31 protein-coding genes (1 of these 31 running past the window's edge) are annotated in these 48,016 nt (G+C 75.0%); 17 read left to right on the top strand and 14 right to left on the bottom strand.

The genetic code is table 11. From position 1 onward, the window contains the following. Both ACWDRR_RS25245 and ACWDRR_RS25250 read left to right on the top strand, forming a co-directional pair. On the top strand, positions 1-274 hold the 3' portion of the coding sequence (locus ACWDRR_RS25245; protein ID WP_449774480.1) for an anthrone oxygenase family protein. 401 nt of this gene lie to the left of the window's left edge; 274 of the gene's 675 nt are visible here — the last part of the coding sequence; its start codon lies beyond the left edge, outside the window; its stop codon occupies positions 272-274. A gap of 181 nt (positions 275-455) precedes the next feature. Beyond that, positions 456-812: a hypothetical protein gene (locus ACWDRR_RS25250; RefSeq protein ID WP_449774481.1), complete on the top strand. Its 357-nt coding sequence runs from the start codon at positions 456-458 to the stop codon at positions 810-812. Between the two features lie 90 nt (positions 813-902). Here ACWDRR_RS25250 and ACWDRR_RS25255 read toward each other — a convergent pair whose 3' ends face one another. After that, a complete protein-coding gene (locus ACWDRR_RS25255) occupies positions 903-1,403 on the bottom strand; it encodes an anthrone oxygenase family protein (RefSeq protein WP_449774482.1) in 501 nt (166 codons plus the stop codon). Positions 1,404-1,527: 124 nt separating this feature from the next. On the opposite strand from ACWDRR_RS25255, the gene ACWDRR_RS25260 reads away from it, so the two are divergent. Continuing rightward, complete coding sequence (locus ACWDRR_RS25260) at positions 1,528-2,541, top strand: AraC family transcriptional regulator (RefSeq protein ID WP_449774483.1); 1,014 nt, start codon at positions 1,528-1,530, stop codon at positions 2,539-2,541. A 341-nt stretch (positions 2,542-2,882) separates the two neighbouring features. Here ACWDRR_RS25260 and ACWDRR_RS25265 read toward each other — a convergent pair whose 3' ends face one another. The 3 genes from ACWDRR_RS25265 to ACWDRR_RS25275 all read right to left on the bottom strand — a co-directional run bounded on the left by ACWDRR_RS25265 (position 2,883) and on the right by ACWDRR_RS25275 (position 7,935). Then, positions 2,883-4,400 (bottom strand): FAD-binding protein, encoded by a 1,518-nt coding sequence (locus tag ACWDRR_RS25265; RefSeq protein ID WP_449774484.1) that lies wholly within the window; start codon positions 4,398-4,400, stop codon positions 2,883-2,885. 279 nt (positions 4,401-4,679) lie between these two features. Continuing rightward, positions 4,680-6,101 (bottom strand): MFS transporter, encoded by a 1,422-nt coding sequence (locus ACWDRR_RS25270; RefSeq protein WP_449774485.1) that lies wholly within the window; start codon positions 6,099-6,101, stop codon positions 4,680-4,682. After that, positions 6,094-7,935, bottom strand: coding sequence for a glycoside hydrolase family 15 protein (locus ACWDRR_RS25275; protein WP_449774486.1), 1,842 nt, complete (start codon positions 7,933-7,935; stop codon positions 6,094-6,096). The genes ACWDRR_RS25270 and ACWDRR_RS25275 overlap by 8 nt, the downstream gene beginning before the upstream one ends. A gap of 408 nt (positions 7,936-8,343) precedes the next feature. Between ACWDRR_RS25275 and ACWDRR_RS25280 the strand changes: the two genes are divergently transcribed. Then, positions 8,344-10,443, top strand: a complete 2,100-nt coding sequence (locus ACWDRR_RS25280; protein WP_449774487.1) for a SpoIIE family protein phosphatase — start codon at positions 8,344-8,346, stop codon at positions 10,441-10,443. 68 nt (positions 10,444-10,511) lie between these two features. Here ACWDRR_RS25280 and ACWDRR_RS25285 read toward each other — a convergent pair whose 3' ends face one another. Further along, positions 10,512-10,823 carry a cupin domain-containing protein gene (locus ACWDRR_RS25285; RefSeq protein ID WP_449774488.1) on the bottom strand — a complete coding sequence of 104 codons (312 nt, stop codon included), beginning with the start codon at positions 10,821-10,823 and terminating at the stop codon, positions 10,512-10,514. Between the two features lie 148 nt (positions 10,824-10,971). Between ACWDRR_RS25285 and ACWDRR_RS25290 the strand changes: the two genes are divergently transcribed. Next, on the top strand, positions 10,972-11,271 hold the full coding sequence (locus ACWDRR_RS25290) for a YciI family protein (RefSeq protein ID WP_449774489.1): 300 nt from the start codon (positions 10,972-10,974) through the stop codon (positions 11,269-11,271). 157 nt (positions 11,272-11,428) lie between these two features. Here the strand turns inward: ACWDRR_RS25290 and ACWDRR_RS25295 are convergent, their stop codons facing one another. From ACWDRR_RS25295 to ACWDRR_RS25305, 3 genes are all read right to left on the bottom strand, one after another. Continuing rightward, positions 11,429-12,901, bottom strand: coding sequence for a condensation domain-containing protein (locus tag ACWDRR_RS25295; RefSeq protein ID WP_449774490.1), 1,473 nt, complete (start codon positions 12,899-12,901; stop codon positions 11,429-11,431). Continuing rightward, entirely contained in the window at positions 12,898-26,160 is a 13,263-nt protein-coding gene (locus tag ACWDRR_RS25300) for a MupA/Atu3671 family FMN-dependent luciferase-like monooxygenase (RefSeq protein WP_449774491.1), read from the bottom strand. The genes ACWDRR_RS25295 and ACWDRR_RS25300 overlap by 4 nt, the downstream gene beginning before the upstream one ends. 196 nt (positions 26,161-26,356) lie before the next feature. Then, complete coding sequence (locus tag ACWDRR_RS25305) at positions 26,357-27,640, bottom strand: MFS transporter (RefSeq protein WP_449774492.1); 1,284 nt, start codon at positions 27,638-27,640, stop codon at positions 26,357-26,359. Positions 27,641-27,965: 325 nt separating this feature from the next. Between ACWDRR_RS25305 and ACWDRR_RS25310 the strand changes: the two genes are divergently transcribed. After that, positions 27,966-29,435, top strand: a complete 1,470-nt coding sequence (locus ACWDRR_RS25310) for a glutamate synthase subunit beta (RefSeq protein WP_449774514.1) — start codon at positions 27,966-27,968, stop codon at positions 29,433-29,435. Positions 29,436-29,506: 71 nt separating this feature from the next. Here the strand turns inward: ACWDRR_RS25310 and ACWDRR_RS25315 are convergent, their stop codons facing one another. Together ACWDRR_RS25315 and ACWDRR_RS25320 are read right to left on the bottom strand one after the other, a co-directional pair. Continuing rightward, entirely contained in the window at positions 29,507-30,514 is a 1,008-nt protein-coding gene (locus tag ACWDRR_RS25315) for an NADP-dependent oxidoreductase (RefSeq protein ID WP_449774493.1), read from the bottom strand. Between the two features lie 120 nt (positions 30,515-30,634). Then, on the bottom strand, positions 30,635-31,846 hold the full coding sequence (locus ACWDRR_RS25320) for an MFS transporter (protein WP_449774494.1): 1,212 nt from the start codon (positions 31,844-31,846) through the stop codon (positions 30,635-30,637). 175 nt (positions 31,847-32,021) lie between these two features. Between ACWDRR_RS25320 and ACWDRR_RS25325 the strand changes: the two genes are divergently transcribed. The 6 genes from ACWDRR_RS25325 to ACWDRR_RS25350 all read left to right on the top strand — a co-directional run bounded on the left by ACWDRR_RS25325 (position 32,022) and on the right by ACWDRR_RS25350 (position 37,498). Then, entirely contained in the window at positions 32,022-32,357 is a 336-nt protein-coding gene (locus ACWDRR_RS25325; protein ID WP_449774495.1) for an ArsR/SmtB family transcription factor, read from the top strand. A gap of 65 nt (positions 32,358-32,422) precedes the next feature. Continuing rightward, positions 32,423-33,673 carry a hypothetical protein gene (locus ACWDRR_RS25330; RefSeq protein ID WP_449774496.1) on the top strand — a complete coding sequence of 417 codons (1,251 nt, stop codon included), beginning with the start codon at positions 32,423-32,425 and terminating at the stop codon, positions 33,671-33,673. Further along, positions 33,657-34,427, top strand: a complete 771-nt coding sequence (locus ACWDRR_RS25335) for an alpha-ketoglutarate-dependent dioxygenase AlkB (RefSeq protein ID WP_449774497.1) — start codon at positions 33,657-33,659, stop codon at positions 34,425-34,427. The genes ACWDRR_RS25330 and ACWDRR_RS25335 overlap by 17 nt, the downstream gene beginning before the upstream one ends. Positions 34,428-34,628: 201 nt before the next feature. Next, entirely contained in the window at positions 34,629-35,942 is a 1,314-nt protein-coding gene (locus tag ACWDRR_RS25340) for a DUF3533 domain-containing protein (RefSeq protein WP_449774498.1), read from the top strand. Between the two features lie 87 nt (positions 35,943-36,029). Then, the gene (locus ACWDRR_RS25345; protein ID WP_449774499.1) at positions 36,030-36,683 is read left to right on the top strand and encodes a TetR family transcriptional regulator; all 654 of its coding nucleotides are present in this window, start codon (positions 36,030-36,032) and stop codon (positions 36,681-36,683) included. 47 nt (positions 36,684-36,730) lie between these two features. Then, the gene (locus ACWDRR_RS25350; protein WP_449774500.1) at positions 36,731-37,498 is read left to right on the top strand and encodes an SDR family NAD(P)-dependent oxidoreductase; all 768 of its coding nucleotides are present in this window, start codon (positions 36,731-36,733) and stop codon (positions 37,496-37,498) included. A gap of 368 nt (positions 37,499-37,866) precedes the next feature. On the opposite strand, the gene ACWDRR_RS25355 is transcribed toward ACWDRR_RS25350, so the two are convergent. Continuing rightward, positions 37,867-38,373, bottom strand: a complete 507-nt coding sequence (locus ACWDRR_RS25355) for a hypothetical protein (RefSeq protein ID WP_449774501.1) — start codon at positions 38,371-38,373, stop codon at positions 37,867-37,869. Between the two features lie 238 nt (positions 38,374-38,611). On the opposite strand from ACWDRR_RS25355, the gene ACWDRR_RS25360 reads away from it, so the two are divergent. Beyond that, a complete protein-coding gene (locus ACWDRR_RS25360; RefSeq protein WP_449774502.1) occupies positions 38,612-39,268 on the top strand; it encodes a GPP34 family phosphoprotein in 657 nt (218 codons plus the stop codon). Between the two features lie 285 nt (positions 39,269-39,553). Continuing rightward, the gene (locus tag ACWDRR_RS25365) at positions 39,554-40,186 is read left to right on the top strand and encodes an FMN-dependent NADH-azoreductase (RefSeq protein ID WP_449774503.1); all 633 of its coding nucleotides are present in this window, start codon (positions 39,554-39,556) and stop codon (positions 40,184-40,186) included. A gap of 143 nt (positions 40,187-40,329) precedes the next feature. Here the strand turns inward: ACWDRR_RS25365 and ACWDRR_RS25370 are convergent, their stop codons facing one another. Together ACWDRR_RS25370 and ACWDRR_RS25375 are read right to left on the bottom strand one after the other, a co-directional pair. Then, positions 40,330-40,998: a hypothetical protein gene (locus ACWDRR_RS25370; RefSeq protein WP_449774504.1), complete on the bottom strand. Its 669-nt coding sequence runs from the start codon at positions 40,996-40,998 to the stop codon at positions 40,330-40,332. Between the two features lie 172 nt (positions 40,999-41,170). Continuing rightward, positions 41,171-42,781, bottom strand: a complete 1,611-nt coding sequence (locus ACWDRR_RS25375) for an FG-GAP-like repeat-containing protein (protein ID WP_449774505.1) — start codon at positions 42,779-42,781, stop codon at positions 41,171-41,173. A gap of 629 nt (positions 42,782-43,410) precedes the next feature. Here ACWDRR_RS25375 and ACWDRR_RS25380 point away from each other — a divergent pair. Beyond that, positions 43,411-44,412 carry a DUF5937 family protein gene (locus ACWDRR_RS25380; RefSeq protein ID WP_449774506.1) on the top strand — a complete coding sequence of 334 codons (1,002 nt, stop codon included), beginning with the start codon at positions 43,411-43,413 and terminating at the stop codon, positions 44,410-44,412. 37 nt (positions 44,413-44,449) lie between these two features. On the opposite strand, the gene ACWDRR_RS25385 is transcribed toward ACWDRR_RS25380, so the two are convergent. Beyond that, positions 44,450-45,085 (bottom strand): DUF1345 domain-containing protein, encoded by a 636-nt coding sequence (locus ACWDRR_RS25385; RefSeq protein ID WP_449774507.1) that lies wholly within the window; start codon positions 45,083-45,085, stop codon positions 44,450-44,452. Positions 45,086-45,265: 180 nt separating this feature from the next. On the opposite strand from ACWDRR_RS25385, the gene ACWDRR_RS25390 reads away from it, so the two are divergent. Continuing rightward, on the top strand, positions 45,266-47,596 hold the full coding sequence (locus tag ACWDRR_RS25390; RefSeq protein WP_449774508.1) for an FdhF/YdeP family oxidoreductase: 2,331 nt from the start codon (positions 45,266-45,268) through the stop codon (positions 47,594-47,596). Positions 47,597-47,713: 117 nt separating this feature from the next. Further along, positions 47,714-47,998: a hypothetical protein gene (locus ACWDRR_RS25395; protein ID WP_449774509.1), complete on the top strand. Its 285-nt coding sequence runs from the start codon at positions 47,714-47,716 to the stop codon at positions 47,996-47,998. Positions 47,999-48,016: the final 18 nt, after the last annotated feature.

The following is a 48,016-nucleotide window of genomic DNA, read 5'->3' on the forward strand; positions in this document are numbered from 1 at the left end:
CTGGGCCGCCGCCGCGACCCTGCTGTACCTCGGTGCGCTGGTCGTCACCGCGGCCGTCAACCTCCCGCTCAACAGCGAACTCGCCCGGGCCGGCGATCCCACGCAGATCCAGGACTTCGCCGCCGTACGGGCCGCTTTCGAGAGCACCTGGACGGCTGGCAACCTGGTGCGCACCCTGCTCTGCACGGCCGGCCTGGCCGCGCTGGTCCGCGCCCTGCTCCTGCACGGCCGCGCCGCATCGCGGACGGTCGCCGCCGGATTCCGGACGTCCTGAACCCTGGCGACGAGGGGCCCGCCGCCCTGCGGCGGGCCCCTTCGGCGTGCGCCCTCTGCGCCCCTCGTGCTGTCGGCCAAGTCCGTTGTGATGCCGGTGACTTGGCCGCTGTCGGCGGTTCTAGAATCATGTCGGAACCGGCAGGAGTCCAGCGAGCACCGGGGAAGAGGCGACAGCCATCGTGAGTCCCGCACTGCGACCGTTCCGTGTCGAGGGGAAGGCCATCCAGCTCGCCAAGTACCTTGCGGAGGAGGAGATCGGCGATCTCGTCGGCTGTTCGTGCATCGGCAACGATGTCACCATCGACCTGTCCGACACCCATTTCCTGATCAGCCTGGTCGATCTGGGCGGCGGGCTGCGGTTGAACTTCCACATGGCCCACGACGGCCCGGCCCGGGCCCGTTCCTGGAGCCGCCGGCTGCCCGCCGAGGCCGGCCCGCGCGACATCGCCCGGCGCATCGCGCTGGACGTCGCCACGCTGGACCGCGAGATCGCCCCGCTGCGCAGGAATCCACCGACGCCCCCGGCCGCACGCTGATCGCGGCCGGGGGCGTCGGTGGATCGCGGGGCGTGGAGCCCTTGCGAGGCGTCGGTGTCAGGGGGCCCGGACCGGTGCCGGGCCCCCGGCTCAGCCGGTCGCGTCGCCGTGCAGCACCAGGGCCCAGCAGAGGCAGCCGAGCGCGGCGGTGCAGAGCAGCGCCCGCGCGACGTTCCAGCGCACCCAGCGTGCCTCGAACCGCCCGCGCACCGCGGCGGGGTCCGGGATCCGCCCGGGCTCCCCGGCGGCGGCCAGGGCGTCGTTCAGCGGGATGTTGATCTTCCGGGTCACCACCAGGGCCGCCGTGTAGCAGACCAGCGCCGCGACCACGGCCGGCAGCACGTGCTGCCCGTCGGACGGCAGGTGCAGTGCCACCGCCACGCCTGTACAGAGCAGCGCCCCGACGAACCCGAACAGGAACCAGCCGTTCAGGATGGCCACGTTGATGCGCTGCATGACGTCGATGAACGTCCGGTCCTCCGTCCCGCGCAGCCCCGGCATCACCGAGCAGGCGTAGGCGTAGAACAGGCCCGCGCTCAGTCCGGTGGTGATCGTGGCGGCCACGAGTGCGATCACGCGTGCCAGTTCCATCGGCTCATCCCTCTTTCCGTCCGGCGGCGTGGCCGCGCGGGTCGGGCACCGCCTGCTCCGTCCCGGTCACGACTCTCTCAAATGACGTGGTGTCAATCCATGTCCACGCGTCTACTCTTGCCCCATGGACACTCTCACGGGGCTGCTGGACGGGCCGAAGGCGCGCGGGGCGTTCCTGCTGCGTTCGGTCCTCAGTCCGCCGTGGTCCCTGCGGATCGAGGACGGTGCCCCGCTGTCGGTGGTCACCCCGGTCCGGGGCGACGCCTGGATCCTGCCCGACGGGGGCGCACCGGTCCGGCTGAGCCCCGGCGACGTCGCCGTCCTGCGCGGCCCGGAGCCCTACACCGTGGCCGACGCCCCCGACACCCCGGTCCAGGTGGTGATCGGCCCGGGCCAGGTCTGCTCGCGCGACGGCGTCGACGTGGCGGCCTCGATGTCCCTGGGCCTGCGCACCTGGGGCGAGGTCCGGCCCGGTGACGAGGACTCCGCCGTGCTGCTCTCGGGCACCTACCAGGCCGAACACGAGATCGGCCGGCGGCTGTTGGCCCATCTGCCCGCACTCCTGGTCCGCCCGGCCGGGCGGGGCGCCGAAGCGACCGAGGACACCCTGGTCCGCCTGCTGACCGCCGAGATGTCCCGGGACGAGCCCGGTCAGGAGCTGGTCCTGGACCGCCTGTTGGACCTGCTGGTCGTCGGGGTGCTGCGCAGCTGGCTGACGGCCCCGGACAGCGGCGCCCCCGCCTGGTACCTGGCCCAGCACGACGGCGTGGTCGGCCCGGCCCTGCGCCTGCTGCACGACGACCCGGCCCGCGCCTGGACGGTGGCCGCGCTGGCCACCGAGGTCGGCGTCTCCCGGGCGGGCCTGGCCCGCCGCTTCACCGCCCTGGTCGGCGAGCCGCCGATGGCGTACCTCGCCACCTGGCGGCTGGCGTTGGCCGCCGATCTGTTCCGGGACCCCGAGTACACCGTCGCCTCGGTGGCCCGCCGGGTCGGCTACAGCAACGCCTTCGCCCTCAGCACCGCCTTCAAGCGGGTTCGCGGGCTGACCCCGCAGGAGCACCGGCGGCGGGCCGGCGCCGCACCGGCCCCCGCCGCCGCTCCGGCACCCGCCGCGACCACGGTGGTGCTGTCCGGCTGACCGGCCGGCCTCGTCCCGGGGGCGAGGCGTACGAGCCCGCCGCGGCGGGAACGCGGCGGGAACGCGGCGCGGCGCCGGCGAGGGACCTGTGCGCCGCTGGGCGGCAGCGACGCCCTGCCGCCCTCCGCGCCGGCCTCCCGGGCTCCCCGGCCCCCCACCGACACCGTCCAACGGATGACCCGCCGCCCCGGCCGCATCACCCCTGATCCGTCCGGCGGGACAGGTGCCGTGCGCTCCGGGCCGACCACACGACGGGCCCGGTCCGCGGGTGGCGAGACCGGCGATGGGACAGGGCCGCCCGGCCCCGCCCGCAGTGGGCGGGGCCGGGCCCGACCGGCCGATCAGGCGTGGATGCCCTGGCCGGGGGTCAGGATGCCGGCCGGGTCGTACCGGTGCTTCGCGGCGGTCGCCGCCTGCCACTGCGCGCCGTAGTGGCGGCGCCAGTCCGCGGGCGTCATGCCGGGGATCGCGCCGATCAGGTAGCGCTTGCCGCCGAGGGCGACGGCGCGCTCGTAGAGGTGCCGGTTGCGGCGGAGCATGGCGGCGGTGTCGGCGCCGGGGGCGGGGAAGGACAGCAGGTCGAAGTGCCAGCCCACCGGCTCGTCCGGCATCACGGCCAGCGGGCGGGTCAGGGTGGTGGTGGTGTAGGGGTAGAGCAGCAGGATCCCGGCGCCGAGGTCCGCGGGGGTGAGCAGCGCGGTGGCCTCACGGACGAAGGTCCGCGCGGTGGAGGCGGGGAGGAAGAGGCTGAGCCAGGGCTTGGGCTGCGTCCAGAGGCCGGTGGCCTTCAGATAGGCGGCGAAGCCGTCGACACGGAAGGCGTAGTCGCGGGCGCTCTGGTCGGTGACGGTGGTCTCGGCGGGTATGCAGCGCAGTCCGCGCAGCAGGGCGGCCCGGTCCGGGGGCGTGGCGCCGTCGTAGTGGGCAACGGTCTCGATCTTGTACCGCCAGGCGCTGCCCTCGGCGTTGCGCACCACCTCGCCGGCCTGGAGGTCGAAGCGGCGCTCGGCCAGGAGCCGTTCCTGGTCGCTGAGGTAGGCGGCGAGGTCGTCGTAGAACAGGGTGAACACCAGGGCGCGCTCGCGGGCCGGCACGAGGCGCAGGGTGGCGCGGACGATGATGCCGGCCTGGCCGCCGCCGGCCAGCACGGCCTCGAACAGCTGGCGGTTGCTGGTGGGCGAGGCGGTGAGGAGCCGGCCGGTGCCGGTGACCACGTCGACCGATTCGACGGTGTCGGCCTGCAGGCCGTGCCGCTGCACTCCCGAGCCGATCCCGCCCACGCTCAGCGTGCCGCCGACGGACAGGTGCAGGTAGTCCGTCAGGCACGGCGGCATCCAGCCCCGGGCGAGCGCGGCGTCGGTCAGCTGCGCCCAGGTGACGCCGGCCTCGACGACGGCCCGGCCGGGGGTGATGGCGATGATGCGGTCCAGACCGCGGGCGTCGACGGCGATGCCGCCGGGTGCGGCGGCCTGCCCGTAGTTGGAGTGCGACTCCAGCTCCGCCGTCTCGCCGCCGCCGCTCTGGCCGTTCACGGCGACCGGGATCCGGTGCCGGTGGGCGAAGCCGACGACCTCGGCCACGTCGCGTACCGAGCCGGGCCGCAGCACGGCCCGTGGCGCGGCGGTCACCAGGTGCCCGAAGTCACCGGCGAACCGGGTGAGCGTGCCGGGGTCGGTGACCAGGGTGCCGTCCAGCCGGGGCAGCGCGGCCACCACGTCCGGCGCGGCCGCGACCCCGCCGGTGGTGGTGGCGCCCGGGTCGGCGGCGACGGCCCAGCTGCGGCCGGCGGTGTTCCACCCGATGACCGTGGCCGCCGTGCCGACGAGCAGACCGCGGCGGGGCAGAGCTGACTTGCTCATTACAGATTTCTCCGATCAATCGTCATATGAGCAGTGTTGTACCGCAGTCAGCACGTACACGCGCAATCCCCCTTGGTCGGAGGCGGCGCGACCGGGGTGCGGGCCGGCGGGAACCGCCGGGCATGAAGGGGCCCGGACGCGCTGCCGGAGGTGGCGGCGGGCCCGGGCCGGCCACGCTCCCTCGGCGATGCCGGTCGGGGAGCGGAGCACTGTGCTCGATGCGATCGTCGGTGCGGGAAGAGGGGCAAGGCGGTTCGGCCGGTTGCCCCGGCCGGTGGGCTAGCCTTCCGCCGCCCGGTCGGACCCGCCCCGCCGACCGGCGGGTGCCGGGGTGCGCGGCAGGAGCGCGGCGGCGGCGAGGCCGATGAGTCCGACGGCCGCCAGGGTGATCATCGCGGCGGCGTAGGCGTGGCTGGTGAGACCGGCGACGAGGATGGTGCCGGCGACCGCCGTGCCGAGGGAGGACCCGAGGTTCGAGACGCTGCGGGACAGGCCCGAGATCTCGCCCTGCTGCTCCTCCGCGAAGCTCGACTGGACGATGTTGACCGAGGGGGTGAGCATCACGCCGAGGCCGAGGCCGATCAGGAGGAGTCCGGGGGCGAAGGCCCAGGGGCTGGGCGAGCCGCCGACCACCAGGACGAGGACGACGATGCCCACGATCGTGCCGGCGAATCCCGCCAGGATGAGGGTGCGCTGCGGGCGCCGCTCGGCAAGGCGTTCGGCGGCGAGCGAGGAGACGAGGATGCCGAGGGTGGCCGCGGTGAAGATCACGCCGGTCTGGATCGCGTCGTAGCCGCGGACGACCTGGAGGTAGGAGGCCACCGTGAAGGACACGCCCATCAGGAGCAGCCACTGGGTGTTCTGGGTGACCAGCCCGAGGTTGGAGGTGCGGCTGCGGAACAGGCTGGTGGACAGGAGCGGCTCCTTGCCCGCCCGCTCCCTGGCGCGGACCCACCGGAAGAAGCCCACCAGGAAGAGCGCGCCGAGGGCGAGCAGGGCGAGCATCAGCCAGCCGTTGTCGTCGGCGGCCAGGATGCCGGTGACGACCAGGACCAGCCCGGCGGCGGACAGGACGGTGCCGACGGTGTCGAACGGGCGGGTCGGGTCGGGCGGAAGGGGGTCGTCGATCCGGCGGATCAGGATGACGATCACGACGATCACCAGGGCCTGGAACACGAACGCGGCCCGCCAGCTGAGCGCCGAGGTGATGAGCCCGCCGATCAGCGGGCCGGCCGCCGCGCCGATGCCTCCGAGCGCCATGATCGTCCCGAACGCGCGGGCGCGCGAGGTCGTCTCCGTGAAGAACAGCGTGGTGAGGATGTAGACGGGCGGGATGAGCAGTGCCGTTCCGACGCCTTCGAGGATCGAGTTGCCCAGGATGAGGACGCCCAGGCCCGGCGCGGCGGCGCTCAGCAGCGCGCCGACGCCGTACACGACGAGGCCGACCAGCAGGCAGCGCTTGCGGCCGTAGCGGTCGGTCAGTTTGCCGCCGGGGATCATCAGGGCGGCCATCACCAGCAGGAAGACGGTGATCGCGACCTGCACGCCCTGCACGGTGGTGTCGAGGTCCTCGCTGATGTCGTTGATCATCACGTTCATGTTCGAGCCGGCGAAGCTGCAGATGAACTGGGCGAGGGCGAGCGGGGCGATGATCCGCCGCGCGGCGGCGGGTGTTCGTGCGGCCGGGGCGGTGTCACTCATCGCTGCCGCCGGGTTCCGCCCGGTCGAGTTCCTCGTCGAGGGCGATCGCCGCGGCGACCAGCGCCAGGTGCGTGAACGCCTGGGGGAAGTTGCCGATCTGCTCCCCGGAGGGGCCGATCTCCTCGGCGAACAGGCCGACGTGGTTGGCGTAGGTCAGCATCTTGTCGAAGGCGTAGCGGGCCTGGTGCAGCCTGCCCGAGCGGGCCAGCGCTTCGACGTACAGGAAGCTGCAGAGGTTGAACGTGCCCTCGGATCCGCGCAGCCCGTCCGGCGAGGCCTCGGGGTTGTACCGGTAGACGAGGCTGTCGCTGACCAGCTCCTGTTCCATGGCGTCCAGCGTGCTGAGCCAGGCCGGGTCGGTGGGCGAGAGGAATCCGACCCGGGGCATGAGCAGCAGGGAGGCGTCCAGGACGTCCGTGGCGTAGTGCTGGACGAAGGCCTGCCGCCGCTCGTTCCAGCCGCGCTCGACGATCTGCCGGAAGACGGCGTCGCGCTCCCGCGTCCAGCGGGCGGTGTCGGCGGGCCGGGAGTAGGCGGTGGCCAGCCTGACGCCCCGGTCGAAGGCGACCCAGGTCATCAGGCGGCTGTAGGTGAACTCCTGCTGCCCGCCGCGGGTCTCCCAGATTCCCTCGTCGGGCCGGTCCCAGTGGTCGGCGAGCCAGTCCAGGACGTCGGCGAACGTCTTCCAGCCGCGGATCCCGCCCATCTCACCGGCTTGCGCCAGGGCGTCCGCGGCCTCGCCGTAGATGTCGAGCTGGATCTGGTCGGCGGCCGCGTTGCCCGCCCGGACCGGGGCCGACCCTTCGTAGCCCTCCAGGTGGTCCAGGACCTCCTCGGTCAGGTGGGGGTCCCCGTCGATGCGGTACATGATCTGCAGCGGCTCGCCGGACGCGGTGCCGCCGGCGTCGAGGCGCGCGCGCAGCCAGCGGCGGAAGGCCGCCGCCTCCGCGGTGAAGCCGAGGTCGGACAGGGCCCTGACGACCAGGGAGGAGTCGCGGATCCAGGTGTAGCGGTAGTCCCAGTTGCGCTCGCCGCCGACCTGCTCGGGCAGCCCCATGGTGGCGGCGGCGATGGGCGCGCCGGTGGGCGCGTAGGTGAGCAGTTTGAGGGTGATGGCCGACCGGTTGACGATGTCGCGCCACCGCCCGCGGTAGGTCGAGGTGCGCAGCCACCGGTGCCAGTACCTCCGGCACGCCTCGACCTCCGCCCGGATGTCCTCGGCGGACACCGGGGTGGGTGCGGCGGCCCCGCTCGCGTCGCTGGTCAGGACCACGGCGGCGGTCTCCCCCGCGGAGAGGGTGCAGCGGGCGGTGAGGTCGTCGTCATCGGGGTGGAGCACGAACGGGCCGGTGACCTGCAGGTGCAGATCGGTGCCGGGCCCCCGGAAGACCGCCGCCGCCTCGCCGGTCCGTTCGAGGTCGTGCGAGGCGCGTCCGTAGTCGAACCGCGGCCGGCAGGTGAGGCGGAAGTCGAGGCTGCCCCGTACCACCCGCACCAGCCTGACCAGGCGGTGCCGCTCCGTCGGGGAACCGGTGACCAGGGGGCTCATGAAGTCGGCGACCTCGCCGACGCCGCCCGGTGCCATGAAGCGGGTGACCAGGACGGCGGTGTCGGCGAGGTAGAGCTGGCGGACCACCGGCTCCCGCCCGCCCGGGAGGTGGGCGGACAGCCGGCAGTATCCACCGCGTTCGCTGTCGAGCAGGGAGGCGAACATGCTGGGGGAGTCGAACCGCGGTGCGCACCACCAGTCGATCGTCCCGTCGGAGGAGACGAGCGCGGCGGTCTGGAGGTCGCCGATGATCCCGTGATCGGCGATCGCCGGGTAGGCACTCATGGAGGACTCCTTCGTTCGATCGACCGGGACCGCCCGCGGCGTCGTGCCGGGGCCGGCCGTGCCGGAAGGCCCGCGTCGGGCCGCTCCCGCACGGCGGACCGACCGGGCCACGGCCCGTGCCGCGCGACGGACGCGGTGCCGGCCGCGTGAAGCCCGTCCTCGGCCGCGGTCGTACGTCTCCCACCACGGTCGCACCGGAGCAGGTCGGACGCGCGGGGGCGTGGCCGCTCCCGGCGGCCGTTCGGCGGACGGCCCCGCCGGACACCTCCCGACCGCGCCGCCGCGACCGGTGCGGCCGCGGTCGCCGCCGGCCGGGCGACTCGCGGAGTCCGGTGCGGGGCGATACACCTTGGAGCGAGGGCCCTCGGCTGTCGGCGAGCCCGGAGCCCACCCCGGGAGGTGACGTCGGTGACGCGAGGCGAGCACGACGGAGGTCCGGCAGCGGCGAACGACGCCGAGCGGGCACTGCTGGACGCCCTGCTCACCCTGTCGCCGGTGGGTCTGCACGTGCTGGACACCGAGCTGCGGGTCGTCCGGATCAACACGGCCACGCCCGCCATGCGGGGCGTCCGCGTGGAGGACCTCCTCGGCCGCCGCTTCACCGAGGTGTACCACCTGGCCGACCCGGTCGAGGCGGAGGCCGTCGCCCGCGGTGTGCTGGAGACCGGCGTCCCCGTCCTGGACCGCATCATCCGGGTCCACCCGCGGCAGGCCCCGGAGGACGAGCACCTCCACTCGATCTCGGCCTTCCGGCTCGCCGACCGCGAGGGCCGGGCCCTCGGACTCGCCATCTCGGTGGTCGACGTCACGGACCGCGAGCGGACCCGCGCCGGCATGGCGCTGCTGGAAGCCGTCCACCGGAGCGTGGGACGGACCCTCGACACCGTGGTGACCTGCCAGGAGCTGGTGGACGTGCTGGTGCCCGGGTTCGCGGACATCGCGGTCGTGGAGGTGGTGGACGCGGTGGTGCGCGGCGAGGACCCGCCGTTCGCCCCGCTCCCCAACGACGTCCCGCTGCGCCGCGTCGCGTTCCGCAGCGGCGCGGACGGGCAGCAGCCGCAGGCGTACCCGGTCGGCGACGTCCGCGCCCTCCCCGCGCCGACCCCGTTCGCCCTGTCCCTGGCGGACCTGGAGCCCCGGAGGGTCACCCTCGGCGGGGACGTGGCCTGGCTGGCGGCCGCCCCGGCGCGCGCCGAGGCGATCCGCACCTCCGGCGCCCACACGCTGATCACCGCGCCACTCGCCCTGCGCGGCACCGTGCTCGGCCTGGTCAGCCTCTACCGCACCGCGCCGACGCCCGCGTTCCGCGAGGACGACCTCGCGGTGGTGCGCCAACTCGCCGACCACGCCGCACTGTGCATCGACAACGCCCACCGCTACACGCGCGAGCACGCCGTCGCGGCGACGCTGGAGCGTCATCTGCTGCCCCGGCGCCTGGTCTCGCACACCGCCCTGGAGACCGCCGTCGCGCCCTTGAGCCCCTCGGGCAGCGGCGGGTGGTACGACACCATCGCGCTGTCCAGTGCCCGTACCGCCCTGGTCGTCGGCGACGTCGCCGGGACGGGCATCAACGCCACCGCCGCCATGGGACAGCTGCGCACGGTCATCCATTCGCTGGCCGCCTTCGACCTCGAACCCGACGAGCTGCTGGCACGCCTGCACGACGCGTCCCGCTTCCTGGCCGCCGAACGGGCCTCGCTCCCCCCGACCGACCCGCTGCACCGCGAGGCGCTGGCGGCGAGCTGCCTGTACGTCGTCCACGACCCGCTGACCCGCCGCTGCACGGCGGCGCGGGCCGGCGCTCTTCCGGGGCCCGTGGTCATCCGTCCCGACGGTGGCGTCGACGTCCCCGACATCCCCGGCGGTCCGCCGCTCGGCGGGGCGGACAGCACTCCGTTCGCCGCCGCGACCTTCGAGCTTCCGGAGGGCAGCGTCCTGTTCCTGGCCGGCGTTCCGGACGCCGCCGAGGATCGGGCCGACCTCCCCGAGGCCCTCCGGGGGGTACGCGCCGGCGCCGACCGGCCGCTGCGGGACCTGTGCGACGACATCCTCTACCGGCTCCGCACGAGCGATCGGGAGCGCGAGACGATCCTGCTCCTCGCCCGCACCCGCGCCTTTCCCGCCGACCGGGTCGCCGTCTGGCCGCTGGAGGCCGCGCCGACGGCCGCCGCCACCGCCCGGCGGCACGTCCGGGCCCGGCTGGAGGCCTGGCGGGTGGACGAGGAGACGGCCTTCAACACCGAGCTCATCGTCAGCGAACTGGTCACCAACGCGGTCCGCTACGGAGAGCCGCCGCTGGAACTGCGGATGATCAACGACCGGATGCTCACCTGCGAGGTCAGCGACAGCAGCCCGGCCGCGCCGCACCTGCGCCATGCCCACACGGTCGACGAGGGCGGGCGCGGGCTGTTCATCGTCTCCCAGCTCGCGCAGCTCTGGGGCACCCGCTTCACGGCCGACGGCAAGACCCTCTGGACCGAGCAGCGGCTCCCGACGCCGCCCGGCTGATTGGACCCCGTCGGGGGCGGCACGAGGTCCGGACGAGACCGGGGTGCGGGCCCGCACCGGCCGCCCGGTCAGGAGGCGTCCTCGTCCACCTCCACGATCACGAGCGTGCCCCGGCTGCCCGCCGCCACGGCGTGCGGGACGCCGGCCGCCACCACGTACAGCTCACCGGGGCCGAGGGGGACGGCGGCGCCCGCGACCAGCAGGTCCATCCGGCCGTCCAGGACGAGCAGCGCCTCGGCGTGCTCGTGCCGCTCCTCCGCGAGCGGCAGTCCGTCCATCCGCAGCACCTTGACGGCGGCGGTGCCCACCCGGCCCAGGACGCGCGAGTGCCAGGCCTGCGGCAGGGCGGCGGCGGTCGCGGGGACGTCGATCCGGTTCATGGCACACCTCTTCCGGCGCGGTCTGCCCGCGCCCGTGGTCAATGGGATGTCCGCACGCTATCGGGGGCGCGGGGCCCGTTGGTCGACCGTTCGGCAAAATCTCCGGGCAGCTGACGGTCCCTCGGGGGCGGGGACTAGCCTGGGACGCATGTTCGTTCTCGAGTTGACCTACACCGCGCCCCTGGACCGTATCGACGCCGTGCTCCCGGAGCACGTGGAGTGGCTGAAGGAGCACTACGAGGCCGGGACCTTCCTCGCCTCGGGCCGCAAGGTCCCCCGCGACGGCGGTGTGATCATCGCCGTGGCCCCGGACCGGGCGGCCGTCGAGGAGATAGCCCGGACCGACCCGTTCAGCCGGGCCGGCCTGGTCGAGTACACCGTCACCGAGTTCCTCGCGACCACCACCGCGCCCGCGCTGGACGCCTACCGCCAGCAGTTGCCCGCCTGATCCCACGACGGCCGCCCGCCCCGGGACCGCGCGGGGCGGGCAGGCGCGTCGCGGGCGGCGTCCTCGTTCGGGTGATGCTCGCGCGGCCCCGGTGACCGCGCCCGGGCGTCACCCCGCCGAGGTCCGGACCCGCACCGGGGCCGGACCTCGGCGGGCGTCACGCCAGGGGCGGCACCTCTTCGGCCAGCCGCCGCACCAGGCGGTCCAGCCAGCCGCGGACGGTGGCCCCGTCGAAGAGGTCGGCGTCGTACTCGGCCAGGCCGGCCAGGCCGCCCCCCTCGGGGGTGAGCATCAGCAGCAGGTCCGACCGGGCGCTGCTGCCGGGGACGTCCTCGACCACGACGTCCAGGCCGGTCAGCTCCAGGACCGGCGCCGGGGTGGTCTGCACGGCGAGCAGCACCTGCGGGAAGGACGGCGGGAGGGCCAGCCCCAGCGCCCGAAGATCCTCCGTGACCAGGCCGAACGGGATGTCCGCCTGGTCGAGCGTGGTCGCCAGGGCCTCGCCCGCCCGGTCGATCAGCGCGGCGAAGCCGCCCGGCGCGCGGCCGGGCAGCCGGACCGGCAGGTTGGTGGTCAGCAGTCCGACCAGCCGCTCGTGCTCCCGGCGCCGCCGGTTGGCGGTCGAGAGCATCACCAAGGTCTCGTCGTCGCCGGTGAGTTCGCCCAGCAGATCGCCCAGGGCGGCCAGCACCACGGCCGCCGGGGTGGTCGAGCGGCGGGCCGCGCACCGGTTCAGCGCCGCGGTGAGCTCGGGCGTCAGCGCGAAGTGCAGCACGCCGCCGTGCCCGGAGCGCCGCTCCGGGCGGGGCCGGTCGGTGGGCAGCGGCACGGTGAGCGGCAGCCCGGTGAGGCGCTCGGCGTAGCGGGCGGTGGCCCGGCGCACCGCCTCGCGGGTCACCACCGTCCGCTCCCAGCAGGCGTGTTCGGTCATCGAGCCGGGCTCGGGCAGGACGGCCAGGTGGTCCCCGTACAGCGCGCCGAGGTCCGCCAGCAGGGTGGCCAGCGACCAGCCGTCCAGCACGATGTGATGGACCGTCAGCAGCAGGACGTGGTGCTCGGGGGCCACCCGCAGCAGCCGGGCCCGCAGCAGGGGCGGTGCGTCGAGGTCGAACGCGGTGGCGGCCTCCGCGCGGGTGGCGGCGGCCACCGCCGCGCCGTCGTCGCCCACCGCGACGACCGGCAGTGGCAGGGCCCCGGGGGCGGGCAGGACCTGCTGGAGCAGGCCGAGGTCGGTCGGCGTGTAGCGGGTGCGCAGGCTGCGGTGGCGGGCCGTCAGCGCGGTCAGGGCCCGTTGCAGGCGGGCGGGGTCGAGCGGACCGCGCAGGGTGATCCGCTGGGTGATGTTCCACAGGCTCGGGTCGGCCACCCGGCCGTGGCTGCGGTGCATCCGGGCCTGCGCGATGCCGGCCGGCGCGGCGGCCTCGGCGGCGCCGTCACCGGTCAGGGTGGCCAGCAGGCGCTGCCGTTCCCCCTTGACCAGGGCGACGAGGTCGGCGTCCATCGCCCCGGGCGGCGCGAGGTACTCGAGCCGGTCGCCCTCGGTGGAGAGCACGACCTCCCGCTCGTCCAGCAGCCGGACGAGCCGCTGCCAGCCGTCGGTCACGGCGGGTCCGGCGGGCGTGGTGGTCACAGCGTCCCCCGCTCGAAGGTCTCGGCCGGCTCGGCGGTGCGGGCGCGGTCGGCCATGCCGCGGATGGTGGGGCGGCGGAAGAAGTCGAGGATGCCGATCTCCAGGCCGGCCTCCTCGCGGACCAGGTTGAGCAGCCGGGTGGCGGCCAGCGAGTGCCCGCCCAGGTCGAAGAAGGAGGTCTCCACGCCCGGCGCGGGGACGTCCAACTCCTTGGCCCAGAGCTGCTGGAGGAGCTGTTCCAGGGCGTCGGCGGGGGCCGTCTCGGCGGCGGCCCCGATCGGTCCGGCCGGCGGCAGCGCGGCGCGGTCCAGCTTGCCGTTGCGGGTCAGCGGTACGTGTTCGACGCGGGCCCAGAGCCGGGGCACCATGTGCTCGGGCAGCCGGTCGGCGAGCTCGTCGCGCAGCTGGGCGAGGCCGGCGTCGGAGGCGGACCCGCCCTCCGTGCTCCCGGCGGTGTCCCCGGCCGGGGCGAGCACGACGTACGCGGCGAGCGCGGTGCCCTGCGGGCCGTGCAGGGCGGCGACGGCGGCGGCCCGCACCCCGGGCAGGGCGCGCAGCACGTTCTCCACCTCGCCGGGTTCGATCCGGTAGCCGCGGATCTTCACCTGCTCGTCGATCCGGCCGAGGAAGTCCAGCGTGCCGTCGGGCCGCAGCCGGCCCAGGTCGCCGGTCCGGTAGCGCAGGCCCTCCGAGGTGGCGACGAAGACGGCGGCGGTCTCCTCGGGGCGGTTCAGGTAGCCGAGGCCGACCGCGTCGCCGAGGATGTGGATCTCGCCCGCCGCGCCGTCCGGCACCGCACGGCCGAGCGGGTCGAGCAGCTGGACGCGGCTGCCCGGCACCGGGCGGCCGATCGGGGCGTGGTCGGGGCCGTCGGCGGACAGTTCGATGCTGGTCATCGCATGGGTCTCGGTGGGCCCGTAGTGGTTGAACAGCCGGCACTGCGGGTTCTCCCGCAGGAACGCGCGCAGCGCCGGGGTGAGCAGCAACTGCTCGCCGCCGGAGACGATCTCGCGCAGGTCGGGCACCGGGGCCTCGGCGAGGGCGCCGAGCAGGCTGGCCAGCGTGGTCTGGGGGAGGTGGATGCGCTCGGTGCGGGTGCGCCGGAGGTACTCGGCCAGCGCGCGGGCGTCGTAGCGGGTCTCCTCGTCGACGAGGACGAGCGTGCCGCCGCCGGCCAGGGCGGTGAGGACCTCCTGGACGGAGACGTCGAACCCGCAGGAGGCGTACTGCAGGGTGCGCAGCGGGCCGTGCTGGTCGGTGTTCCAGTCGACCAGCGACTGCAGGCCGCGGTAGGGCATCAGGACGCCCTTGGGCCGGCCGGTGGTGCCGGAGGTGTAGAGGCAGTACGCGGGCGACTCGGGGTCGGGGTCGACGGCGGCCGGTGCGGGCGGCACCGGGCTGTCGTCGTCGGCCAGGACGACGGGCAGGGCGATGCCGAGGCGGTCGGTGCCGGTGCGGGTGAGCAGGAGCGGCGCGCCGCTGTCGGCGGCGATCAGCCGGCAGCGCTCGGCGCCGTGCACCGGGTCGATCGGCACGTGGACGGCGCCCAGCCGGATCACGGCGAGCAGCGCGGCGACCTGGTCGGTGGAGCGGGGCAGCAGGGTCGCGACGGGGGTGCCGGCGGTGACCCCGGCGGCGGCCAGGCGCGCCGCCAACTGTTCGGTCCGGTCGGTGATCTCGCGGTAGCTGACGGAAACGCCGGCCGGGGTGAGGACGGCGGTGCGGTCGGGGTGTTCGGCGGCCGTGCGGGCCAGCCGCTCGCGCAGCGGTGCGGTGCCGGGCAGGGCGGGGGTGGCCGTCCCGCGGCCACCGGGCAGCAGCGCGGCCACCGGCCGGGCGGGGTCGGCGACGGCGGCGGCGAGCAGCTGCTCGAAGGCGGTCAGCAGGCGCTCGACGGTCTCCCGGTCGAACAGCGCGGTGGCGTACTCGACGTGGCAGCGGATGCCCTCGGGCAGGTTGGTGAGGAAGAGGGTGAGGTCGAAGCCGGCCTTGTCGACGACGTCGTCCAGCGGGCGGGCCTCGACGCCCGGCAGGTCGAGTTCGAACAGTGCGTGGTTCTCGAACTCCACCATCACCTGGAAGAGCGGGTTGCGGCTGGTGTCGCGGGTCGGGTTCAACTCCTGCACCAGCACCTCGAACGGGAGCCGCTGGTGCTCGTAGGCGTCCAGCGCGGTGTTCCGCACCCGGGCGAGCAGCCGCTCGAAGTCCGGCTCCCCGGACAGGTCGAGGCGCAGGGCGAGGGTGTTGACGAAGAACCCGACCAGGTCCTCGGTGCCCTCGTCGCGGTTGGCGACGGGCGTGCCGAGCACGATCTCGTCCTGGCCGCTGAAGCGGTGCAGCACGCCGGCGAAGGCGGTGAGCAGGACCATGAACAGGGTGGAGCGCCGGGAGCGGGCCAGTTCCCGCACCCGGGCGGAGAGTTCGCCGTCGAGCAGGTGGACGAAGGCGCGGCCCCGGCCGTCCGGCAGCGCCGGGCGCGGCCGGTCGGTGGGCAGGGCCAGCACCGGCAGCTCGCCACCGAGGACCGTCCGCCAGTGCTCCAGGCTCGCGGCGTGCGCGCCCTCGGCCACCAGCGCCCGCTCCCGGGCCGCGAACTCGGCGTAGCTGGTGGGCAGCTGCGGGAGCTCGGGGCGGCGGCCGGACCGCACGGCCCGGTAGAGCTCGCCCAGCTCACGGGTGATCACCACGGCGGAGAGGGTGTCGATGACGATGTGGTGCATGGCGAGGACGAGCACATGCCGCTCCCCGCCCAGGCGCAGCAGCCGGGTGCGCAGCAGCGGTCCGGCGGCCAGGTCGAAGCGGTGGGCGCCCTCCTCGGCGACCAGCGCGCGGACGGCCTCCTCGCCGTCCCGGCCGGCCGGGACGTCCTCGGCCACCAGCGGAGTGCCGGCGGCCGGCAGCACCACCTGGTACGGCTCGCCGTCCTGCTCGCGGAAGACGGTGCGCAGCGCCGGGTGCCGTTCGGCCAGGGCGTGCAGGGCGCCGGCCAGGGCGCGGTGGTCGAGCGGCCCGTCCAGGGCGATGGCCTTGACCTCGTTGTAGCGGGAGCTGTCGGGCAGCATCCGGTGCAGGAACCACATCCGCTGCTGGGCGTACGACAGCGGGGCGCGCCGCTCGCGCGGCTGCTGCGCGGTGCGGCGCAGCTCGTCCAGGTGCGGCAGCGCGGCGGCGACCAGGTCGGGGGCGAGGCCGAAGTCGACGAAGGCGGCGATCTCGTCGGCGCCGGCGGCACGCAGCGAGTCCAGCACGTCCTGCACGCTCTCGGGGGTGCCGATCAGCGCGCGCGAGGCGCAGTACCGCTCGTAGGCGCGCTCCAGGACGAACTCCAGGTCCTCCTCCGGGGTGTTCTCGTAGTCCAGCGTGAGGCCGAGGCTGTTGGCGACCTGTCCGAAGAGGGAGAGCGAGGAGCGCAGGTAGCCGCAGAACGGGCGGTAGGCCTGCTCGCGGGCGGTGGCGAGGTCGGCGCCGAGGTAGGTGTGCACCAGCACGACCACGCGTCCGGCCTCCGGGTCCAGGCCGTGCTCGGCCCGGGTGCGCCGGTAGAGGGCGACGTTGGCGGCCAGCTCCTCGACGCTCTGGGTCATCAGGTTGGTGATCACGCCGAGGTCGTGGCGGGCGGCCTCGCGGAAGCTGTCCGGGTTGCCGACGATCGCCGTGTACATCGGCGGCAGCTCCTGGAGCGGCCGCGGGTGCAGGTGCACCTCGATCTCCTCGCCGTTGCCGCTGCGGCCCCGGTAGGGCTCGCCGCGCCACAGCGCCCGGATCGTGTCGACCTGCTGGTGCATCAGCTGCTTGTGGGTGCCGTAGCGGTCGGGGAAGAAGAGGAAGTCGTTGGGGTGCCAGCCGCTGGCGCAGCCCAGGCCCACCCGCCCGCCGGACAGGTTGTCGACCACCGACCACTCCTCGGCGACCCGGACGGGGTGGTGCAGCGGCAGTACGGCGCAGCCCGCGTTCAGCCGGACGCGCTCGGTCTCCCGGGCGAGGGCGGCGGCCAGCACCGAGGGGTTGGGGAAGATGCCGCCGAAGGAGTGGAAGTGCCGTTCGGGCAGCCAGACGGCGTGGAAGCCGTTGCGGTCGGCGAACCGGGCGCTCTCCAGGACGATCCGGTAGCGGTCCTCGGGCCGGGTGTCGAGCGGGTAGTCGCCGAAGAAGTAGAGGCTGAAGTCGACCTTGCGGTCCGGGTCACCGGCGGGTGCGGGTTCCGGTGTCGGAGCCTGCGGCTCCGACTGCGCTGCCGGCAGCGGCAGTTCGCGGCGCGGCGCGGGGACGGCCGGGACGGCGACCGGGCGGGTGGAGGGGAAGTGGGTGGAGGGGAAGCGGGTGGAGGGGAAGAAGCCGCCGCGCCGCATGTCCCGCAGGGACGATCGGACGGCGTCGGCCACGAACTCGATGTCGCCGTCGGAGTGCGCGGTGGAGAGGAAGAAGTTGCGCCACTCCCAGACGTAGACGCCCTTGACCAGCAGGTGGTGGAAGAGCAGCTCCATGTCGGCGCGCGGCTCGAAGCGGAAGAGCGAGCCGAAGTGCGCCAGCCGCAGCGGGAACTCCTCCTCCTCGAAGAAGCCGTTGAGGGAGGCGGCCAGCTCCCCGGTGCGGGCGTTCAGCCGCTCCTGCAGGGCCGGCCCCTGCTCCTTGAAGTGCCGCAGCACGGCGCGGCAGGCGGCCATCGACAGCGGGTGCTGGATGTAGGTGCCGCCGAAGAAGGTGGTGTCGTTCGGCGGGTAACTGGCGTCCCCGTACTGCCAGAAGCCGCCGTCGATGCCGTCCATCACGGCGGCCCGCCCCGCGATGGCGCCGATCGGGAAGCCGCCGCCGAGCACCTTGCCGTACGTCGACAGGTCGGGCTCCACACCCCAGAAGCCGCGGGCACCGCGCAGGTGCGGGCGGAAGCCGGTGAGCATCTCGTCGAAGACCAGCACGATGCCGCGGCGCGTGGTGAGCTCGCGCAGCTCGCGCACGAACTCGGCCGGCTGCCGGGAGGGGTGGCGGCTCTGCACCGGCTCGACGAGCACGGCGGCGATCCGGTCGCCCAGCTCGTCGATGACCCGCAGGCTCTCCGGGTCCCCGTAGGGGAGGACGACCAGGTCGGCGACCGCGCTGCCGGGGATGCCGATCGACACCGGTACCGTCTCGCGCTCGGCCCCGTGGCCCACCGGGCGGCCCAGCGTGTGGTCGAAGTGCCCGTGGTACGAGCCCTCGAACATCACGATCTTGTCCCGCCCGGTGTACGCCCGGGCCAGCCGGATCGCCCCGGCGTTGGCCTCCGTCCCGGAGTTGGCGAACGCGACGCGCTCGGTGCCGGTCAGCTCCGCCAGCAGCTCGGCGGCCTCGCCGGTCTCCTCGCCGCGCGGGCCCAGCCGCAGCCCGCCGGCCAGGTGCTCGCGGACGGCCTCCTGGACGAAGGCGGGCTCATGGCCGAAGAGCAGCACCCCGAAGCCCATCGTGATGTCGACGTAGGAGTTGCCGTCGACGTCCTCCAGGCGCGAGCCCTGCGCCCGGCGGGCCGCGAGCGGGTAGAGCATCTCCTTGGTCGCCGAACGGAACCCGACCACGGCCCGGCTGTCGGCGAGCACCCGGCGGTGGCGCTGGGTGAGGGCCTTGGAGGCGGCGGTGCGGGCGGTGAACCGCTCGACCAACTCGTCCAGGTGGGCGCGCTGTTCACCGGTCAGGCCGCCGCCGGACATCCCGGAGTCCCGGGACACCGTGACGCGCGGGCCGTGCACCTGCGGCGCGGGGGCGGCGTGGGCTGGAGCGGCGTGGGCCGGTGCGGCGTGGGCGGGAGCGGTGTGGGCCGGTGCGGGCTGCGCCGGGACGGGCTGTGCCGTCACAGCGGCGGGCCGTGCAGGCGCGGCGGGCAGGGCCTGCGCGGCGGGGAGGGCCGGTGCGGCGGGGGTGCCGGCGAGCAGGCCGAGCTGGTCGGTCATCAGCTGGGAGAACTGGCTCATCAGGGCGAGCTGGCGCTCGATCACCGCACCGGCCCCGCCCGGCGCCGACGCGGCGGCAGGGGCCACGGCGGCCGGCGGTGCCACCGGGACCGGGGCGGCGGGCACGGCCGGCGGGCCGACGGGGGCCGGGCCGAGGGCGGCCGGCTGGACCGGCGCCGGTGCGGGCACGGCGACCGGCTCGGGTACGGTCGGCGCCATCGTGACAGCCGGAACCGCGGCCGCAACCTCAGCGGGTACCGCAGCAGGCACCGGAACCGGCACCGCCTCGGGCGCGGGCACCAGGCCCGCCAGCGCCTCGGCACTCATCCGCCCCGCGATCAGCCCGGCCAGCCGCGCCGGGGTGTCCGCGTCCTCGAACAGCTCACGCATCGGGACCCGTACCCCGAAGGCCCGCTCCAGGTCCCGGATCATGTTGATCATCGACAGCGAGTCGGCCCCGAGGTCGAAGAACGGATCCTCGGCACCCACCGCCTCCTCGGCGACGCCGAGCTGACGCGCGGTCTGCGCCACGACCCGGCTCAGGACCAGGCCGGCCGCCTGCTCCACCGGGTCCGGCGTGGGGGTGTCGGTCATGACGTGCTCCTCCAGAACAGTGCGGTCAGGTTCGGCTACGGCTACGGGTGCGGCCGCGGCGCCCGGGTGGGCTCCGGTCACGGGCGGCGGTACGGGCCCGGCGTCGCTCCCGGGCGGCGTGAACCAGTGGTACGTGCGCTGGAACGGCCGGCCCGGCAGCGGTACGCGCCGCGCGGCGCCGTCCGGCCGGTGCCGGGCGGCCGCGGCCGCCGCCCAGTCCACCGGCACCCCGTGCGTCCACAGCGTGCCGAGTGCGGTGAGCAGTTGGCGCTCCGGCCCGCGTCCGCGCCGGCCGCTCGGCACGAACACCGCCCGCGCGAGTTCGCGCCGGCCCAGCCCGCTCAGCGTGTGGTGCGGACCGACCTCCAGGAACAGGCCGTGGCCGAGCCCGTCCAGCGTGGCGAGCACCCGGTCGAAGCGCGCGGTCTCCCGGGTCTGGCGGACGAAGTGCCCGGGCTCGGGCACGGTGCCGGGGGCCAGCACCACGCCGTCGAGGTTGCTCACCAGCGGTAGCCGCAGCGGGCGCAGGGCGAGCTGTTCCAGCCGGGCCCGGAAGGGCTCCAGCACCGGCTCCATCAGCCGGGAGTGGAACGCCCGGTCGGCGGCCAGCCGCTCGGTCTCCACGCCCTCCAGGGCCAGGACCGCCTCCGCCGCGGCCACGTCCCCGGGCCGCCCGGCCAGCACGCACTGCCCGGAGCCGTTGACCACGGCCAGGTCCACCCCGGGCAGCCACTCGGCGAGCGCGCCCAGCCGTTCGGCGGACGCGGTGGCCACCGTCATCGCCCCGGGCTCGGTCGAGCGGTGCATCAGCCGCCCGCGCACCCCCGCCAGGAAGAGCCCGTCGGCGAGTGAGAACGCCCCGGCCGCGTAGGCCGCCGCGTACTCGCCCGCGCTGTGCCCCGCCACCGCGGCCGGCCGCAGCCCGAACTCCTCCCAGAGCGCGGTGTACGCGGCTTGTACGGCGAACAGCGCCGGTTGCGCGGCCTCGGTGCTCCAGGCCGGCTCCTCGCCGTCGGGGGCCGGTTCCAGCAGCAGGGGCAGCAGCGCCTCCCCCCAGGCTTCGCGGTGCAGCCGGTCGCAGGTGTCCAGCACCTCCCGGAACACCGGGTACGCCTGGTACAGCCCGGCGGCCATGCCCCGGTACTGCGCGCCCTGCCCGGTGTACAGCAGGACGGGCGCCGCTGTGCCGCGCCCGGCGTCGCGTGCCGAGTGCGCCGGGCCGGAGGTGCGCCCGGCGACGAACGCGGCGAGCGTCTCGGCGAGTTCGGCGGGCCCGGAGCCGGTGGCGACGAGCCGGTGGCGCAGCGGGCGGCGGCCCGCGCCGAGGGTGAGCAGCAGGTCGGCCGGGCGGGGCGGCGCCTCGCCGCGCAGCCGGTCGAGCACGGCGGCCGCGAGCCCGGTCAGTGCCTGCGGGCTGCGGGCGGACAGCGGCAGCAGGGCGACCGGCGGCTCAAGGGCGTCGGCGGCGGCCGGTCCGTCCGCCCGGGCGGCCGGCGCCTCCTCCAGGACGAGGTGGGCGTTGGTGCCGCCGACGCCCAGCGCGCTGACCCCGGCCCGGCGCGGGGAATCCCCGGCGGCCCAGTCCGTGAGCCCGGTGGGGAGCACGAAGGGGCTGCCGTCCAGGCCGAGCGCCGGGTTGGGCCGGGTCAGGTGGGCCAGTGGCGGGATCGTCCGGTGGCGCAGCGCGAGGACGGCCTTGATCAGGCCCGCCATCCCGGCGCAGGTGTCCAGGTGGCCGATGTTCGGCTTGACCGAGCCGAGGGCGCAGAAGCCCACCGCCTCGGTGCGGGCCCGGAAGGCGCGGGTGAGGGCCTGGACCTCGATCGGGTCGCCGAGCGGGGTGCCGGTGCCGTGCGCCTCGATGTAGCCGATGCTGTCGGCCGGCACGCCCGCCACGTCCAGGGCACGGCCGACCACGGCGGCCTGGCCGTCCAGGCTGGGCGCGGTGTAACCGACCTTGCCCGCACCGTCGTTGTTGACGGCGGAGCCGAGGATGACGGCGTGTACCGTGTCGCCGTCGGCCAGCGCCCGGTCGAGGCGCTTGAGCAGGACGGCGGCGACGCCGTTGCCGCCGACGGTGCCGCCGGCCCGCTCGTCGAAGGCCCGGCAGACGCCGTCGGGCGCCAGGATCGAGCCCTCCTGGTAGCGGTAGCCGGCGGCCTGCGGGATGTGCAGGGCGGCGGCGCCCGCGAGGGCGAGGTCGCTGTCCCCGGTCAGCAGGGACTGGACGGCCAGGTGCACGGCGACCAGCGAGGTGGAGCAGGCGGTCTGCACGCCGACGGCGGGGCCGGTGAGGCCGAGCCGGTAGGCGACCCGGGTGGCGGCGAAGTCGGCCTGGTTGCCGATCGCGACCTGCAGCGCCTCCACCGGCCGCGCCGGGTCGGCGGCCGTGCCGACGGCGTGCTGGAGGTAGGTGCGCAGCGAGTACAGCGTCATTCCGGTGCCGGCGAAGACCCCGACCCGGGTGTCGGGCGCGGTGTCGCCGTAGCCGCCGTCGTCCAGGGCGCGGGCGCAGGTCTCCAGCAGCAGCCGCTGCTGGGGGTCCATCAGGGCGGCCTCGGCGGCGCTGATCCCGAAGGCCTCGGCGTCGAAGTGGCCGATGTCGGCGATCGGTGCGGTGACCGGGACGAAGTCCGGGTGGGTGTACTCCTCGGGCCGGATGCCGGCGGCGGCGAGCTGCTCGGGGGTGTACCGGGTGGTGCTGACCACGCCGTCCACGATGTTGCGCCAGTACTGCTCGGGGGTGTCCGCGCCGGGCAGGCGCAGGGCCAGGCCGATCACCGCCACCCGCCGGTCGGCGGGCACCACCTGCGCGGTGTCGGGCGCGGTGCGCACCCGCTCCTCCGGGCCGCCGGCCAGGTGGGCCGCCAGCGCGTCCACGGTGGGGTGGCGGAACAGTGCGGTCGGCCCGAGCCCCGGCGCGGGACCGGCCGTGAGTGCGGCGTGGACCCGCATCAACTGCACCGATCCGAGGCCGAGTTCGTGGAAGGCCCGGTCGGGGTCGACCGGCTCGCCGAGGACGGCTTCGAAGGTGTCCAGCACGGCCCGGCGCAGCTCGGTCGGCGCGGGCGCCGCCGCGACGGGCCGGCGGGCCGCCCCGGTGGCGGGCGGCTCGTCCGCCTCGGCCAGCAGCCGCGGCTCGCCCGCCAGCATCCGGCGGCGGGCGGCGGGGCGGGTGGTGTCGGGGCCGGCGTAGTAGTGACCGGGCGGGGCCGCCAGCAGCGCGGTGGCCAGCTGCCGGCCCTGCGCGGCGTCGAACACGGCGATCCCGCGCTCGGCGGCGGCCTCGTCGTGGGCGGTCTCCCGGTTCATCCCGACCCCGCGCCACAGGCCCCAGGAGACCGTCCAGGCGGGCACCCGGTGCTCCCGGCGCAGCCGCTCCGCGGCCGCCTCCAGATAGCGGTTGGCGGCCGCGTACCCGGCCGAGCCGACCACCTCCTGGAAACCGATCATCGAGGAGTAGCCGACGAACTGGGCGCCGGGGCGGGCCGCCACCAGCTCGGCCAGCGCGTCGGTGCCCGCGGTCTTGGCCCGGACGGCCTGCTGCCACTGCTCGGGGCCGAGCTCCTCCAGCAGGCCGATCCGGTAGTCGCCGGCCAGGTGCAGGACGCCCTCCAGCGGTGCGCCCCAGGCCTGTTCGGCCTCGGCCACGGCGGCCGTCAGGGCGGCGCGGTCGGTCACGTCCGCCGTCCGGTACTCGACCCGGCCGCCGGCCCGGACCAGCCGTTCCAGTGCGGCGCGCCGGTGGGCCGCCGCCGGCCCGTCCGCGTACGGGTCGGTGCGCCCGACCAGCAGCAGGTGCGGGCCGTGCCGGCGGAGCAGCTCCGGGAGCAGCTCGCCGGCGAGCCCGCCCAGCCCGCCGGTCACCAGCCAGCGGGCGCCGGGGGAGAGCAGCGTGCAGGCCGGCGCGGTGGCGTCCGGCGGGGCGAGCGGGCCGAGCCGGGGCACGTACGCGCGCCCGTCGCGCCAGGCGGCCTCGGGCTCGCGCCGCGGGTCGGCGAGGAAGGCCAGCACGGCCTGCGGGTCCGGCGGCGCCCCGGCGGGCAGGTCGAGGTGGCGGGCACCGGCGAGCAGCTGCTCGGCCCGGACCCCGGCGGTGAGGGCGGCGGTCAGCGCGGCGACCGGGCGCGGTACGTCGCCGTCGGCGAGGGTGTGCAGGCCGGCGCTGACGGTGGTGAGTTCGACGGCGCCCGGTCCGCGCTCGCCGTAGCGGTGGGCGAGCGCGCGGGCCAGCCCGAGCAGGGCCTCGCCGCACAGCGCCGCGTCCGGCTCGGTGGCCTGCGCCCACAGGTGCAGGACCCGCCGCGGGCGGCGGCCGGCGGCCTCCAGGTCGGCCAGCAGCCGAGGCCAGCCGTCGGAGCGCCGCTGGTCGAGCGCGTAGCCGTCGCCGACCCGGGCGTAGGAGTCCGCCTGGGCGGCCTGGACGGCGCCCGGCAGCAGGGCGGCGAGCGCGTCCGACAGCGTGCCGGGCCCGACGGGACCGAGCAGCAGGACGGTCTCCGGCGGCACCGGGGCGGGGGCGGCCGGCGCGGGCCGGGGCTCCCAGACCGGGCGGCGCACGATGTCCGGCAGGGTGCGGGCGTTGCCCTCGGCGAGGTCCAGCCGGGCGATCAGCGGGTCGAGGTCCCCGGCGAGCAGCCGGGCGCGGATCGCGGTGCGTTGGATCTTGCCGCTGGTGGTGCGGGGGAAGTCGGCGGCGGGCACCGGGAGCACCAGTGCGGCGGAGAGCCCGAAGCGCTCGGCCAGCGCGGCCCGCACGGCGCCGGCCACCCGGTGCGGCTCGCCCGCCTCCGGGGCGGTCACCAGGAAGACCGCCAACTGCTCGCTGCCGCTGCGCTCGTCGGGCACGCCGCACGCGGCGACGTGGCCGGAGAGCACCCCGTCGACGGCGGAGACCACGTCCTCCAGGTCGTGGCAGAAGTGGTGGACGCCGTTGATGATGATGATCTCCTTGCGGCGGCCGGTGAGGATCACCTCCCCGTCGCGCAGGTAGGCGAGGTCCCCGGTGTCGAACCAGCCGTCGGCGGTGGCGGATTCCCGGTCCGCCCGGGGGTTGTTGAGGTAGCCGGGGGTGACCCGGCCGGAGGAGACCTGCAGGCGTCCGATCCGCAGCTCGGGCAGGACGGCGCCCCGGTCGTCGGCGACCCGCAGCCGCGCCCCGGCGGCCGGCCGGCCCATCGAGAGGAAGCGGGTGGCGGGCTCGGCCGAGCCCTCGGGCAGCGGCCGCAGGGCTCCGGTGAGCGAGTCGGTGGCCAGGACCTGGACGGCGCCGGCCTCGCCGTAGCGCTTGTAGGTGATGACGGTGCAGGTCTCGGCCATGCCCCAGCCGAGCAGCAGGTGTTCGGGCCGCAGCCCGGAGGGGGCCAGCCGGGCCAGGAACTCGTCGGCGACGCTCTCGGTGCACTGCTCGCCCGCGTTGATCAGGGACTTGACGGCCGAGAGGTCCCAGCGCCGCTCGGGGGCGGCCCGCAGCGCCTCGGCGACCAGCCGGTAGCCGAAGTTGGGCGACCAGGAGTGCGCGGCGCGCCGGCGCTCCAGCGTGTCCAGCCACAACAGCGGCTCGGTGAGGACGAGTTCGGTGGGGATGTGGGTCTGGTCGCAGGCCGCCACGACGTCGCGCAGGTGGAACATCAGCAGGCCCGCGACATGGTCGAGCGGCAGCCAGTTGACGGTCGCGTCGCCGGGCGCGTAGCCCTGTTCGCAGGCCCCCGCGACGTACTCCAGGATGCCCCGGTGGCTGACCTGGATGGCCTTGGAGCGCCCGGTGGAGCCGGAGGACAGCTGAAGGATCGCGACGTCCCCGCTCGCGCCGTGCGGTGTGGCGGGCGGCTGCGCGGCGGAGCGGTCGACCGGCACCACCCGCATGCCGGCCGCCCGCGGGTGGAGCGCGCCGATGCCCGCGAGTCCGGCCACCGCCTCACCGGCGGCCAGCACCGGCGGGTGCTCCAGCGTCTCCCAGGCGTTGACCAGCTTCTCCAGGACCGGGCCCGGGTGGTCGTAGCCGGGTGGGCGGGCCACCGTGACGGGCAGCAGGCCGCCCAGCAGGCAGGCCCACAGCGCGGGGAAGTAGTGCTCCAGGTCGGGGACTTGGAGGATCGCTCGATCGCCCGGGCCGAGGCCCGCCGCGGTCAGGGTGCCGAGCACCCGCAGGGCCCGGTCCAGCAGCTCGGGGTAGCGCAGGGTGGCGGTGGTGCCGTCGGCGCGCACCAGGTGCAGGCCGCGTTCGGGGTGGAGCCGGGCGGCGCGCAGCAGGGCGTCGGGCAGGTCGGCGGGGCCGTCGGGCAGCGCCGCCGGAGGGGACCCGACGGCGACGGCCGGCGTGCCGGACGCGGCCTGCGGCTCCGGCCGCGGCTCCGACGCGGGCCCGGTGGCGGGCGCTGCGGCGGCGCCGAACGGGCGCCACCGGGCCGAGAGTTGGCTCAGGTGCCGGCGGCCGGCCCGGGGGTGCTCGTGCGGCTGGTGGGCGGCGGCCAGGGCGGTGGCGTCCGGCGCTCCGTCGGCGGTGCGCGGTATGCCGTCCACCAGCCGGACCTCGGCGCCGGGCGCGTCCTCCAGCAGCTGTGCGGCGGCCCAGCGGCGCAGGCCGGCCCGGTCCCGGTCGTCGGCGGGCACCAGGTAGGCGATCAGTTCGGCGCCGTCCTGCCCGCCGCAGGGGACGAGGGCGCAGTCGGCCAGGCCGGCGTGGTGCAGCAACCGGCCCTCCACCACGTCGAGTCGGGGGCGGGCGGGGCCGTGGACGCTCATACGGGTGGTACCTTCCTGGGCTTCGCGGGCGGGAACGAGGTACGGCGAGCGGGAGCGGAGGTGGTGCGGGGGCGGGCCGGGTACGACGGGCGGGCCGGGCTGCGGCAGGCGGGAGCGCGGTGCGGTGGACGAAGGCGGTGCGCGGCACCGGGTGGGCGCGCCGCAGGCTTCAGGAGTGCAGGGGGAGGGGCGCCGGCTAGCGGTCCGCGGGCACGGGCAACGCGGCCGGTCCGCGCCGCCGCCGGCGGGCGCCGACCCCCACCAGCAGCAGGAACCCGGCGGCCAGCGCGATCGGCACGGCGTGCGAGAAGCCGACCACCGTGAGCGGGCTGAACCGCTCCATCAGCCCGGCGCTGAGCAGCATGCCGACGCCCATCCCGAGGCTCTCGGCACTGGCCACCAGCCCGAACGCCTGGCCGCGCCGGTCGTCGTCGACGGCCTGGATCCGGGTGGTGTAGGAGATCTCGGTGAAGCCGTCCGCGAGGCCGGCGCCGAGCGCGACGACCAGGAAGAGCGGGGTCGGCAGCCCGGTGAAGGCGAGGATGAAGCAGGTCGACATCAGCGCGGTGCCCACCGCGAAGGCCCGTTCGCCGGGCTCCCGGCCGCGTTTGACCAGCAGTCGGGAGACCAGTTGGTGGGCGCCGAGGCTGCCGACCGCCCAGGTGGCCCAGAACAGGCCCAGCACCGCGGCCGGGTTGTCCGGTGACGTCCGGGTGGCGAAGACCGGCAGGCCGATGTTGTGCGCGGCCGAGCCGAAGGCGTCGACCAGCCGGATGGCGACCATCGCGCCGATCACCGGCAGGGTGCGCAGCAGCACCAGTCCGGCCAGGCGCCCGCCCGGCTCCGCGGCCGCCCGCTCCGGGCCGGTGTCGCGCTCGGCCCGGGTGCGCAGCGGCAGCCGCAGCACGACCGTGCCGAACACGACGAAGCTGGCCGCGTCGGTGAGCAGCGCGGCGTGGAAGCCGGCCCAGGCCACCAGTACCCCGGCGGAGGCGAATCCGAGCACCATCGCCGTCGAACGCCCGGTCACCAGTACGCCGTTGGCCCGGGCCCGGTGGTCCGGGCCGACCATCTCGGGCACGCTGCTGCGCAGTGCGACGGCGCTGAGCGTGCCGGCCGCGCCGAAGAGCAGGGCCAGCGGGTAGAGCACCGGGATCCGCAGGTGGTCGGGGACGATCGCGAGCGCCACCAGGCCGGTGGCCTGGGTGAAGGCGCAGCCGACCATCAGCAGGCGGCGGTCGAGCCGGCCGACGACGCGCCCGGCGAGCATGCCGGCGCCGAAGCCGCCGAGCAGGCGCAGCGTCAGATACCCGGCGGTGCCGAGGGCGTTGCCCGCGGCCTCGTAGGCGAAGAGGCTGAGCGCGACCATGTTGAGCTGGCTGCCGTAGCTGGAGACGGCGTCCCCGACGGCGAGCCAGTAGAACGGCCTGGGCAGGGCGCTTGTGGCGGTACCCCGGCTCGGAACGGTGTGATCCCCCACGACGGCTCCATTGCCATGTGACATTTCATCTGGATCCTAGGGCGGCGCCGTCGGCGGGATCAAGGGTTCGACCGCCTGCGGCGCTAAGACCATACGACAGTACGCCGTCAAATCGGACCGGAACGTTCACTTCCGGCCACCCCGGCGGCGGGGCGGCCCGATCGGGCCCACGCGGTGCCTCCGGCCGCTGTCGCCGGGCGGTTCGCGGGCGTACGGTGGCCACACGGTGGTGCGCAGTGCGGAGGCGCGTCCGTCGGGGCGCGTCGAGGCGGCGCCACCGCCCCGCGTTGGCACGCCCCGCCGGAGAACCGCGATGGCTGATCCCCTGGCCGACCGCATGGCCTTCTTCACCACGCCCCGGCGCCCCCGCGAACGCCGGGATCCGCAGGAGCGGCTGGGGGACCGGCGCGAGGTCTACCGGGAGGGCGCGCTGCTGCCGGTCATCGGCGACCAGGCCGCCCGCTGCATGGACTGCGGACTGCCCTTCTGCCACCACGCCTGCCCGCTGGGCAACCTGATCCCGGACTGGAACACGCTGGTCGCCCGCGACGACTGGCAGGCCGCCGCCGCACGCCTGCTGGCCACCAACAACTTCCCCGAGTTCACCGGCCGGCTCTGCCCCGCCCCCTGCGAGAGCGCCTGCGTGCTGGCGATCGACGCCGAGGCCGTGACGATCAAGAACGTGGAGCTGGCGATCGCCGACCGGGCCTGGGAGAGCGGCTACGACGCGCCGCAGCCGCCCGAGCGGCTGACCGGTCTGCGGGTGGCGGTGGTCGGCTCCGGCCCGGCCGGGCTGGCCGCCGCCCAGCAGCTCACCCGGGCCGGCCACACCACGACGGTCTACGAGCGCGCCGACCGGATCGGCGGGCTGCTGCGGTACGGCATACCGCCGTTCCGGCTGGAGAAGCACCGCCTGGACCGGCGGATCGAGCAGATGCGGGCCGAGGGCACCGGCTTCCGCACCGGGATCGCGGTCGGCCGCGACCTGCCCGCCGACGAACTCCGTGCGCGCAGCGACGCGCTGGTGGTCGCGGTCGGCGCCACGCACTGCCGGGACCTCCGGGTGCCCGGCCGCCGGCTGGCCGGTGTGCACCAGGCGATCAGCTACCTCACCCTCGCCAACCGGGTCGACGAGGGCGACTACCCCGACTCGCCGGTGTCCGCCGAGGGCCGCCACGTGGTGATCGTCGGTGGCGGTGACACCGCCGCCGACTGCCTGGGCACGGCCCTGCGCCAGCGGGCGGCGGCCGTCACCCAGTTCGACATCAACCCCCGCCCGCCCGGGCGGCGCGCGGCCGGCCAGCCCTGGCCGGTCCACCCCAAGGTCTACCGGGTGACGACCTCGCACGAGGAGGCCGGCGGCCCGGCCGCCGAGCCCAGGGTGTTCGCGGCGACCACGGTGGCGTTCGAGGCGGACGCGGACGGACGGCTGGCCGCCGTCCGCTTCGCCGAGGCGGGCCGCGGCGACCGCCGGCCCAGGCCCGGCACCGAGCGGACCCTGCCGGCCGACCTGGCCCTGCTGGCCCTGGGCTTCTCCGGCCCCGGTCACAACGGCGCCCTGGTCGGCCAACTGGGCCTCGCCGTCGACCCGCGGGGCAACCTCACCCGCGACGAGGAGTTCGCCGGCGGGGCGGACGGCGTGTTCGTCGCGGGAGACGCCGGGCGCGGCCAGTCGCTGATCGTCTGGGCGATCGCCGAGGGCCGGGCGGTGGCCGCCGCCGTCGACCGCTACCTGCGCGGCCGCACCGAGCTGCCCGCCCCGGTCGCCCCGTCCGACGGCCCGCTCACCGTCTGAGCGGGGCCGCCGGTGTGGCGCGCGCGGGCGGGGAGGGCGGTGAGCGGTCCGCGCCCGGCACGCGCTGCCGGTCAGACGAGTTCGAGCACCAGCTTGCCGGTGTTCTCGCCGCGGAAGAGCATCTGCAGGGTCCGCGGGAAGTCGTCCACGGTGCCGCGGACCACGTGCTCCAGGGTCTTGATCCGCCCGTCGGCGATCCAGCCGCCGATCTCCCGGGCGGCCTCCTTGAAGCGCGGCGCGTAGTCGAAGACCACGAAGCCCTCCATCCGGGCGCGGCGCACCAGCAGCGACAGGTAGTTGGCCGGGCCCTGGACGGCGGTGGCGTTGTACTGGCTGATGGCGCCGCAGAGGACCACCCGGGCGTGCATCGCCAGGGAGGCCAGGGCGGCGTCCAGGATCTCCCCGCCGACGTTGTCGAAGTACACGTCGATGCCGTCCGGCGCCTGGGTGCGGAGCGCCTTCCGGACGTTCTCGGCGCGGTAGTCGATCGCGGCGTCGAAGCCGAGCTCCCCGGTGAGCAGGGCGCACTTCTCGGCCCCGCCGGCGATGCCGACCACCCGGCAGCCCTTCGCCTTGGCGATCTGGCCGGCCATGGTGCCCACCGCGCCCGCGGCGCCGGAGACCACCACCGTTTCGCCCTCCTTGAGGGCCCCGACGTCCAGCAGGCCGAAGTAGGCCGTCATGCCCGGCATGCCGAGCGCGCCGAGGTAGGTCTCCGGCGGGGCGACGGCAGGGTCGATCCGCAGGGCGCCCTTCCCGTCGGAGACCACGTGCTCCTGGACGCCGAAGAGGCCGACGACGAGGTCGCCGATGCCGAAATCGGGGTGGTTGGACTCGGTGATCTCGACGACCGACCCGGCCCGCATCACCTCGCCGAGCCCGACCGGCGGCAGGTAGGAGGGGCGGTCGTCGAGCCAGCCGCGCATCGCCGGGTCCAGCGAGAGGAAGCGGGTGCGGCCCGCGAACCGGCCCTCGCCGGGCGCCGCGGCGGGTTCGGTGACGTGCTCCCAGTCCTCGGGCCCGACCTCGCCCACCGGACGGCGGGCGAGGCGGATCTGACGGTTCTCGGCGGACAACATGGCGGCTCCCGGTGGCTGGACTGCGGTGCGGTTGACCTTCCGCGACGAGGAGAGTCTAAGCAAGCGCTTAGTCACCGCGCCAGGGCCGGTGCCCGACCGCCGCGCTCGGGACGGCTGGGCTCAGGCGGCCGGGTCGAGCGGCGGGGCCGCCGCCTTCGCCGTGCCCGTCGTAGGGGTGGCGGTCGTAGGGGTGGCGGCCGTCCGGGTGGTGGCCGCCGAGGCCGCCAGGGCGACCAGGGCCAGCGCGGAGGCCGCGAAGGGGAACCGGTGCTCGCCCAGCAGGGCGATCGCGGCGCTGCCGACCACGCCGCCGCCGGCCATGCCGAGGTAGAGGGCGCTGCTGTTGAGCGAGATCAGCAGCGGTGCGTTCGCCGGGTCGAGCGAGGCCAGCCGGTGGGGGAGGGCGACCGACACCGCCCAGCCCGCCAGTGGCGTGACCACGACGTAGGCGAGCGCGCCGGGCATGCTCTGGCCCGCCCAGGGCAGGCCGGCGAAGGCGGCTGCGCCGACCGCGCTGCCCCCGAGCAGGACGCGGCGCACGCCGATGCGGTCCACCAGCCGTCCGCCGAGCCAGCTGCCGGCCACCGAGGCCAGGCCCGAGACGAGCAGGAGCAGGCTGAGCCGGTCCGCCCGCCCGCCGGTCGCCGGGGCGACGGCGGTCGCCAGGTAGATGTACACGCACTGGAAGGCGAGGAAGAACACCAGCGTGGTCGCGGCGGCGCCGAGCACGCCGGGCCGGCCGAGCGGGGCCAGGCGCGCCCGGAGCCCGGGGGCGGGTGCCGAGGACGCGGGCAGATCGCGCAGCAGCAGCGCCAGTCCGCCGAACGCGGCCGCACCCAGGGCCGTGACGAGCCACATCGTCAGCCGCCAGTCGGAGCGCCCGACCCAGGTGCCCAGCGGCACGCCGAGCGCGGTGGCGACCGTCATCCCGCCCAGGACGGTGGCCAGCGCCCGCCCGCGCCGCTCGGGCGCGACCAGTGTGGTGGCCACCGCGTTGGCGGTCGGCGTGTACAGCGCGGCTCCGGCGGCCGCCAGGACCCGGGTGGCCAGCAGGAACTCGTAGCCGGGGGCGACCGCGCTGAGCGCGTTGGCCGCCGTGAACACGGTGAGCGCGGTCAGCAGCAGGCGCCGGCGCGGCCAGCGGGCGGTGAGCGCGGCCAGGACCGGGGCGGCCAGCGCGTAGGCCAGGGCGAACACGGTGACCATCTGGCCGGCCGCGGCGACGGAGACCCCGAGATCCGCCGCGACCGGGCCGAGGATGCCGACCGTGACCATCGAGTCGGTGCCCACGGCGAACGTGCCGAGGGCGAGCAGGAGCAGGCGGACGGGCAAGGGGGTTCCCTTCGTTGGACGAATGGGCAACGGTTTGATGTGTGTCAAACAGTAGAGATTGGTGGATGATTGTCAAACCATCCCCTCGATGCCCGCCCCGCTCGCCCGCCGTCGCCGTCGCCGTCGCCAGTGCCCGTCGCCCGTCGCCCGTCGCTCAAGGACCAGGACCAGGACCGTGGAAGCCGAACACCTGCCCCAGCCCGCCACCGCCGACATCGAGCTCGTCGCGGTCCTGCACGCCCTCGGCGACCCCGTCCGCCTGCGCCTGCTCGCCAGCTACGCCGACGGCGCCGAACACTCCTGCGACCCCCGCCACCTCGGCCTCGACCACCTCCACAAGTCGACCGTCTCCCACCACATGCGCGTCCTGCGCGAGGCCGGCGTGACCAGTACCCGCGTCGCCGGCCGCAACCGCTTCGTGAGCCTGCGCCGCACCGACCTCGACGCCCGCTTCCCCGGCCTGCTGGACGCCCTCCTCGCGGCCGTCGCCGGGCGGCCGGGGCGGTCCTGACGGGGCGTTGCCCTGTCCACGGTTTTCAGAGATCCACCGAATCTGCGAAGGGCAGGTACCGCTTGATGTCCGCACCGGAACCGACGGAAGCCCGCATCGAGGATGCGAGCAACGTCCTGGTTGCGCCTTCGACGTTGCAGGGCCATGACGTGATCGGGGACTTCTTCGGGTCCACGATCACGCCGGAGGAGCTTGCCGCCGGTTCGCCCGACCTCGCGGAGAAGACCGTCTACCTGTGCGGCGACATATCCGGGATCAGCGGCCGCCACCTGCGTGCGGCGGCCCGGGTATTCGTCGTCCGGGAGCTGTCGCACGGGTACCACGAGGACGTCGACAATCCTTGGACCCTGGTCGGCCTGGGCCGGGTTCCCCTCCGCGTCCACGGCGTCGGCGTGTACTACCGGCGCTTCTTCGGGCTCGACGCCGATCATTTCGGACGGATCCGCGCGGAGCACGCGTTCCAGTCCCTGACGGAGTCCACCAAGCCCGGAACGGCTCATCGCAGCGGAATCTATCTGACGCCCGTCACCCGGGGGGACGGTGACGAACTGCATTTCCGCCTGCTCCGGTGCTCCACGAACCTGTCGGGGCCGACCGAGAACTTCCGCCCGACCGACACGAGCATCGTCGAGGCCCTGAACCGCGAGGCGGCCGCGGTCTTCCGGAACCAGGCACCGCTGAATCACGTCCTCGCGCAGATCTACCACAACACCCCTGCCACAGCCGAGCGCAAGCAGTCCAAGGCCAGGATCTCCGCCCATGCCGACAAGACCAAGGACATGCCCGCCCATGGCGTCATGGCCTTCTGCACCTTCTACGACGGGCTCGACAAGCTGCAGCCCCTGGTGGAGGACGCCTTCGACCACGGCGTGAAGGGTGTCAGCGGGCTGACCAGGCTCCACTTCCGCCTCAAGGAGGGGGCCGAAGGACCCGAGGGGGTCGCGCTCCCCGCGCAGTTCACCCTGACCCTCGGTCCCGGCTCCGTGTTCTTCATGCCGCTGTCGACCAACCGCCTGTACACGCACGAGATCCGGCCCTCGATGCTGGACGCCGAACTGCTCCCGACCCGGCTGGGCTACGTGGTGCGCTGTTCGAGTGCCGAAGCGGTCCACACGAACGGCCGCACCTTCCTCAAGACGGCCGGAGACCAGGTGAATCCCGGAGATCTGGTGAGGCTGGGGCCACCCACGCCGGCCGGCATGGACGAGTTGCGCGGACGGTACGCCGAGGAGAACAGGACCTCGTCCTTCATCGACTACGGCGACGATTTCCACTTCAGCATGAACACGGGAGACTACCTTGCCCCCCGGATCTAGGATCTCGGACGAGATCCGCTCGTACACCCTGCCGGCCGAGGAGAACCTCTTCGCGGAGCTGTCCGCGTCGGCTGCCCTGGAAGACGTGGGGAAGGGCCGGCGAGGCGCCGTGCTCACCAGGATCGACGAGGCGGGTGGGGTGCCTCTCGTGCGCACCACCACGCGGTACGGCAGCCCCGCGCAGCGCTTCCGGGCGGTGCACGAACGGCTGGCGCAACGGATCCGGGAACGCGCGGCGCTTCCGGTCGGCTTCAACAACGCTCTCATCGAGTGCTACACGAACGCCTACACGACCATGGGCGGCCATTCCGACCAGGCCCTCGATCTGGCCGAGGAGTCGTTCATCGCCGTCTTCTCCTGCTACCGGGACGCCGGAGCGAGCCCGCCGAGGAAGCTGATCGTCGAATCCAAGGGGTCCGACGGCGAGAAGTTCGAGATCCCCCTGGCCCACCACGGCGTCGTCGCGTTCTCCGTCGACTCCAACCGGCGGTTCAGGCACAGGATCGTCCTGGACACGCCCGTCCGTACGGCGGACAACCCGTGGTTGGGCGTGACGTTCCGGACGTCGAAGACCGTCGTCCGGTTCAGTGACGGACAGGTGCACCTCCCGCAGGGCGCGCGCCTCACGGCGGCCGACGACGAGCAGCAGCGCGAGTTCTACCGACTGCGTAGCCGTGAGAACAAGGAAACGGACTTCGTCTATCCCCCGCTGACGTACACCGTCAGCGAGAGCGATCTGGTGCCACCCGTCTGACCCCGAGGGCCTTTTGCCGGGCCCCGTCCGGGATGCACGACCCCGGGGGGCCCGGCGGCCCGCGTCCGTCCGGGCGGCCCGACCGGATGCTGCCGACCGGGTCGGCCTGCGGGCTGTTCGGGCGAGGCGCGCCGGGTGGAGGGAGGGCTGCGGCTACGTTCTGGCGGGGGTGGACGACCGAACGACGCGCACGGGAGAGCCATGACTTCGAAGCGGCCCGAGGGCGGGGTGCGGGCCTGGCAGGTGCTGCGCAACCCCAAGGTCTGGATGGTCCCGACCGTCATCGTCGGGACGGTGGCGTTCCTGCTGTCGCTACTCTACCTGGGCGGCATCATCAACCCTCGGGCGGACCTGCACCGGCTGCCGATCGGTCTGGTCAACGCCGACCAGGGGGCCGTCGTGGCGGGGCAGCAGCAGAACCTCGGGGCGCAGATCACCGCCGGTATCGCGGCGGCGCCGGACCCGCAGGGGCAGATCTCCTGGCGGCTGCTCGACCAGGCCGCCGCCGACGAGCAGTTGGCCTCGGGGAAGCTCGCGGGTGCGCTGGAGGTCCCGGCGGGGTTCACCGCCGCCGTGGCGGCGCTGGGCTCCCCCGCGCAGCCGATGCCGCCGCGGCCGACGATGGCGGTGCTGACCAACCCCGGGGTGGGCAGCCTGGCGTCCTCGCTGGCCTCCTCGATCGCGCAGGCGGCCGCGCAGCAGGCCTCGGTCCAACTCGGCACGTCCCTCACGGCCCAGGCCCAGGCCCAGGTTCAAGCCCGGCCCCCGGCGGCGGGCGGTGCGGCGACCAATGCGGCGGCGCTGCAACTGGCCGACCCCGTCGACGTCGAGGTCCGGGTCGGCCACCCGATCGGTCCGCACAGCGGGCTGGGCCTGACGGCGTTCTACTACACGCTGCTGCTGGTCCTCGCCGGCTTCCTCGGCGCGAACGTGATCAGCAACGGGGTCGACGTGGCGCTCGGCTACGCGGCCAGCGAGTTGGGGCCGCTGCGGACCCAGCACCCGCTGGTGCGGATCAGCCGGACCCAGACGCTCGCCGTCACCTGCGTGATGTCGGTGGCCCTCTCGGTGCTGACCTCCAGTCTGGTGATGCTGGCGACGGTGGTGGTCCTCGGGATGGACGCCTCGCACCTGCCGCTGCTCTGGGTCTTCTCGGTCTGCGCCAGCGCGGCGGTGGGGCTCGGGGCGCAGGCGCTGATCGCCGCGTTCGGCGGGATCGGACAGCTGATCAGCATGTTCGTCTTCATCGCGCTGTCGCTGCCGTCCTCCGGGGCCACCATCCCGCTCCAGGCGCTGCCCACGTTCTACCGGGGGCTGGCGGTGTTCGAGCCGATGCGTCAGCTCAGCGACGGCGTGCGGGCGATCCTCTACTTCGGGGCGCAGGCCGACGCCGGACTGGCGCGGGCCTGGGTGATGATCGCGATCGGCACGGTCGCGGCGCTGGCCTTCGGCTTCGGCATGACCACCTACTACGACCGCAAGGGCCTGCACCGGTTCCACCCCGAGGTGAGCTGACCCGCCCGCGTCCGGTCGGCGGAGCCCTGAAATGTCCCGTCGGGACTCATGTCCCAATGAGACATTTCCAGGTGTACGGTGGACGGCGTGAGCATCGAAGAGGCAGCCGGAGCAGCCCCCGAGGGGCGGCGGGACCGCAAGGCGCGCCGCACCCGGGAGTCGCTGGCCGGCGCGGCCCTGCACCTGGTCCTGGAGCGCGGCCTGGCCGCCGTCTCCGTGGAGGACGTCACCGACCTGGCCGACGTCTCCCGACGCACCTTCAGCCGGTACTTCCCCTCCCGGGAGGACGCCGTGCTGGACTGCCTGCGGGCCGACTTCGCCCGGATCAACGCGGCCCTGGCCGCCCGCCCCGCCGCCGAGACCCCGCTGACCGCGTACCGCGCGGCCCTGCGGGTCTGGCTGCGGGACGACCTGGACCCGGCCTGGCACCGGCGCCCCGGCGTCCGGGAGCTGTTCGGCCTGATCGCCGCGGAGCCCGCGCTGACCGCCGCCTACCGGCGGATCTGCGTCGACGAGGAGGAGGCGTCCATCCGGATCGCCGCCGCCCGCCTGGGGCTGGACGCCGAGCACGACCTGCGCCCCGCCGTCGCCATCGGCCTGGGTGTCGCGGCGCTCCAGGCCGCCTCCCGCGCCTGGGTCCGGCGCCCCGCGACGGGCGAGGCCCCTGACCTGCCCGCGTTGCTGGAGCAGGCCTTCGATCTGCTCACCGCCGAGCCGCCACCCGACGGCGCGACGGTGTGAACCAGCGCGCCCACCCGGCGCGCACCGGCACGAAAGGAAAGACCGCCATGACCGGCATCGACTACACCCAGGAGTTCACCGGCAGGACCGCCCTGGTCACCGGGGGCGCCTCCGGCATCGGCCGCGCGGTGGCCCGGCGACTGGCGGCCGGCGGCGCGGCGGTCGCGGTCGCCGACTTCGACCTGGCGGGGGCCCGCAAGGCCGTCGCCGAACTGACGGCCGACGGCGCCCGGGCGTTGGCCGTCGAGGTGGACGTCACCGACCCGGAGTCGGTGCGCGCCGCCGTCCAGGCCACCGTGGACGGGCTCGGCGGTCTCCACCTGGCCGTCAACAACGCCGGTGTCGCCGGGGCGAGCGCCCCCACCGGCGCCTACGAGCCCGAGGACTGGCGGCGGGTGCTCGCCACCAACCTGGACGGCGTCTTCTACTCGCTGCGCCACGAGATCCCGGCCATCCTCGCGGCCGGCGGCGGCGCGGTGGTGAACATGGCCTCGATCCTCGGCACCAACGGCTTCGCCGGCTCCCCGGCCTACGCCGCCGCGAAGCACGGCGTGGTCGGCCTGACCAAGACCGCCGCCCTGGAGTACGCCGCGCAGGGCGTGCGGATCAACGCCGTCGGCCCGGGCTTCATCGACACCCCGCTGCTGCGCGACGCCGACGCCGCCGCCCGCGACGCGCTGGTCGCGCTGCACCCGGCCGGCCGGCTCGGCCGCGCCGAGGAGGTCGCCGAGCTGACCGCCTTCCTGCTGTCCGACCGGGCGTCCTTCGTCCACGGCAGCTACCACCTGGTCGACGGCGCCTACGCGGCCCGCTGACCCACCGGCCGGAGGACCGGCACCCCGGGGGCGACGGTGCAGGGCAGGCTGCGCCCCCGGGCCGCCCCGGACCGGGTCGTTCGCCCGTGACCGTCGGAGCGGCCGGTGGCCGAGGTCCAGGACGCCGTCGGAGACGGGCTCGTCCTCGTCGAGGCGGGACCCGCCGGGTCGAACCAGGGCGTCGTCGAGGGGATCGCCGGCTGGTTCGCCTCCTGGCCCGTACCCTTCCCGTCCCGGGAGGCGGCCGTCCGCTTCCCCGGCGGCGGCCCGGTCGGCGAAGGACGGGCGGACGGCCTGGCGGAACGCGACGGCGGCTGGTGGCCCCGCTCCGAGCCGGTAGGGTCCGCGCGGTCCCGGCGCCCCGGCCGTCAGCGGGGTTCGACGAGCCCGAGCAGCCAGAAGTTGGCGTAGGGGCCGGCGCTCGTGGCGGTCGGGTCGGCGGGCCGGCCGTTGCGGCCGAGGCGGACGGTGACCCGGTCCAGCGAGACGGAGGCGCCGCAGCTGTAACCGAGCGGCGCATACGTCTCGTCGGGCCCGCAGAGGACGGACACCACCCGGCGCGCGGGCGGGAAGCGCAGCACGATCTGCTCGTGATCGGCGTACGAGACCTGGAGGTTGAGGACCAGGTGGGCGCCGCCGACGAGGTACCAGCCGGTCCCGGGCCGGTCCTGGCGCAGCACACCGGCGAGGGTCCGCAGCCGGCCCCCGCCGAGCCCGGGCTCCGGCCACCGCCGCTCCGCGTCCGTCCCGCCGTCGCCCGGCAGTGCGGCGGGCGCGACGGCGGCCGTCGCCAGCACCGCCGCCGACACCAGGGCGGACACCGCGCCGAGGCGGCGGCGCCGCCGTGCTCCGACGCCCGCGGGCCGCTGCTGCATCGTCCTCCGTCCCCGACCGACCCTCCCCGGGGCCGGTTCCCGGACATCCGAGCACGCCACCGGCCGCGCACCGGCCGCACGCCGCCGAGCCGCCCCGAGCATCACCCGCCCGGGTGACGGGCCCGTTCCGTTCGCCCGCCGACCCGGCGCCGGGTACGCCGCAGGTGGGAGGCCCGCGGGCGCGATGCCGTCCTACGGGCGGATGGCGGCCCGGGCGGTGCGCCGTATCGTCGGCGGTATGAGCCGACCGCTGCATCTGGCCGCCTATCTGCTGGCCTTCGACACCCGGGCCCAGGCCCTCCAGGACCGCACCCGGGCCGGCTTCCTGGTGCGCGCCGCCGCGCTGGCCGAGCTCGCCCGGCGCGGCGACCTCGTCGAGGACGGCGCGGGCCGGGTGCGGGTGGCGGCGGAGGCCGGCCCGGCCGGGGATCCGGTGCTCGACGCGCTGCTGGCCGAGGTCGCCCTCCGGCGGCGCGGCTGGAAGTCGTGGATCAAGCGGGGCCGCGAGGAGACGCTGGACGCCGTCGAGCAGCGGCTGGCGGTCCTCGGCGTGCTGACCGTCCAGGACCGCGACCCCTACGGCCCGGTCGTGCCGCACCGACCGGTGGCGATGCCCGATCCCCGCGAGGCGCTGGACCAGCAGCTCCGGGTGGCGCAGGTGGTCCGCGGGGAGGGTCCGGTGGATCAGGTGGCCTTCGCGGACGCGGTGTTGGGGGCGCTGGCCGCGCACGGGCAGCTGCGCTTGGTGCTGTCGCGCGAGGAGCGGCGGGCGCACGCCGGGCGGATCTCGGCCCTCACCGCGCGGCTGGCGGAGCGGGCGCCCGGGCTGGCCCGGGCGGTCGGCGGGCTGGGGACGACGATGGTGGCGGCGCAGGGCGGGATGGGCGGCGGCTGAGCACGGGCGCACCGGGGCCGGCGGCCGGTGCTGCGGGGCCGGTTCGTCGACGCAGCGAGTGGGCCGGAGTTGCGGAGCGCTTGCTTTGACGTCGGCGTCAATGTCTACCGTCGTCATCGCGTGCCGGCGCCGAACGGGCGGCGGACACGCGTCCGGGAGGCCTGGCCGCGCGTGTGGCCATGGCCACCCGTGGTTCGACGGCACCGGCGACCGCGTCACTCCGCGGACGTGGCCGGCCGGTGGCGAAGCTTTGATCCGCCCCTGATACCACCCGAGGTCGCATACATGCCTTCCCTGCTGCACATCGACGCGAGCATTCGCCACGACGGCTCGGTGTCCCGTGAGCTGTCCGCCTACTTCGCCGCCCAGTGGCGCGAGAACCACCCCGACGGCGGTTACGTCTACCGGGACCTGGGCGCCGAGCCCGTCCCGCACATCACGCACGCCGTCCGCGAGGCCCTGCTCGACCCGAGCGGCGAGCACGGCGAGACCCCGGAGGAGCGGGCGCTCAGCGAGGCGGTCACCGCCGAGGTGCGCGAGGCGACCACGCTGATCATCGGCGCCCCGATGTACAACTACACGATCCCGTCGACGCTCAAGGCGTGGGTGGACCGCCTCGTCACCCCGGCCCACATGGTGGCGCCCGGCGGCGAGCCCGGCCTGCTCAGCGGCAAGTCCGTCGTGGTGGTCACCGCCCGGGGCGGTTCCTACGCGCCCGGCACCCCCCGTGAGGGCTGGGACTACCAGGAGCCGTACCTGCGCGCCGTGCTGGGCGCGATCGGCCTGGCGGACGACCTGACCTTCGTGCACGCCGAGCTGACCCTGGCGGCGATCGTGCCGCAGATGGCCGCCCTCAAGCCGCTGGCGGAGAAGTCCCGGGACACCGCGTTCGAGACGCTCAAGACGCTGGCCGTCTGACGGTTCGTCGTGTTGTCCCGCAACTCCGCAGTGCTGTAGTTCCGTCGGTGGGCCGCGGGGCCGCATCCGGGTGGTTCCCGGGTGCGGCCCCGCACACGTCGGTCGGGGCACAGGAGCGCAGGGGCGCCGGGGGTCCGACGGGGTCAGCCGCGCGCGGCGGGCCGGGTGGTCCCCGCCCGCTCGGCGACGGCCAGCGCCGGCTCCAGCAGGAGCGGGCGGCGGTCCTCGTGCTCGGGACCGGCCGCCGCCAGGAGGTCGGCCACCACCGCGGCGTCCACGGTGCGCGCTCCGGCGTGCCGGACGAACCGGGCGAGGGCGTCGGCGAACGCCGCCTCGTCCGCGGGCTGCACGGCGACGAGCGCGGCCGCCTCGTCGACGAACTCGGCCTCCGAGCCCAGCCACCCGGCGGCCCCGGCCAGTCCGTCGTCCGCCAGGGACTCGGGGTAGCGGATGCGGTGCCAGGCGTCGGCCTGCCACCAGTAGACGAAGCCGAGGAGATTGCCCTCGGCGTCCTCCCGCAGGGTGTCCCAGGGCAGCCAGTCGGGACCTCCGGCGAGGAAGTCGATCTGCCGGCCGTCGACGTGGGTCTCGCTGCCGTCGGAGTCCTGGCCGCAGAAGACGACGCCACCGTCCGGGCACCGCGTGACGCGCCACCAGTAGGAGCCGCCCGTCGCGTCGCACCACACCCCGTGCTCGTCCAGCCAGTAGCCCTCGGGGTTGCCGTGGGCGGCCTCCAGGAGGGCGAAGGCGACGGCCCTCGCCCACACCCGGTCGCCGTGGTCGAAGTCTTCGGGCCGGCTCGGCCTGTGCATGGTGGCGCTCCCTCTCCGGTGGACCGGGAACAGCCTGGCACACCCCGGTGACAACCGGTCCGCGCCCCCGGCGCCCGGCGGTGCCGGGGCGGCGGAAGGCGGCGGGGAAGGCGGCGGAAGCCGGCGGGGCCGGCCGGAGTCGCCCCCGGCCGGCCCCGCACGTGCGCGTCGCTCAGGCGCCGCTGGCCACCCGGCCGAGCATGGCCCAGCCGCCGTGGCCGTCCCCGCCCTTGTTCACGGCCGCGTCGGTGGTGCCGTCACCCGGGTTCCACAGGTAGTCGGCCTTGCCGTCGGCGTCGAAGTCGGTCAGGAAGACGCCGTCGCGGTTGGCGGTCATCCCGGTGGCGATCTTGCCGATGCCCTGCCAGCCGGCGCCGCCGGCGGGGTCGCCGCCGCGGTTGAGCCAGGCCGAGATCGAGCCGTCGGCGTCGAACAGGAGGTAGTCGGCCCTGCCGTCGCCGTCGAAGTCGGCGAACCGGACGCGGCTGCGGTCGGTGGTGATGCCGGTGGCGATCTTGCCGGCGCCCTGCCAGCCGGCGCCGCCGGCGGGGTCGCCGCCGCGGTTGAGCCAGGCCGAGACCGAGCCGTCGTCCGCGACGAGGAGGTAGTCGCTGCGCCCGTCCCCGTCGAAGTCGGCGAAGCGGACCTGGTCCTGGCGGTTGGTGATGCCGGTGGCGATCTTGCCGATGCCCTGCCAGCCGGCGCCGCCGGCCGGGTCGCCGCCGCGGTTGAGCCACGCCGAGACCGAACCGTCGGAGTTGATCACCAGGTAGTCGGCCCTGCCGTCGCCGTCGAAGTCGGCGAACCGGACGCGGCTGCGGTCGGTGGTGATGCCGGTGGCGATCTTGCCCAGGCCCTGCCACCCGGTGTTGCTGACCGGGTCGCCGCCGTGGTTCAGCCAGGCCGTGACCGAGCCGTCGTCCTCGATGGTCAGGTAGTCCGGCCTGCCGTCGCCGTCGAAGTCCGCCCAGCGCAGCCGGCCGGTGCCGACCTCGTTCACGGCCGCCGAACGCCGGTCGGTCAACTGCCGGATCCAGCCGGCGAGATCATCGGTGCGGCTGCTGACGGCGCCGGTCCGGGTCTCGGTGGCCGGGGTGCCGAAGCAGCCGCCCTGCCACGACAGGCTGCTGACCGCGACCAGCTCCGCCTTGCCGTTCTTCTCCCGCACGGCGGGAGCGCCGGTGTCACCCTTGCAGACGGCCGCGCCGTTCACGCCCGTGGTGGCGAGCGAGGTGGCCTTCACGGAGTCCACCGTGAACACGCCGGAGCGCAGCTTCGCGGGCGACCACTCGTCCGCGCTGCGGCCGAAACCGGGGACGCGCAGGCTCTCCGCGCCCACCGGGGCGGTGGTCGCCACGGCGAGCGGCGTCACCCCGTACACCGGGGTGGCCAGCCGGGCCATGACGAGGTCCCGGTCCTGACGCGGCACCAACTCGACGACCTGCGACACCTGACCCGCGGTGGTCGTCAGGTCGCTGCGCCCGACGGTGGCGGTGGTCTTCCACTTCGGCGCTCCCGCGGCCAGTGCCGTGGGCTGCGCCGGGTCGTCCGCGAAACAGCTCGCCGCGGTGATCACCCAGAGCCGGTCCACCAGGGCGCCGGTGCAGCCGCGGGCGGTGGACCCGATGTCCAGGCGGACGGTGAACCCGTAGGCGCCGTCGGCCGTCGGGTCACCCACCACCGCGCCGGCCGGAGCACCGGAGGAGACGGTCAGCGCACCCGCGGTGACGGCGGAGGCGATGAGCCCCGCCTTCCAACCCGGGCGTATCCCCTTGCGAATCATGTCGAGTTCCTTGGGATCGATCTGTCAGAAGGTCGGGAGGGCGCGGACGTTCCGGACACCGCCGCGTCACCGTGTCACCGGCGCGACGCGTCACCACAGAGCCCCTTTCCGGTTGAGGGAAAGGGAAGTGACGCCGATTCACATCCGCCCCGCCCCAGATGTGGATCAACAACGAAGATCAGTACGGAAACTACCGGCCGACCGGACGGCTCTCCGTGTGACCTGCCTCACACGGATCGTTTTCCGCCACGGGCTCCTCCGGGGCAAGCGCGTCCGGCGTCGGGGCGTCCGGACCGGCCGGCGGCTCCAAGGCCGCTGCGGGGCGGGCAGGTTGGGGGCGGCGAGGGCTCGGCCGGACGGCGATGGGAAGAACGGGTGGCCGGGGTGCGAGGGGTCGGCAGGATTTCCGGTTTTGCCACCTCCCCGCCCGGCCCGCGGTGACGTCGTCCTCCGGGGCCGGCCCGCCCTCGGGCCGCGCGGGCGCGATCCGTCCGACGCGATCCGGTCCGGCGCGAACGGCTGAGGGGCCACCGCGGGGTGGTCGCGCGGGGCCCCCGGAGCCCGGCGACCCGGGCGGGCGATGGATTAAGCTCGGGCCGAATCCAGCGGCGGTCGGAGGGTGGCGGCGCATGCAGTCGGGACTGAGTTTCTCCACGACGGACATGGCGCAGACGCGCTTCGCCGTCTCCCCGATGTGGGAGGTCGTCACCAGCTTCCGGCTGCTCGCCCGGGACGTGGACCCGCCGCTGCACCGGCGCTGGGCCGAGCAGGTCCGGCCCCGGCTGGCGCACGCGGGGCTGGACCGCGGCTGGCTGGCCGAGCTCGTCCCCGCCGGCCGCTATCTCGCGGACTTCCTCAACCCGACCCCCGCCACCCCGTTCCCCTCCCTCGCCACCGAGTTGGAGGCGATCCGGCGGACCTCGCCCGAGCGGCTGCGGACCGATCTCGACCTGCTGACCGCCGAGCGCGGCCGGGGCCCGTCGACGCGGTTCAGGATCCTGGTCGAGTCCCCCGAGGAGGCGCTGGAGAAGGTCGCCGCGGAGATCGAGACCTACTGGGAGCTCGCCCTCGCGCCCTACTGGGAGCGGATCCGGCGGCTGCTCGAAGCCGATGTGTTCCACCGGGCCCGTCAGGTGGCGGAGCACGGCTCGGCCCACGTCCTCAACGAACTGCACGAATCCGTGCGGTGGGACGACGGCACCCTGCGGCTGGTCCGCCGCCACTGCGAGCTGACCCGTGACCAGGCGGGCTCCGGGCTCCTCCTGGTGCCCTCGGCGTTCGCCTGGCCGCGCGTGCTGACCCGCTCGGTGGCGCCGGACCCGCCCCAGCTCGCCTATCCGGCGCGGGGGATCGGCAACCTGTGGGAGCCCCGGGCGACCGCCTCCCCGGACGCGGTGGCCGCCGTCCTGGGCCGTTCCCGCACGATGCTGCTGACCGAGCTCGACACGCCCTCGTCGACCACCCGGCTCGCCCAGCACTCCGGCCTCTCCGCGGCCGGCGTCTCCCAGCACCTCACGGCCCTGCGCAACGCGGGCCTGGTGACCGCCCACCGCAGCGGCCGCTCCGTCCTCTACGCCCGCACCGCCCTCGCGGACGCCCTGCTCGCCCCCGCCGGGCTGAGCCCGGGCTGAGCCCGGGGAGTGGCCCCGGCAGCGGATCCGTGCCGGTTCAGCCCGTGACGATCCCGGTGACGAGGTTGATGGTGGTGGCCAGGATGCTGGCGCCGAACACGTAGGACAGCAGGCAGTGCCGGAGGACGACGGCCCGCAGCAGGCTGCTGGAGACGCTCGTGTCGGAGACCTGGTAGGTCATGCCGAGGTTGTAGCTGAAGTAGAGGAAGTCGCTGTACCGGGGCGGATCGTCGGTGTTGAAGTCGATCCCGCCCCCGGGCGACCCGTAGTAGATGTACGCGTAGCGGGTGGCGTACATCAGGTGGAGCGCCGCCCAGGCGGTGAACACGCCGCAGAGCGCCGTCGCGGCGGCGGCCTCGCCCAGGTCGGAGCGGCCGACCAGGAGCAGCACCACGATGCCGACCAGCCCGCACAGGGCGGAGGCGACGACGGCGAGCTCCTCGACGACGGGCCGGAACTCCTCGCGGCGGACGTTGCGCCGGGTGGTGGCGGCGTCCATGGGCCACAGGGCGATCCACCCCGCCACCACGAAGGTCGTCTCCGCCGCGCCGATGCCGGCGAGGATGCCCAGCGGCACGCCGGCCAGTGCGCCGACGACCGTTCCGACGGCCGCCCCGAGGGCGGCCGAAACGGCGAGCCGGGGGACGGCGGACAGCAGGATCCAGGGCTTCACGGGGGCCTCGGGGGCGGACGGCGGGGGCGGACGCCAGCGTATCCGCGGGTGCGCCGGGGTGCAGCACGACGGTGCACCCGGGGCGACGGCGCCGGATGGCGGGTCCGGAGCACCGGGCATAGCCTGCCCGAAAGTGTCGTTTTGTCACCTCATGCCCGCTTGGTGGAAGGGTCGAGAGTCTTGAGCGCCGACAAGGACGAGCAGGAGTCCCTGGACACCGAGGAGCCCCGGGAGCCGCGGGTGGGGCCCGTGCCCACGGGCGAACCGGAGTTCCACCCCTACCACCACCCCGCCGCCGCCTGGGGTGCGGCCAAGAGCGTGAGCGCCTTCCTGGTGCGCGAGGGCGCGCTGGTCGACGGCCCGCGCGCGATCCTGAGGATGAACCACGAGAACACCGGGTTCGACTGCCCCGGGTGCGCGTGGCCGGACGACACCAAGGGCCTGCACCTGGACATCTGCGAGAACGGCATCAAGCACGTCACCTGGGAGATGACCCGCAAGCGGGTCGGCCGCGAGTTCTTCGCCGCCCACTCGGTGACCGAGCTGTCGCAGTGGAGCGACTACGACCTGGAGAACCAGGGCCGGCTGACCGAGCCGATGGCCTACGACCCCGGGTCGGACCACTACGTCCCGATCACCTGGAAGGACGCGTTCGAGCTCGTCGGCCGGACCCTGCGCGAGCTGGACGACCCGAACCGGGCTGCCTACTACACCTCCGGCCGGCTCGGCAACGAAGCGACCTTCCTCTACCAGCTGATGGCCCGCGAACTGGGCACCAACAACCTGCCGGACTGCTCCAACATGTGCCACGAGGCCAGCGGCCGAGCCCTCCAGGCCTCCCTGGGCACCGGAAAGGGCACGGTCGACCTCAAGGACTGGGAGAGCGCCGACGCGCTGTTCATCCTGGGGGTGAACGCCGCCTCCAACGCCCCCCGGATGCTCACCGCCCTGGCCGAGGCGTACCACCGCGGGGCGCAGATCGTGCACGTCAATCCGCTGGTCGAGGCGGCGGCGACCCGCACCATCGTCCCGCACGACTTCCTGGACATGGCCCGCTACAAGACGACCCGGACCAGCACCCTGAACCTGCAGCCCCGCATCGGCGGCGACATGGCGCTGCTGCGCGGCATGGCCAAGGCCGTCCTGGAGCAGTCCGCGACCGATCCCCGGGCGCTGGACCGGGAGTTCATCGAGCGCCACACCGCCGGGTTCGAGGAGTACCGCGCGCTGTGCGGGGCCACGCCCTGGGAGGAGATCGAGCGGCAGTCCGGGCTGGGCCGCGCCGACATCCTCGAGGCGGCACGCGTGTACAGCGAGGCCGACCGCTCCATCGTCAGCTGGTGCCTGGGGCTCACCCAGCACGAGCACGGCGTCGACACCGTCCGGGAGATCGTCAACCTGTTGCTGCTGCGCGGCAATCTGGGCCGGGAGGGCGCCGGCCCCTCGCCCGTGCGCGGGCACAGCAACGTCCAGGGCAACCGCACCTGCGGCATCGACCACCGCCCCACCGACGCGTTCCTCGACCGCCTCGCCGAGGCCTGCGACATCCGGCCGCCGCGCGAGCACGGCCTGGACACCGTCGCCACCATCAGGGCGATGCACCGCGGCGACGTCACGGTGTTCGTCGGGATGGGCGGCAACTTCGCCCTCGCGGCGCCCGACACCCCGTACACCTACGCGGCGCTGCGCTCCTGCGACCTCACCGTCCAGGTGAGCACCAAGCTGAACCGCAGTCACCTCGTCCACGGCCGCCGGGCCCTCATCCTGCCGTGCCTGGGCCGCACCGAGAAGGACCACCAGCGCAAGGGCGTCCAGAGCACCTCGGTCGAGGACTCGATGAGCATGGTCCACCTGTCGGTCGGCATGAAGCGCCCCGCCTCGCCGCACCTGCTGTCCGAGCCGGCCATCGTGGCCGGCATGGCCCGCGCGGCCCTGCCCGACAGCAGGACCCCCTGGGAGTGGTACATCGAGGACTACGACCGGATCCGCGACACCATGGCCCGGGCCCTCGACGGCTTCGAGGACTTCAACCGCCGCGTCCGGCTGCCCCTCGGCTTCCGGATCAAGCAGCCCGCCCGGGAGCTGGTCTTCCTCACGCCGTCCGGCCGCGCCGAGTTCTCCGCCGCCGCCCTGCCCGACGTCGTCCCCGGCCCCGGCATGCTGGCGCTGGGCACCATGCGCTCGCACGACCAGTGGAACACCACCATCTACTCCGACAACGACCGCTACCGGGGCATCAGGAACCTGCGCACGCTGGTCTTCATGAACCGGGCCGACATGCGCGCACGCGGCATCGCCGACCTGGGGCCCGTCGACATCACGAGCATCGCCAAGGACGGCAGCCGGCGCTTCCTCAAGGGCTACCTCGCCATCCCCTACGACATCCCCCGGGGGTGCGCGGCCGGCTACATGCCCGAGATGAACGTGCTGTGCGCGCTCGGCGACTACAGCACCCAGAGCGACCAGCCGATCATGAAGCACGTCAAGGTCACCATCGACCCGGCCGGCTGAGCCTCGCCGGGGCCGTGGCCCCGGCGAGGGGCGCGGGGGAGGGGAGGGTCCGGGCCGGGGCGATCAAGGTTATGGTTCCTTGGCGGTCCACGGACACCGGGTACGAGGGAGAGTGCTGTGAAGCTGGTTGGTCGCACGATGACGGCGGCTGCGGCCGGGGTGGTGCTGCTGGGCGCCCTGGCGGCCTGCGGCTCCAGCGGGTCCGGAGCCTCGGCCGGCGGCACCGCCGCGGCCGGCCAGGGCACGGCGACGGCGGCCACCGGTGCCGGCGCGAGCCCGGGAGCGGCCGACCCGTCGGCCCCCTCGCCCCAGGCGTCGGCCGCCGGCGCGGGCGCCTCGCCCGGCGCGGCGCGCTGCTGGACGGCGGCGAGCAGATCGACGTCGGGCTCACCCCGCCGCTGAACTGGGGCACCACCAACA

Source organism: Kitasatospora sp. NPDC003701 (genome assembly GCF_053587085.1).

Excerpts from the sequence above, each read along its gene's own strand:
- ACWDRR_RS25255 (WP_449774482.1), bottom strand. The coding sequence starts at position 1,403 with ATGGAACTGGCACGCGTGATCGCACTCGTGGCCGCCACGATCACCACC.
- ACWDRR_RS25260 (WP_449774483.1), top strand. The coding sequence starts at position 1,528 with ATGGACACTCTCACGGGGCTGCTGGACGGGCCGAAGGCGCGCGGGGCG.
- ACWDRR_RS25265 (WP_449774484.1), bottom strand. The coding sequence starts at position 4,400 with ATGAGCAAGTCAGCTCTGCCCCGCCGCGGTCTGCTCGTCGGCACGGCG.
- ACWDRR_RS25270 (WP_449774485.1), bottom strand. The coding sequence starts at position 6,101 with ATGAGTGACACCGCCCCGGCCGCACGAACACCCGCCGCCGCGCGGCGG.
- ACWDRR_RS25275 (WP_449774486.1), bottom strand. The coding sequence starts at position 7,935 with ATGAGTGCCTACCCGGCGATCGCCGATCACGGGATCATCGGCGACCTC.
- ACWDRR_RS25285 (WP_449774488.1), bottom strand. The coding sequence starts at position 10,823 with ATGAACCGGATCGACGTCCCCGCGACCGCCGCCGCCCTGCCGCAGGCC.
- ACWDRR_RS25290 (WP_449774489.1), top strand. The coding sequence starts at position 10,972 with ATGTTCGTTCTCGAGTTGACCTACACCGCGCCCCTGGACCGTATCGAC.
- ACWDRR_RS25300 (WP_449774491.1), bottom strand. The coding sequence starts at position 26,160 with ATGAGCGTCCACGGCCCCGCCCGCCCCCGACTCGACGTGGTGGAGGGC.
- ACWDRR_RS25315 (WP_449774493.1), bottom strand. The coding sequence starts at position 30,514 with ATGTTGTCCGCCGAGAACCGTCAGATCCGCCTCGCCCGCCGTCCGGTG.
- ACWDRR_RS25330 (WP_449774496.1), top strand. The coding sequence starts at position 32,423 with ATGTCCGCACCGGAACCGACGGAAGCCCGCATCGAGGATGCGAGCAAC.
- ACWDRR_RS25340 (WP_449774498.1), top strand. The coding sequence starts at position 34,629 with ATGACTTCGAAGCGGCCCGAGGGCGGGGTGCGGGCCTGGCAGGTGCTG.
- ACWDRR_RS25350 (WP_449774500.1), top strand. The coding sequence starts at position 36,731 with ATGACCGGCATCGACTACACCCAGGAGTTCACCGGCAGGACCGCCCTG.
- ACWDRR_RS25355 (WP_449774501.1), bottom strand. The coding sequence starts at position 38,373 with ATGCAGCAGCGGCCCGCGGGCGTCGGAGCACGGCGGCGCCGCCGCCTC.
- ACWDRR_RS25360 (WP_449774502.1), top strand. The coding sequence starts at position 38,612 with ATGAGCCGACCGCTGCATCTGGCCGCCTATCTGCTGGCCTTCGACACC.
- ACWDRR_RS25365 (WP_449774503.1), top strand. The coding sequence starts at position 39,554 with ATGCCTTCCCTGCTGCACATCGACGCGAGCATTCGCCACGACGGCTCG.
- ACWDRR_RS25370 (WP_449774504.1), bottom strand. The coding sequence starts at position 40,998 with ATGCACAGGCCGAGCCGGCCCGAAGACTTCGACCACGGCGACCGGGTG.
- ACWDRR_RS25375 (WP_449774505.1), bottom strand. The coding sequence starts at position 42,781 with ATGATTCGCAAGGGGATACGCCCGGGTTGGAAGGCGGGGCTCATCGCC.
- ACWDRR_RS25380 (WP_449774506.1), top strand. The coding sequence starts at position 43,411 with ATGCAGTCGGGACTGAGTTTCTCCACGACGGACATGGCGCAGACGCGC.